We start from the raw sequence: 53,051 nt of genomic DNA on the forward strand, positions 1-53,051 counted from the left end.
GTCGAGGTCCTGGTCGGAGGACCAGCCCGAACGCAGGAAGCCGGTCTCGGCCTCCGCCCAGGCGGGCGTGTGCGCGGCGGTCGGCTCCCCGGCCACCTTCACGTCACCGGGCTCCGGCGGCCTGGCATGGAAAGCGGTGTCGGCTCCGGCGGGCACGTCGAACCTGGCCGTGCTTCCGGGCTCCGGCACGTCGAACCTGGCGGTGCCACCGGGTCCAGGCATGTCGAACCTGGCCGTGCCGCCCGGCTCCTGGGCGTCGAAGGGGCCGGTGTTCCCGCCCGGCCTGTCGAAGGGGCCGGTGTTGCCGCCCTGCCTGTCGAAGGGGCCGGTGTTCCCGCGCTGCCTGTCGAACGGGCCGCTGTCAGGGCCCTGGGCGTCGAACGGGCCGGTGTTCCGCCGGGGGGCGTCGAAGGGGCCCGGGGTGCGGCCGGAGGCGTCGAAGCTCGGCGGCGGCCCGAAGGCGGACGTGGCGTCGGGCTGGGAAGAGGGGCCGACGGCGTCCCAGTCGGCCGGGCGGGCGAACGCGCCCGTCACCTCGAACGGCCCGGCCCCGTTCGGCTCGGGGTAGGGGGAGCCGGAGAACTGGGGGCCGTTCGGCGGCGGAAAGGGGCCGGAGGGGGCGTCGGACGGCGGGAACCCTGGGGCGGCGTCGGCGGGCACGGCGAAGGCGCCCGTGGTCTCGAACGGCTCGGGCTGCCTGCCGCTGCGCTGCGGCGGGCCGTCCTCGCGGCGCGGCATCGGGGCCCACTGGCCCGTCACCTCGACCTGGTCCGGCAACGCCGGCCAGCCCGGCGCCTCGGCCGGGTCGTCGGGACCCCAGAAAGCGCTGCCGTTCCCCCGTTCATCCCCATCGTCGGATCCACCGGTGCCGTGGCGGCCCATGGCTGCCCTTTCTCGCGGTTACAGTGGCCGCCAATCTTCATAACACCTTTACTACGTCCTTGTCACAACAATCCCGCTAGTCCTACCCTAAATCCGGAAAATTTCACGTAAATCGGGACAAGTCATCACCGAAAGTGATCCCAGCCACCCTGTCCCACCTGGCGGCCGTGCACCAGGACGCCCTCCCCCTCGACCACCCGGCCCACGACCTGCCACGACGGCGGCAGCCGTACGTCAGGAGGGAAGACCGCGGCGAGCGCGTGATCCTCACCACCCGTGAGCACCCATTCGAGCGGATCCTGCCCCAGCTCCTCGGCCGCCGCCGCCACCGGCTCCCCCACGGCGAACGACCCGGGATCGAGCTCGACGCGTACGCCGCTGGCCGCGGCCACGTGCCCGAGGTCCTGCACCAGGCCGTCGCTGACGTCGAGCATGGCGCTCGCGCCCAGCGCGGCCGCCCGCGGCCCCTCCTCGTACGGCGGGCAGGGCCGCCGGTGGGCGGTCACCGCCTCCGCCAGCACGCCGGAACCCGCGGCGACCCCCGCGGCCAGCAGCGCCAGCCCCGCGGCGGCGTACCCCAGCCGCCCGGCCACGGCCACCACGTGCCCCGGCCGCGCCCCGGACCGCGTCACCGGCGCCCGCCCGCGCAGGTCGCCCAGCGCGGTCACCCCGATGACCACCAGGTCCGACCGGGTGATGTCGCCGCCGACCACGCTCGCGCCGACCACCGCGCACTCCTCGCGGAACCCGTCGGTCAGGGCATCGAGCCAGGCCACCGGCAGCTCGGCGGGGATGCCGAGCCCGACCACGATGGACGTCGGGACGGCCCCCATGGCGGCGATGTCGGCCAGGTTCTGGGCTGCGGCCTTGCGGCCCACGTCGCGCCCGCCGGACCAGTCGAGCCGGAAGTGCCTGCGCTCGACCAGCAGATCGGTCGAGACGACCACCCGCCCGTCGGGCGCGGCGACCATGGCGGCGTCGTCACCCGGGCCGAGCATGACCCCCTCTCCCTGGGGCAGGCGTCCGGCAATACGATTGACGACACCGAACTCGCCGAGATCTCCGACTGTGATGACGCACCTCCTGACGCACACAGGGTACGGTGGCCCTTCGGCGTGATCCAATCGCCCGGGAGGACGTGATGGTGCAGGCCTACATCCTTATTCAGACCGAGGTCGGCAAGGCCGCCGCCGTTGCCGAGGAGATCTCCGGAATTCCGGGGGTCACCCAGGCGGAAGACGTGACGGGGCCCTACGACGTGATCGTCCGCGCTGAGGCGCGCAACGTCGACGAGCTCGGCAAGCTGGTCGTGGCGCAGATTCAGGCGGTGGAGGGGATCACGCGTACTCTTACGTGTCCGATCGTTCATATCTGACGCATTCGAGGTCTGGGTTCCATGCGCGCCGCCGCCGTTCTGTTCCTTCTTCTGGCACTCGCCGGCTGCGGTGGCGTGGTACAGGTCGATCCGCCCAAGCCTTCGGGGGAGGCTGCGGCGGCCTGTGACAGGCTCGCGTCCCTGCTGCCCAGGACGCTCGACGGCGCCGAGCGCGGCACGTCGGAGCCGGCCTCGCCGTACGTGGCGGTCTGGGGGGAGGCGTCCATCGCGGTGCGCTGCGGCGTGCCGCGGCCTGCCCGGATGGCGCCGACCGACCAGCTCCGGGAGATCGACGGGGTGGGCTGGTTCGCCGATCCGGACAAGCCCACCCTGTTCACCGCGGTGGCCGCGCCCACGTACGTGGAGGTCACGGTCGGCGGCGACCACGCGGCGCCCGACGTGCTGGCCGAGCTGTCGGGGCCGATCGGGCGGGCCGTCTCAACGCAGGCCGGGTGAGCGCGACAGCGCGAGCTGGATCAGCCGGTCGACCAGCTGCGGGTACGACAGCCCCGAGGCCGCCCAGAGCTGCGGCGCGACCGACAACGAGGTGAACCCGGGCATCGTGTTGATCTCGTTGAAGATCAGCCGGCCGTCGGGCGTGTAGAAGAAGTCGACCCTGGACAGACCCTCGCAGTCGAGCGCCTCGAAGGCCCGTACGGCCATCGCGCGCAGCTCCTCCGCGGTCTCGGCCGGGATGTCGGCGGGCACGGTGAGCGACATCTGGTCGGGGTAGTACTTGGCCTCGAAGTCGAAGAACTCCTGGCCGCCCTCGACCCTGACCTCGCCCGGGACGGACGCGGCGGCGGGCTCGTCGCCGAGCGACTCCAGCACCGCGCACTCGATCTCGCGGCCCTCGATCGCGGCCTCGATCAGCACCTTGGGGTCGTGCACCCGGGCGGACTCGACGGCCGCCTCCAGCTCGGCGCGGTCGTGGGCCTTGGAGATGCCCTGCGAGGAGCCGGCCCTGGCGGGCTTGACGAATACCGGGAAGCCGAGCTCCTCGGCCTCCTTCAGCACGCACTCGCGGTTGAGCCGCCAGTCGCGGTCGCGGACGACGACGTAACGGCCGATCGGCAGCCCGGCGGCGGCCATCACGGTCTTCATGTGGGCCTTGTCCATGCCGACGGCGCTGGCCAGCACGCCGGAGCCGACGTAGCGGACGCCGGCCATCTCCAGCAGGCCCTGGATGGTGCCGTCCTCGGCGAACGGGCCGTGCATGACGGGGAAGACGACGTCGACCGTGCCGAGCTCGACCGGGATGCTCCCGGGGTCGTAGGCCACCAGCCCGGCGCCGCCGCTGGGCAGCGCGAGCGCGGCTCCGGAGGTGTCGACCGCGGGCAGCTCCCCGGCCTCGATGGCGAACCGCTGGTCGGACGCGGCGAGCACCCACCTGCCGTCCTGGGCGATCCCGACCGGGATCACCTCGTACTTACTCCTGTCGATCACATCCAGCACGCTGCCCGCGCCCATAAGGGACACGGCATGCTCAGAATTGCGACCTCCGAAAACGACGGCGACGCGTGGCTTGCTCATGACGTCCGAATCTACCGGGGTGTCCCCCTGACAGCGAGTCGAGCGCGCGGTGGCGTCCGGATTCACAGACCGTACCGTTCGGGTTTGGGCGAGCGGGACATGAGCAGCATGCCCGCCTCCGACGGCGACATGCCGTCGTGCACGACCCCGACGACCACCTCGGTGATCGGCATCTCGACGTCGTGCTTCCTGGCCAGCTCAAGGACGGACTCGCAGGACTTCACGCCCTCGGCGGTCTGCTTGGTGGCGGCGACGACCTCGGCGAGGGTCATGCCGCGGCCCAGGTTCTCGCCGAAGGTGCGGTTGCGCGACAGCGGCGAGGTGCAGGTGGCCACCAGGTCGCCCATGCCGGCCAGCCCGGCGAAGGTGTGGGGGTCGGCGCCGAGCGCGGCGCCCAGGCGGGAGATCTCGGCCAGGCCCCTGGTGATGAGCATGGCGCTGACGTTGTCGCCCATGCCCATGCCCGCCGAGACGCCCACGGCCAGCGCGATCACGTTCTTCACCGCGCCGCCCAGCTCGACCCCGACCACGTCGGTGTTGGTGTACGGCCGGAACCACGGCGGCAGGTGGCAGGCGGCCTGGAGGCGCTCGGCGACCGACTCGTCGGTGCAGGCGACGACCGTGGCGGCGGGCTGGCGGTGGGCGATCTCCTTGGCCAGGTTGGGCCCGGACACCACCGCGACCCGCTCCTCGGGCACCTCGGCGACCTCGCGGATCACCTCGCTCATGCGCTTGGTCGTGCCCAGCTCGACGCCCTTCATGAGGCTGACCAGGACCGCGTTCGGCGGGATGTGCTCGCGCCAGGCGGTCAGGTTGGGCCGCAACATCTGCGAGGGCACGGCCAACACCACGAAGTCGGCGCCGTCGAGCGCGCGCACGGGGTCGGTGGTGGCGCGCAGCGCCTCGGGCAGCGTCACGCCGGGCAGGTAGTCGGGGTTGGCGTGGTCCTTGTCGATCGCCTCGACCAGCTCCGGCCTGCGCCCCCACAGCGTGACCTCGTTGCCCGCCTCGGCGAGGACCATGGCGAACGTGGTGCCCCACGAGCCCGTGCCGAGAACGGCTGCCTTTGTCATGCCATCACCGCCTGGCGGGATCGTAGGGAGTTTCCGGGGCCTTCTCGCCGCGCAGCTCGGTCAGCTGCTCGGTGATGGCCGCCATGATGTCGGCGGTCGCCTCGCGCAGCACACTGGCGCGCAGGGGCTGCCCCTCGTACTTGGACAGGTCGACCGGCGGGCCGACGGTGACGCGGAAGGTCTTGCGCGGGAACAGCCTGGGCCTCTTGGCGCCGTACGGGAGCAGCTCGTGGGCGCCCCAGTGGGCGATGGGGATGACCTGCGCGCCGCTCTCCAGCGCCAGCCGGGCGGCGCCGGTCTTGCCCACCATGGGCCACAGCTCGGGATCGCGGGTGCAGGTGCCCTCGGGGTAGAACAGGATGGCCGCGCCGTCGCGCAGCCGCTGGGCCGACGAGCTGAGCGACCTGGCCGCCTCGCTGCTGCCCCGCTCGACCGGGATGGCCAGCAGGCCGTTGAGCGCCCGGCCCAGGAAGGGCACCCTGAACAGCGCGGCCTTGGCCAGGATGACCGGCCAGCGGCCGTTGTTGAACAGGAAGTGCGACAGCAGAACGGGATCGCTCCAGGACAGGTGGTTGGCCGCGATGATGATGCCGCCGGTGCGCGGGAGTCGCTCGCCGTTGCGCCAGTCCTTCTTGACCAGGAGCCACGACAGCGGCTTGACCACCGCTACGGCGAATGACTCCCAGAAACGCGAAGGTCGCGTGGGGCGGCTCATGGTCTCCTCCAACCCGTACGGTGTGCGCCCCAAGTCTCCCGGTTGGCCGCGTGGGATGTCGAGGCGAGATGCTTAAGCCTATGAGCAACCGCTGGTCTCTGGTCATTCCGGTGAAGACGCTGGTCGCGGCGAAGACGCGGCTGGCGGCCGCGACGGGTCCCCACCGTACGCGGCTGGCCGTGGCCGTGGCCTGCGACACCGTGGCCGCGGCGCTGGCCTGCCCGGCGGTGGCGCGGGTGATCGTGGTGACCGCCGATCCGGCCGCGGCGGGGCCGCTGGGAGCGCTGGGCGCGGAGGTGGTGCACGACCCCGACCGCGGGCTCAACACCGCGTTGCGCACGGGCGCGGCCCACGCCGTACGCGTCGCGCCCGATGAGGCGGTGGGTGCGCTCCAGGCCGATCTGCCGGCCCTGCGACCGGCCGAGCTGGCGACGGCGCTGGCCGCGGCGGCCGGGTTCGACCAGTCGTTCGTGCCGGACGCCCAGGAGGTCGGCACGACGTTCTACGGCGTGCTGGCCGGGCGGCCGTTCACGCCGCGGTTCGGCGGCGAGTCGCGGGCCAAGCACCTGGCCGGCGGCGCGAAGGAGCTGTGCGTGCCGGGGATCGACTCGCTCCGGCGGGACGTGGACACCCCCGACGACCTGCGCGCGGCCCTCGCCCTGGGCCTGGGCCGGCACACGGCGGCGGTGGTCGCCGACCTGTGGCCGGGGGCGTGACCCTCCGGGCCGCCTCTCGCCCGCCGGACGGCGGTCGGCTTAGGCTGGACGGCGTGCAGGCGACGGTACGCAGCTTCGACGAGGTCACCCGTTCCGGCTCGGTCTTCCTCGACGACGGGACGGTGCTGGAGTTCGGCACGCGCGCCTTCGACGCGGGGCCGCTGCTGCTGCTGCGCACGGGGCAGCGGGTCAACCTGGCGACCGACGGCGGGCAGATCACCTACATCACGCTGTCGACGTTCCCGATTCCCGCGCCCGAATGACGACGCGGCCCCGGAAAAACAGCGAACGCCCGGGCGTGGGCCGCCCGGGCGTGATGTCCGCTGAGACTATTTCTTCTTGCCGATCTGCTTGCCGCCCTCGTTCACCAGGTCCTTGAATTCGGAGCCGGGACGGAACTTGGGCGCCCAGCTCTCGGCGACCTTGATCTCGGCGCCGGTCGACGGGTTCCTGGCAGTGCGGGCGGGCTTGTTCACCATCTCGAACGCGCCGAAGCCCGTGATGGAGACCTTGTCCCCGCTCGCCACGGCCTTCTGGATGGCCTCGATGACCGCGTTGACGGCCTCGGTGGCCGTCCTTTTGTCGCCCACCCGATCGGTGATGGCGTCGACGAGCTCTCGCTTGTTCATGAAAGTCCTGCTCCCCCAGTGACGGCTCGGGGTTCCAGCTCTCGAGTTCGACGTAGAAACCCCTTACGCGCTCGAAAGTAGGCGGGATCGCGGGGGAACTCAATCACCCTGCGTGTTTTCCCCCTCGCGTGGCGTGTCGAGGGCGCCCAGAAAGGCGTCGAGCCGGGCGGCCGCCCTTTCCGGATCGCGCTTGGCGAGATCGCAGATGGACAGGTAACGGCGGGCCGCCCGTTCCTTGTCGGCGGCGGGGAGCATGCGGACGCGGCGGTGCGCCTCGCGCAACCGCCGCGCCAGTTCGTCGTCTTCTAGACGGTCGTCGGCAGCCATGGCTGCCGACCATTCTCGTACGCGGCCACGTCGTCGGCGTGACGCAGGGTCAGGCCGATGTCGTCCAGGCCCTCGGTGAGGCGCCAGCGGGTGTAGTCGTCGATCTCGAACGGCACGACCTCGCCGGCCCAGCGGACCTGGCGTTCCAGCAGGTCGACGGTCACCTGCAGCGTCGGGTCGGCCTCGACGGCGGCCTGCAGGGCCTCGACCTTCTCGGCGGGCAGGACGACCGGCAGCAGCCCCATCTTGGTGGAGTTGTTGCGGAAGATGTCGCCGAACCGGGCGGCGATCACGGCGCGGAAGCCGTACTGCTGCAGGGCCCACACGGCGTGCTCGCGGGAGGAGCCGGTGCCGAAGTCGGGGCCGGAGACCAGGATCGAGCCGCCCTCGTAGGAGGGGTCGTTCAGGACGAACGTCGGGTCCTCGCGCCAGGCGGCGAACAGGCCCTTCTCGAAGCCGGTGCGGCTGACCTGCTTGAGCCAGACGGCCGGGATGATCTGGTCGGTGTCGACGTTGCTGCGGCGCAGCGGCACCGCCGTACCGGTGTGGGTGGTGAAGGCGTCCATCGGTCTGGTTCTCCCTTACAGGTCGGCGGGGGCGGTCAGGCGGCCGGTGACCGCGGTCGCGGCGGCGACCTGCGGCGACACCAGGTGGGTGCGGCCGCCCTTGCCCTGGCGGCCCTCGAAGTTGCGGTTGGAGGTGGAGGCGCTGCGCTCGCCGGGCTTGAGCGTGTCGGGGTTCATGCCGAGGCACATCGAGCAGCCGGCCTCGCGCCACTCGGCGCCGGCGGCCTTGAACACCTCGTGCAGGCCCTCCTGCTCGGCCTGGAGCTTGACCAGCATCGACCCGGGCACGATCAGCGTGCGGGTGCGGACCTGGCGGCCGCGCAGGATCTCGGCGGCCGAGCGCAGGTCCTCGATGCGGCCGTTGGTGCACGAGCCGACGAACACGGTGTCGACCTCGATCTCGCGCAGCGGCGTGCCCGCGGTCAGGCCCATGTACTCCAGCGCGCGCTCGGCGGCCGAGCGCTCGACCGGGTCGGCGAAGCTGTCGGGGCTCGGCACGGACTCGCCCAGCGGCAGGCCCTGGCCGGGGTTGGTGCCCCACGTGACGTACGGGGTCAGCGTCGAGGCGTCGATCTCCACGACCTTGTCGAACACGGCGTCGTCGTCGGTGCGCAGCGACTTCCAGTACTCGACGGCCTGGTCCCACAGCTCGCCCTCGGGGGCGTGCGGGCGGCCCTTGAGGTAGGCGAACGTGGTCTCGTCCGGGGCGATCACGCCGGCGCGGGCGCCCGCCTCGATGGACATGTTGCAGACGGTCATGCGGCCCTCCATGGAGAGCTTGCGCACGGCCTCGCCGCGGTACTCGACGATGTAGCCCTGGCCGCCGCCGGTGCCGATCTTGGCGATGATCGCCAGGATCAGGTCCTTGGCGGTGACGCCGGCGGGCAGCTCGCCCGAGACCTCGATGGCCATCGTCTTCGGCCGGTAGGCGGGCAGCGTCTGGGTGGCCAGCACGTGCTCGACCTCGGAGGTGCCGATGCCGAACGCGATGCCGCCGAAGGCGCCGTGGGTGGAGGTGTGGGAGTCGCCGCAGACGATCGTCATGCCCGGCTGGGTCAGGCCGAACTGCGGGCCGATGATGTGCACCACGCCCTGGCCGGCGTCGCCCATCGGGTGCAGCCTGATGCCGAACTCGGCGGCGTTCTTGCGCAGCGTCTCGACCTGGGCCTTGGAGACGGGGTCGGAGATCGGGCCGAGCACGGTCGGGACGTTGTGGTCCTCGGTGGCGATGGTGAGATCGGGCCTGCGCACCTTCCGGCCGGCGAGACGGAGTCCGTCGAACGCCTGCGGACTGGTCACCTCGTGAATGAGGTGCAGGTCGATGTAGAGCAGGTCGGGTTCGCCCTCCGCACGGCGGACGACGTGCTGCTCCCAGACCTTCTCGGCCAGTGTGCGGCCCATGATCTCCTCCTTGAGATTGCCTCCGACTTGCTTTCTCATATGTCGAGACGGCAGTATCGGTGTATGGACAACTCTAGCGGAGTCGGAGTACTCGACAAGGCCGTTCTTGTACTCAATGCCCTTGAAGCGGGTCCCGCTTCCCTGGCTCAGCTCGTCCAGGCCACCGGCCTGGCCCGCCCCACGGCCCACCGGCTGGCCGTCGCACTTGAGCACCACCGCATCGTGAGCCGCGACACCCAGGGCAGATTCGTGCTCGGGCCGCGGCTCGCGGAGTTGTCCACGGCGGCCGGCGAGGACCGGCTGCTCGCGGTGGCCTCGCCCGTGCTGATGCAGCTGCGCGACCTGACCGGCGAGAGCGCGCAACTCTACCGGCGCCAGGGTGACGAGCGGGTCTGCGTGGCGGCGGCCGAGCGGGCCAGCGGCCTGCGCGACACCGTCCCGGTGGGCTCGGCGCTGCCGATGACGGCCGGCTCGGCGGCCCAGATCCTGCTGGCCTGGGAGGAGCCCGACCGGCTGCACAGGGGCCTGCGCGGCGCCAAGTTCACCGCCGCCACCCTCGCCTCCGTGCGCCGCCGCGGGTGGGCCCACAGCGTCGGCGAGCGCGAGCAGGGGGTGGCCAGCGTGTCCGCCCCCATAAGGGGCAGCGGAGGCAAGGTGATCGCGTCCGTCTCGGTCTCCGGGCCCATCGAGCGGCTCACCCGTGCGCCCGGCCGGTTGCACGCCGTGCCCGTCATGGCGGCCGCCGAACGCATCACCGAGGCCATGCGCCGCACGTCATGATCGGCGAAAGCTCGTATTTCGGGGGCCGACTGCCTCGCGGGCGCACTAGCCTGAGTGCGTGACAGATCGCATCGAGGTAGCCGCCACTGAGCTGCGACCCCTGCTCGAAGAGTTCATCCTGTGGGCGCGTTCCAACGCGCCCGGAAGCGACCCCGAGCTCGTGGGGCCTGCCGCACTCTGGCACCGTCTCGCCTTCTCGCAGGACCTCGGCACGTGGAAGCGTGCCGACCTGCGCAACCTGCTGCTCGACCGCATGCCGAAGGTCGTGGAGGATCCCGACGCCGCCGCCGACGGCATGCTGCCCGCCGTCGACGCGTACCTGACGTTCCTCTCCCAGACCGGCAGGCTCGCCAAGGGCTCCGACTCCCTCGCCGACCTGCAGGCCGAGCTCGACGACGTCGAGGACGAGTTCGTCGAGCTCATGGAAGACCTGCTCGACGACGACGGCGCGGGTGACGACGAGGAGGAGACCGGCGACCTGGGCGACTTCGAGGCGTTCGCCGACGAGCTGGCCGAGCTCGACACGATCAGGCTGCGCCCCGACTCCGAGCTGGCCGCGGCCGCCCGCCGGTCCCCGCTGGTCGCCAAAGCCCGCGACCTGGCGCTGTGGGTCGGCTCCGGCCGCCGCGTCGGCGAGGACACCCTGCTCACCGACACCGAGGTGGAGGAGGCGCTGGCCGCCGTCGGCCTGCCCAGGCCCGAGACCGACGGCCCGGTCGCCGAGGCGGTCCCGCAGCTCTGGAACATCTGGAACCTCGCCGTCGACCTGGAGTTCCTCGAACCGGGCGAGGGCAACACCGTGGCCGTCCAGGACGACACCTCCGAGTGGCCGTTCGACGACGACGAGGACGTCCTCGACGCCTGGATGCTCGGCCTGCACTCGGTCGACTACGGCGACCCCGAGCTCGACGACGACGACCTGACGATGGCGCTGGCCGGCCTGACCCGGGGCCTGCTGGTCAGGCTGCTGCTGGCCGGCGGCTCGCGCGAGCGCGACGACCTGGCCCGAGAGCTGGCCGAGGCCGCCGCCGACCTCGACGAGCTGGGCGGCGACGCCTGGGAGGCGGCCGGCGACCCGCTGGCCCCCGCCATCGACTGGCTGACCGGCTACGGCATGGTCGAGGTCGAGGGCACGACCGTGCGTCTCACCCCGCTGGGCACCGAGGGCGTCGTCCACCTGGTGGACGACGCCGACATCGAGGTCGACGCCCGGCCCGCGATCGAGTCGATGAGCGCCCACGAGCTGCTGGCGCTGAGCGCCGAGCTGCCCGAGGACGAGGCCGACGCCGAGTTCGCCGCCTGGATGCGGCTCAGGGAGCCGGCCAAGGCCGCCGAGGAGCTGCTCGACGCGGCGGCCGAGGACGAGAGCGACGCCCTGATCCGGGTGCAGGCGGCCAGCGTGGTGGGCACGCTGGGCGAGGCCGCCGTCCCGGCCTGGCAGGAGGCGCTCAAGCAGCCGTCCCTGCGGCCGTACGCGGCGACGCACCTGAGCCAGCTCGGGGTCGAGGGGGCGCCCGAGCCCACCCAGGACGACACCCACTGGCTGATCCTCGACATGTGGACGATCTCGGCCGGGCTGGGGCGTTCGGAGTTCGTCAGCAGCCTGCGGGACATCGGGCCCGACATGGTCAACGGTCTTCTCGAGGTGATCTGGAAGATCCCGCACGCGCACGTCGAGGAGCTGCTTGACCTGATGTCCCAGGTCCACCCCGACAAGCAGATCGCCAAGGCGGCCCGCCGCGCCCTGTTCAAGGCCCGCTCCTCGGCCTGATCCACGACGGAACAGGGCCCCGCGCGATCCGCGCGGGGCCCTGTTCCGTCTTCGAGCGTCCCTTGGGTTTTCGAGCGTCCCCGGGAAAACGAAAAACGCCCCGGTGCTTGACGCGCCGGAGCGTTTGGGTGAACGTAGTCCCGACCGGATTCGAACCGGCGCTACCGCCTTGAGAGGGCGGCGTCCTGGGCCACTAGACGACGGGACCTTCGCACAGCTTGTGATCGTGGTAGTCCCGACCGGATTCGAACCGGCGCTACCGCCTTGAGAGGGCGGCGTCCTGGGCCACTAGACGACGGGACCTTGTCCACAAGCTGGTGTGCCGGGTCTCCCCGGCGACGCAGGTAACTCTACCGCACCCCGCAGACCACAACCAAACCGCTTATCGGCGCATGAGATCGGGCCTGTGGCGGCGGACCCAGTCGCCCATCGGCCCCCGTTCCCACAGCGGGTCGATCTCGCCGAGCGGGATGGCGACCTCGGGCCGTCCGGTGACGGGGTCGGCGGGCGCCCGGGCCAGGCGCTCGCGCATCCACCGCGGCGTCCGCGGCGGGAGCGTGCGCTCGCCCCACCCGACCAGCCCCACCGAGCGCAGCGCCGGGACGCGCACGCGGACGCCGCCGGGCCGGCCCAGGGGCCTCGGGGCGGCCGTCCGGGTGTCGACCACGCCGATCGCGGTGATGTCGGGCCAGCGCAGGCGCACCCGGAAGCCGCGGGCGTCGGCCAGCTCCACGCCCTCCGGCGAGAAGCGCACCACCGTGCCCGCGACCAGACGGCGGTGCTTGACGACGAGCACGCCGGTCAGTGCCGCCGTGGCGAGCGCGCCGATCACGACGCCCAGCGCCGAGCTGCCGGTGAGGACGGCCCCGAGCAGCAGGCAGACGGCGAAGAAGAGCGCCAGCGGCGCGGCGAACGGGGCGACGAAACGGGCGAGGCCGCCCTCGCGCATGCGGAATTCGTCCATGAGGCGAGGGAGGCTACCCGCCGAGCAGCCCGCGGCGGAAGGTCTCCGCCGGTGCGGCGACGCGGTCTTCCCCTCGTACCTGGCCCGCACCGCACGTGCCGAGCGGCACACGCCTTCCACCCCGAAGCCCTCAACAGCCTCCTGCGGAACGAAACCGCGCTCCTCGTCACACGGATGTCCAGCATGACGACTTCGTCCGTGTACGACAGGGTCAGGGCCGTCCTGGCGGCATCGGCATGCTCGGCGACGTCGGTCATCGCTGCGGCGCCGCATGATCAGCGAGATTCTGGACGATCCGACGGGCCGCCGACACGAAAAAACGGATGTCTCTCAGGGAGACATCCGTTTCGGAAACTTGCTGGGGTACCAGGACTCGAACCTAGACTAACTGAACCAGAATCAGTCGTGCTGCCAATTACACCATACCCCACCGCTGCGGACTCCTTCTCGGAGCGCGCTTGGCGACGTCCGAAAGAATAGCCCAGCTCGGGGGGTAAGACCAAAACGATTGCCGAAGCGGCGTCCGGCCGCCTGCGGCACAGGCTCCGACGTGCCAAGCTGAAGAGGACAAAACACCACGTGGAGGAGCCAAAGCGTTGGCCGAGAACCCGTTCTTCGCCCCTAGTAGCCTGCCGTACCAGCTGCCGCCGTTCGCGGACGTCCGCGAGGAGCACTACCTGCCCGCGTTCGAGCGCGGCATGGCCGAGCACCTGGCCGAGGTCGACGCGATCGCGAACAACACCGAGCCGCCCACCTTCGACAACACGATCGCGGCCCTGGAGCGTTCGGGGCGGATCCTCGACCGCACGGCCACGGTCTTCTTCAGCATGGCCGCGTCCAACTCCAGCGACGGGATCATGGAGATCGAGAAGGAGATCTCCCCGAAGCTGACCGCGCACAACGACGCGATCCGCCTCAACCGGGCGCTGTGGGCGCGGATCAAGCAGGTCGGCACGTCCGACGCCGAGGAGGCGTGGCTGCTGGAGAAGTACCGGGAGGACTTCGTCCGGGCCGGGGCCGACCTGTCGGAGCCGGAGCAGGACCGGCTGCGCGAGCTCAACGGCGAGCTGTCGAAGCTGTCGACCGAGTTCGCGCAGACCCTGCTCAAGGCGTCCACCGAGGAGGCCCTGGTCCTCACCGACGCCAAGGAGCTCGACGGCTTCGACGAGGCCAGGATCGAGTCGCTGCGCAAGGACGACGGCACGTACGTCCTGCCGCTGCTGAACTTCACCAACCAGCCCGGCCTGGCCCAGCTCACCGACCGCGACGTGCGCCGCCGCCTGTACCAGCGGAGCGTCGGCCGCGCCCCGGCCAACTTCGACCGGGCCGCCAGGATGGCCACGCTGCGGGCCGAGCGGGCCGCGCTGCTCGGCTTCCCCGACCACGCCGCCTACTCGGTGGCCGACCAGACGGCCAAGACCGTCGAGGCGGTCGAGGAGATGCTCGGCCAGCTCGTCGGCCCGGCGGTGCGCAACGCCGGCAAGGAGGCCGAGGCGCTGACCGAGCAGGCCGGGTTCGAGATCGAGCCGTGGGACTGGTCGTACTACTCGGAGAAGGTGCGGCTGGCCCGCTACGACTTCGACGCCGACGCCATGCGCCCCTACTTCGAGCTGAACCGGGTCATCAGGGACGGCGTGTTCTTCGCCGCCACCAAGCTCTACGGCATCACCTTCACCGAACGGCCCGACCTGCGCGGCTACCACCCCGACGTGACCGTCTTCGAGGTGTTCGACGAGGACGGCGGCGCGCTCGGCCTGTTCCTGCTCGACCCCTACGCCAGGGCGAACAAGCGCGGCGGGGCGTGGATGAACAACCTGGTCGACCAGTCGCACCTGTTCGGCGAGCTGCCGGTGGTCATGAACAACCTCAACATCACCAAGCCGGCCTCGGGGCCGACGCTGCTGACGTACGACGAGGTGAACACCGCCTTCCACGAGTTCGGCCACGCGCTGCACGGGCTGTTCTCGCAGGTGCGCTTCCCGCGCGTGTCGGGCACCAGCGTGCCGCGCGACTTCGTCGAGTACCCCTCGCAGGTCAACGAGATGTGGGTGACCTGGCCGGAGGTCCTGGCCAACTACGCCAAGCACCACGAGACGGGCGAGCCGATGCCCGCCGAGCTGGTGGAGAAGCTCAACGCGGCCGAGAAGTTCAACCAGGGCTTCGCGACGGTGGAGTACCTGGCGGCCACGCTGCTCGACTGGGCCTGGCACCGGCTGGCGCCCGGCGAGCAGGTGGCCGACGCGCAGGCGTTCGAGCAGCGGGCCCTGGAGGCGGCCGGGATCGACGTGCGGCTGGTGCGCCCGCGTTACCGGACCAACTACTTCGCCCACATCTTCTCGGGCGGCTACAGCGCCGGCTACTACTCCTACATCTGGAGCGAGGTGCTCGACGCCGAGAGCGTGGAGTGGTTCAAGGAGAACGGCGGCCTGACCAGGGCGAACGGCGACCACTTCCGCCGCGAGCTGCTCTCCAGGGGCGGCAGCCTCGACCCGCTGACCGCCTTCCGCAACTTCCGCGGGCGCGAGGCGGGCATCGGGCCGCTGCTGGCCCGCCGCGGCCTCGACTGACCGCCGCTCCCCCGACTCCCCCGCCTCCCCCGCCTCCCCCGATGAGGCTTTCCCTACGGCTCCGGCAGCTCCTCGATGCGCTGCCGGAGCCATTCCTTCTCCGCCCGGCTCGACGCGCGGGCGATCTCCAGCATCCCCCGCCGGTACGGGTCGGGCTCGTCCTTGATCCGGACCGGCCGGCCGCCCTCGTAGAAGAAGCTCGCCGGGGCCTCCAGGAAGGCCAGCCGGCGGCGCAGCACCCGTGACCGGTCGGCGGGGTCGGGCAGCGCCGACAGGAACGTCAGCAGGGCGAAGAAGCGCGTCTGGTCGCTGACGTCGAGCTCGCTCGGCTCGCGCAGCCGCCGCAGCAGCTCCTCGCGGCCCTTGCCGGTGAGCGTGAGCACCTGCCTGCGGGCCGCCGCCGCGCCCGCCTCCTCGTGCCGCTCGACCAGGCCCTTGCTCTCCAGTCTCGATATGGCGGGGTAGAGGGCGCCGTCGCTGACCGGGCGGAGGTGGCCGGTGAGCGCGGTCAGGCGGGCCTTGAGCTCGTAGCCGTGCATCGGACGTTCGTTCAGGAATCCCAGGATGGTGAGGGACAGATCCCCGCCGCTTGCCATGTCGCGCATCGTAACGCTATACCTCTAAACGAGATACAACGAATCGAGGTACGGATGTTCCGGCTGGCTCTCCCCATCTACGTGGAGCTGCTCACCGCCGTGGTGGCGGTGGGAGTGATCGACCTGCTGTGGGTCTCGGGGCTCGGGGAGGGCGCCATCGCGGCCGTCACCGTGGGCACCACGGTCGAATACCTGGCCTACGGGCTGTTCCTGGCCGTCCCGACGGGGGTGACCGTGCTGATCGGGCGGCGTGACGGGCACGCGCCGATCGGGCCCGTGATCAGGACGGGCTGGGTCTTGTGGGCCGCGTTCTCGGTCGCCGTCGCCATGCCCGGCGTGTTGCTGCGCGAGCCGCTGGCGGCCCTGTTCACCGACGATCCCGGGCCGACGGCCGGCTTCTTCCTCGTCTCCCTGGCCGGGCTGCCGGTGTTCTTCGCCCAGACCGTCGTGGACGGCGTCCTCAAGGGGCTGGGCAACACGAAGACCCCCATGCGGAACGCGCTGATCTGCAACGCCCTGGTGATCGTCCTGGACCCGCTGTTCATCTACGGCCTCGACCTGGGCGTCCAGGGGGCCGCGCTGGCCACCGTGGCGGCGCGGCTGGTCACGCTCGGGGTGGCGCTGACCTCCCTCGTACGGCTCCGCGCCGCCGGCGGCGACGGCCTGCTCGCCGGCGAGGTGCTGCGGACCGGCCTGCCCATGTCGGGCGATTTCCTGGCCCGCTCCCTGGTGGGCATGGCGCTGGTGGAGATCGTGGCCGGGTTCGGCACGGCCGAGGTCGCCGGGTACGGCATCGGCCAGAAGATCATGCTGGCCGGGGTCATGGTCTTCTACGCGCTGCGCCAGGCGGCGATGATCCGTACCGCGCGGTCGGAGCCGGTCGGGTCACCGCTGCGGCTCGGGCTGGTGACGGGGGCGGTGGTCGCGGCGGTGCTCAACCTGGTGGCCGCGCCCGCGGCAGGGCTGTTCACCGACGACCCTGCGGTGGCCGTGGGCTTCCTGCGCTGGATGGCGCTCTACCTGGTGCCGTTCGGCGGGCTGATCGCCGTCGGCGGGGTGCTCCAGGCGAGCGGAAGGGGCAGCCGCCTGCTCGCCGCCACGCTGGCGGGCTTCGCGGTGCAGCTGCCCCTCGCCTATCTGCTGAGCTCGTGGCTCGGCGTCACGGGGGTGTGGCTGTCGATGGCCGTCGGGTCGTCGCTCAGCCTCGCAGGCGCGCTAGCGCCGCTCGGATCCGCTCCATGGAGCGCTCGCGCCCGAGCACCTCGATCGACTCGAACAGCGGCAGGCCCACCGTCCGGCCGGTGATCGCCACGCGCACGGGGGCCTGGGTCTTGCCCAGCTTGAGCCCGAGCGGCGCGCCGACCTCCTCCAGGGCCTCCTTGAGCGAGTCCGGGTCCCAGGCGACCGTCTGGAGGCGGTCGAGATAGCCGTCGAGGATCTCCACCGGGGAGTTCTTCATCGCCTTGTCCCAGGACGGCTGGTCGAAGACGGGCTCGTCGAGGAAGAGGAAGTCGACGTTCTGCCGGATCTCCGACAGCACGCCGATGCGGGTCTGGGCCAGCGCCGCGACCTTGCTGAACAGCTCGCGGTCCCAGGCGGGGTCGAGGTAGGGCGAGCAGCGCTCCTCGAAGGTCTCCAGCGGCAGGGCCCTGATGTACTCGCCGTTGAAGGCCCGCAGCTTCTTCTCGTCGAAGAAGGCGCTGGCGGAGTTGACGTCCTCCAGCCGGAACAGCGGGACCATCTCCGCCCACGGCATGATCTCGCGGTCCTCGCCGGGGCCCCAGCCGAGCAGCATGAGGTAGTTGACCATGGCCTCGGCCAGGTAGCCCTCGTCGCGGTAGTCCTCCAGGGCCACCTTGTCGCGGCGCTTGGACAGCTTCTTGCGCTGCTCGTTGACGATCACCGGCAGGTGGGCCCAGACCGGCGGGGTGGAGCCGAGCGCCGGCCACAGCAGCACCTGCTTGGCGGCGTTGCCCAGGTGCTCCTCGCCGCGCACGACGTGCGTGATGCCCTGGGTGATGTCGTCGACGGCGTTGGCCAGCACGTAGAGCGGCGAGCCGTCGGTGCGGGCGATCACGAAGTCTTCCTGGGCCTCGTTGGGGAACTCGACGTTGCCCCTGATCAGGTCTTCCACGAGGGTGATGCCCTCGTCGGGGGTGCGGAAGCGCACCGCGCCCTCGGTCAGGCCGCGCTCGCGGCAGAACCCGTCGTAGCCCTTGTGCTCGGAGCCGGTGCGGGCCACCAGGGTCTCGCGGGTGCAGTCGCAGTGGTACGCCTTGCCGTCGGCCAGCAGCTTGGCCACGGCCTCGCGGTGCTGCGGCTCGTAGGCCGACTGGAAGTAGGGGCCCTCGAACACCGGGTTGGTGCCGTTGATGCCAATCCAGTCGAGCGCCGAGATGATGCCCTCGGTCCACTCCGGACGGTTGCGCGTGGCGTCGGTGTCCTCGACGCGCAGGACGAAGCGGCCGCCGGACTGTTCGGCGAGGGCCCAGTTGAACAGCGCCGTGCGGGCGCCGCCGACGTGGAACATGCCGGTCGGGGACGGGGCGAAACGCACCCGTAGATCAGTCACGGGAGACCACCTTGTTCGTGAGAGTGCCGATGCCTTCGATGCCGACGCTGACCTCGTCGCCGATCTCCAGCGGGCCGATGCCCGCCGGGGTGCCGGTCAGGATGACGTCGCCGGGGATCAGCGTCATGACGGCGCTGACGTAGGCGACCAGCGCGGGGATGTCGTTGATGAGCTGGCTGGTGCGGCCGCTCTGCCGGATCTCGCCGTTGACCGTGGTGGTCAGCGCGAGGTCGCTCGCGTCGAGATCGGTCTGGATCCAGGGCCCGAGCGGGCAGAACGTGTCGAAGCTCTTGGCCCGGGTGAACTGCACGTCCTTCTTCTGCAGGTCGCGGGCGGTGACGTCGTTGGCGCAGGTGTAGCCGAAGATGACGTCCTTGACCCGGTCGACGGGCACGTCGCGGCAGAGCCTGCCGATCACCACGGCCAGCTCGCCCTCGTAGTCGACCCGGTCGGACAGCGAGGTCGGGTAGGCGATGGCCTCGCCGTGACCGATCACCGACGTGGACGGCTTCATGAAGATGAGCGGCTCGTCGGGCACCTCGTTGCCCATCTCGCGGGCGTGCTCGGCGTAGTTCCTGCCGATGGCGACGACCTTGCTCGGCAGCATCGGGGCCAGCAGCTTCACCTGGGACAGCGGGAAGCGCTCGCCGGTGAACTGCACCTGGCCGAACGGATGGCCGGAGACCGTGGAGACGAACTCCTCTCCAGGGCCGCCTTCGACCACGCCGAACGACACGCCTTCGCCTGTGGAGAACCTCGCTATACGCACCTGACAAGGCTATCGCCGCCGCCGGAGGGGTCCGCCCACCGGCAAAAAAGTCAGGAACTCTCCATAAATGCCCCCCGAGTCCGTTTTGTGGGGCATCGGTGGTGATTAAGCGGATATCTCTGCTTATCAGAGACTTCTAGGGGGTGACGGAACGTGCCGGACACGATGGTCAACCAGACTTCTGCCGTACCGCGGGCCAGAACGCAGGAGGGCGGGCCGGCGACTTCGCTGGTCACCGACAAGGGCACGACGAGCATCGACGACGTCGTCGTCGCCAAGATCGCCGGACTGGCCGCACGCGAGGTATCCGGCGTGCACGCCATGGGCGGCGGCGCCGCCAGGGCGCTCGGCAACGTGCGCGGGATGGTCGGCGGGGAGCGCAGCGTCGCGCAGGGCGTCTCGGTCGAGGTCGGCGAGCGCCAGGCGGCCGTGGACATGGACCTGGTCGCCGAGTACGGCACCGCCATCCCCGACCTGGCCGCGGCCGTGCGCAGGAACGTCATCGCGGCGGTCGAGCGCATGTGCGGCCTGGAGGTGACCGAGGTCAACATCAGGGTGGACGACGTGCACCTGCCCGGCCAGGACCGCGACAGGGACAGGGACAGGGACAGGGGCGACGGTCGCCGCGAGGTCATCGAGCAGCCGGAGCCCCGGGTCCAATGACCGGGCCCGGCGCCACCGCCTATACGCGGGCCGACGCCGACGCCGACGCCAAGGCGGAGGCCGAGACGCTGGCCGAGCTCGTACGGGCCTGCCCGGGAGTGGCGGGGCTCTCCGGCGGCCCGTTCGGGACGGTGGCGACGTACCTGCCCGGGGCGCGGGTCTTGGGCGTCTCGGCCGACGGGGACACGGTGGAGATCGCCATCGTGGCGACCCTGGTACGGCCGCTGCCCGAGACCGCCGAGGACGTCCGCCGGGCGGTGTGGGAGCCGGGCGGCGGACGTCCCGTGAACGTGCACATCGACGACGTGGTGATCGACGTGGTGGAGGAATCATGAGCAACGTCCCTTGGCTGCCGGTCATCGGCATGGCGGTCGGCATCATCCTCGGACTCGCGGGGGCCTTCGGCGGCCTCGGCGCGTTCCTGCTCGTCCTCGTGCTCGGCGCGGTCGGCTTCCTGGTCGGCAAGGTCGCCGAGACCGGCGAGCTGAACCTGTCCGGCCTGACCGCGAGGCGGCGATGACCACCACTGCCCAGGTCACGGTTCCCCGGCAGCGGCTCGCGCCGTCGGCCGAGCCCGAGCGGCGGGGCCGTACCGAGATCTCCGAGCGGGTGGTCACCAAGATCGCCTGCTGCGCGGCGCGGGAGGTGCCCGAGGTGCTCGACGTGCGGCTGGGCGGGGCGCCGTGGACGCACTCGTCCAGCGCCGAGGTGCGCGGCGAGCGGGCCACCCTGAAGCTGGACGTGACCGTCGCCTACCCGGCGCCGCTGCACGCCGTGGCCGCGCGGCTGCGCGAGCACGTGCGCAACCGGGTGGCCATGCAGACCGGCCTGGACGTCACCCGCCTCGACGTGATCATGACCGATCTGGCGGGAGGCCCGGCATGACCCGCCCGCTCCCGTCCGAGGAGCCCGGGGAGACGCCGGGGGCCGTCCCGGCGGGCGGGGCGGGGGCGCATCGGGGCGAGCCGGGAGCGGCGCCGCCGCGGGACAAGGGCGCCGACCGGGCCGCGGTGCGCGCGTTCCGGCCGCAGCGCCGGGTGCCCGCCATCGTGGTCGCCGTCCTGCTCACGCTGCTGGGGCTGCTGGTCGCCGCCGAGACGGTGTCCGCGCTGGCCGGCAGCCCGTTGCGATGGCTGCCCTACGACCGGATGCTGGCGTGGGCGGCCACGACGCCGTGGTCGGATCCGCTGTTCCTGACCGGGGCCGCGATCGTGGCGCTGGCAGGGCTGGCACTGCTGGTCACCGCCCTGGTGCCGGGACGGCCCCGGATGGTCCCCGTGCGGACCGGCGACCCGGACCTGATCATCGGCGTGCGTCCCAAGAGCTTCACCAGGGCCCTGGAGCACGCCGCCGAGGAGGTGCCCGGGGTGCGCTCGGCGCACGCCAGCCTGCGCGGCCATACGGTCGCCGTCACCCCCGCCACGTCCGGCTGGGACGACGAGGGCTTCGACCGGGCCGTGCGCGAAGCCGTCCTCACCAGGCTCGCCGGGCTGGACCCGGTGGAGCCGTACCGGGTGGCGGTCAACGTCAAGGAGCGCCGATGAACAGGAAGACCGGCCGCGGCAACCGGTGGGGGCTGGCCCTGGTCGGGCTGGTGCTGGCCGCGCTCGGCGGGCTGGCGCTGGCCCGCGGGCTGCTGGGGCCGTCCACGCCGATCGTGGACGCCGGCGTGCGCGGGTTCTTCGCCCGCAACAGCCCGCCCGTGTGGTGGGCCGTGGCCGCCGTGTCGGTCCTGGTCGCGCTGCTGGCCCTGCGCTGGCTGGTCGCGCAGGGCCGCAGGGACGCCCACACCCGGCTGCGCCTGGAGGCCGGCCCGGACGGCGTCACCGAGATCGCGGCGGGCGGGATGGCCCACGCGGTCGCCGCCGACGTCGCGGCCAGCCCCGCCGTCCTGAACGCCGACGCCGACCTGGTCGGCCCGCGCGGCCACCCGGAGGTACGGCTGCGCGTGGCCGCCGACGAGGCCGCCCCGATGAGCGAGTTGAGCGAGCACCTGTCCCGGGTCACCCTGCCGAACCTGCGGGACGCGCTGGACAGGGATCACGTACCGGCGGTGGCCCGCGTTAGCCTGGAGCCCTCACCTGCGACGCAGCGGGTCGTGCGCTAAGGCTTCGCCGAGAGGGGTCCTCCGTTGTCCATCGTGAAGATCAACGTCCTGACCGTGCCCGCCGAGATGCGGGAGGAGCTGGAGCGGCGGTTCTCCGGCCGGGCCGGGATGGTGGAGTCGGCCGACGGGTTCGAGTGGTTCGAGCTGCTGCGGCCGGTCGAGGGCACCGACCAGTACCTCGTCTACACGCGCTGGCGCAGCGAGGAGGACTTCCGGACCTGGCAGCAGGGCCAGGCCTTCCAGCGCGGCCACGCCCAGGCCGCCGCGGGGCAGGGCCAGGAGCAGGGCCACGGGCACGGCCAGGGTCACGGGCACGGGCAGGGCCCGGCGGCGACGGACTCCCAGGTGTGGAGCTTCGACGTCGTGCAGAGCGCCGGGCCCAAGGGTTAGGCGTCGAGGGGGTTGGCGGCGATGCGGTCGGCGATCCCGCCGCGCACGAACCGGCCGGCGTAGCTCGACGGCTTGCGCGCGCCCTGGTCGGCGATGCAGGCGGCGAACTCCTTGGCGATCTCCAGCCGCGGGTAGCGCTCCAGCACCTCGCGCCGCACGCCGTCGGGGATGTCCTCGGTGCGCCGGCCGGAGATGTCCATGCCGGTGGACAGCTCCAGCAGGTGGCCCTCCGGGTCCTCCTCCACCGGCACCTCCTCCCACATGTGCCGGATGATCACCTCGGAGGCGCGCAGCCGGCGCTCGGGCGACCAGCCGGCCCCCGCGCAGAAGGCCCAGGCCACGTGGCCGCCGGCCTCCTCGTACGGCACCGTGTGGCTGTCGAACTCGGCGACCAGGCCGATGTCGTGCAGCATGGACGACACGTAGAGCAGCTCGGCGTCGAAGTCGATCGCCCTGCTCCGGGCGTAGGCGGCGGCCCACAGGTACGCGCGTATGGAGTGGTTGAGCAGCGAGGGTGACTGGTAGCGGGTGGCCACCTCCAGCGCGCCGCGGCAGGCGGGCGTGTCGGGCAGCACGATGTCGTCGAATCTCACGGCTCCAGCATGACATCCGCGCTGCAGGAGGCACCGGCGGGCATCGGGCCGTTAACGATCCGGTACGCGACTTGACCGGTTGATCGTGATTCCGAAAGCATGTCCCGCCCTCACTTTCTTGTCCGGAAGGAACCCTGGCGTGCGCCGGCTCGCGATACCTCTTGCCCTCACGCTCGCGCTCGGCGGGCTGACGAGCCCGGCGCAGGCCGCCGACAAGGTCACCCGTACCGCGCAGTGCCAAGGCGACTGGCTGCCGGGCACGCCGACGGCCGAGGACGTCATGAAGGGCGAGATCTCGCTGGTGGGGCTGCCGGCGTACAAGCTGGGCAAGGACATCGACTGGGGGGCGAGCCCGTACCGGAACCGGTCGTGGGAGTTCGTCTTCCAGTCGTTGCGCTGGATGGGCACGCTGGTCGTGGCCTACGAGAACACCGGCGAGCGGCGTTACCTGGATCGTGCCACCGAGATCACCAAGGACTGGGTGGCGAACAACCGGCGCGGGGCCGCCGCCACCAAGCCGTACGTGTGGAAGGACCACCCGGTCTCGCTGCGCACGCAGCCGTTGTTGTGCCTGAGCATGCACGTCAAGGACAGCTGGCTGAAGGACAGCCTGGCCGACCACGCCAGGCTGCTGTCGGACGCGCGGCTGTACAAGAAGGGCCACAACCACGGCATCGACCAGGACATCGCCCTCATGGGCATCGGCTGCCGGTACGGCCGCTCCGACTGGTCGAACCTGGCCTCCAGGCGGCTCACCGGCACGGTCAAGCTCGACGTCGACTCCCAGGGCGCGCTCATGGAGCAGGCCCCCCGCTACGCCGTCTACGTGTACGGCCGCCTCCAGGTCGCCATCACCAACATGAAGGCGTGCGACCGCAAGGTGCCGGCCGAGATCAGCCGGCGGGCCGAGGCGCTGAAGGACTTCATCGCCCATTCCACGATGCCCAACGGCTACATGGTCCCGATCGGCGACGGCAGCGCCGAGACCGAGCCGAAGATGGAGACCGGCACCCCGAAGCAGAAGGTCAAGGTCTACAAGGCCGGTTACGTCTACGGCCGGACGGCCTGGGGCAAGCCGGACTCGTCGTACTACTCGATCAGGTTCGGGCCCGGCATGAAGTTCCACGGGCACGAGGACCACCTGGGCGTGACGTACTACGCGCAGGGCCGCGACATCCTCATGGACGGCGGCTTCCACTCCTACGAGAAGAGCGCCTACCGCTACTGGACGCTCTCCCCCGAGGCGCACAACGTGCCGACGGTCGAGGGGGCCCGGTTCCGGCCGCGCACCTCGTCCAAGCTGACCAAGACCTCCTACGGCAAGGACCGGCAGGCCTTCCGCCTCACGGACCGGGCCTACGGCGTGAGCCGGACGCGTTCGGTGCTGGTGAACCACGGCCAGGACCTGATGGCGGTGCTCGACACGGCCTCCGGGGGCAAGAAGGTCAGGAACCTGTGGCGGTTCGCGCCCTCGTACAAGGTCGTCTCGACCAGCGGCGGCAAGGTGGTGCTGGCCGACGGCGCCTTCAAGGTGACGCTGATGCAGTTCTCCGCGTGCGAGCGGGTCGGCGGCCAGAAGGTGGAGCGCGGCGGCGACCTGGGCTGGGTCTCGCCCACCTACCTGGCCAAGGACGCGACCAACGTGGTGGTGTCGCCGGCGGCGAAGTCGCTGCTGACGGTGATCGTGCCGGGCACCGACTCGCCCAAGGTGTCGTGCTCGGGGGGCAAGCTCAAGGTCGAGGGCGAGACCCTCTCCGCGGGCCTGCTCTAACCGGTCTAGAAGGCGATCCGGCGGTACCACTCGTTGGCGAGCATCTGGGCGCGGGCCCGCTCCGGCAGCCCGGTCAGCATGGTCATCGACGCGCCGCGCTCCACCTCGGACTCGTGGGCGAGCATGGCCGCCCACTTGCGCTCCGACCAGCGCGAGACGTCGATCGCGGCCGACACCTGGTGGTCGGGGACGCCGGGCAGGGCCTGGCCCGGCTCCGGATCGGCGCCGAAGACCGCCCGCCAGTGGGCCGTCACGACCGAGCGCGGGACGGTCGCCAGGTAGAGCGCGTGCGGCCGCCAGGGGTCGCCCGTGCCGGGGTAGAGCTGGTCGTAGCCGGCCGCCTCGACCGCTGCCAGGGTGACCCGGTGCACGTGCACGTGGTCGGGATGGCCGTAGCCGCCGAAGCCGTCGAAGGTGAGCACGACGTCGGGCCGGACGGCTCTGATGTGCTCGACCAGCAGGCCCACCGCCTCGTCGAACGGCACGTCGAGGAAGCGCGGACGGCCGGGGGCGGACTCGGGCTTGCCCGCGTCGGCGAGGCCGAGCAGCCGGGGCTTGCCCGCGCCGAGGATGTCGAGGGCCCGTTCCAGTTCCTGCGCCCGCTGGGTGCCCTCGGCCCAGGTGCAGGTGACGACGGCGGTCGTGGCGCCCTCGTCGGCGTATTTGGCGAGGGTGCCGCCGGTCCAGATCGCCTCGTCGTCCGGGTGGGCGTGCACGCCGAGCACACTGAAGCTCATGGGACCCCATCGTATGGAGGCCGGGCACCGGTCAGGACCCGCGTAGGCTCTACGCGTACCCCCTCCCCCTCGGAAGAGATGAGCCGATGAGCGAGCCCGTGCCCTCTGACCTGCTGGAGATCGCCGACGCGCTCGTGCCCGGCGCTCCCCTCGGCAGTGCGCGGCTCGCCCCCGGCGGGATGCACGACGTCGTGCTGCTCCCCGGGGTGGCGGCCGTGCGGGTAGGCCGGCGGCCGAGCGTGAGCGCGGCGCTGCCGCGGCGGACCGAGCTGCTGCGCGCGATCGCGGCCGCCGGGCTGCCGTTCGCGGTGCCCGAGCCGCTGACGCCGGTGACGACGTTCGGGGAGCGCGCCGCCGTGGCCGTGTCCTGGCTGGACGGCGCCGGTCTCGGCGCGGGCCAGGGCGACCCGGCCCTGATCGGCGAGCTGCTCGGCGCCCTCCGCGAGCTGCCCGTCACCCCGGAGCTGCGCGCCCTGCTGCCCGCCCCGCGCTCGTACGCCGGGCCCGCGAGCTGGAGCACGATCCTGGCCGAAGAGGTCATCCCGCGCTTCCCGGCCAGGTGGCGGGAGGAGGGCCTCCGGCGCCTCGACGACGCCCTGGCCCTGGAACAGGTCCCCGACTCGCTGGTCCACGGCGACCTCGTCGGCGACAACGTCCACTGGGACGCCGACGGCAAGCTGGTCGGCGTCCTCGACTGGGACCGGGCCCACCTGTTCGACCCCGCGATCGACGCGGCCTTCATGGGCTGGCACGGCTGGGAGCACCTGCGCGACGCCGTCGACGCCGGCACCTACCGGCGGGCGGTCACCTGGGAGCGCGCGTTCGGCGTCAACCAGCTCGTCGCCCTCCTCGTGCTGGCCGGCGAACCCCTGACCCTCGTGGACAGCTTCACCACCCACGTCGTGGCCTGGCTGGACGAGGACGGCGGCCCCGACCGCCTCTAGGCCGCCCGCTCCCGCCGCGCCGGCGCGCGGATGATCGACACGCCGACGGTGCCGAACGCGGCCAGCAGGATGACCGGGCCGCCGATCCCGAGGACCAGGTTCCACGCGCTCGCGCCGAACAGCCACACCACGATGCCCGCCAGCACGCCCGCCGGGAACCACCAGCCCGCCAGCCCCGCCCGCGCGTACGCGACGGCGACCAGGACCAGGCCCAGGAAGGACCCGATCATCCCGGGCAGCTGCCAGGCGGCGACGAGGGCGGGCTGCGCCGCGTCCCGCATGAGCTGCTCGGCCTGCGCGGCGGGCAGGGCGTCGAAGAGGACGACGTCGAAGAAGTCGGAGATCATCAGCGACGAGAAGTTGATCAGGCCGAGCACCGCGAGCGCGCCCGCCACGGTGGCCAGCGCCCTGCCCTTGCCCCGGACGAGCAGGACCATGCCGATCACCCCCGGCACGAACAGCACCCAGGCGTAGTGCAGGAGCGTCGCGCTGACGCCCACGGCGCCCGGGTTGTGCGCGTAGACCAGCGGGTCCTCGACCCCGGGCTCGGACGGGTCGGTGATCATGCCGAGGATCAGGCAGACCGGGGCCAGGACGAGGCTGCCGCCGGCCAGGAAGCGGCGGATGGAGAGCGCGTCGGTGAACATGCCGGGCACGGTAGGCGTCGCCCGCCGGGCCCGTCGTCAAGGCAGGCTTGGATCCGACGTCCCCCTTTCGGTGGATTCCGCTGCACATTGCGACAATCCGGGCGGGCTACTCTCGCCTCATGCTCCACCGCCGTTCCCCCTCCCCCGTCGACTGGCTCGTGGCGGCGGTCGTGGCCCTGTTCGCGGTCGCGGAGGAGGTCAGCGTGCGCTCGATGGCCTCTCCCCGCTCCCACGTGCTGCTGTGGATCGCCGCCGGGCTGGTCACCGCCGTCGCGGTGCTGTTCCGGACGCGCGCGCCGTTCGCGATCCTGGCCGTCTACTCGGCCGCGAACATCGCGACGTTCGCGCTGGCGCCCGGGTCCCCCGCGGCCTGGCAGTTCTACACTCAGCTCGTGCTGCTGTGCACGCTGCTGGCCGAGGTGCGCCCCGACAGCGCGCGGGCCGTGGCCGGGCTGACCGCGACGGGCGTGTTCGTGGCCGCCATGCTGTCCAGGACCTCCCCTCCGTCCGGATGGGGGGACGTCGCCGTGGCGCTGGTGATGTGCGCCATCGCCGCCGGAGCCGGTCTGGCCGTACGCCGCCACCGCGTGCTGGCCGTGCAGGCGGCCGAGCGCGGCGCGCTGCTGGCCCGCGAGTCGGTGCAGGAGGAACGTGCCCGCATCGCCCGCGAGCTGCACGACATCGTCGCGCACAGCGTCAGCGTGATGACCATGCACACCGGGACCGTACGGCTGCTCCTGCGCGCGGACCAGGAACCCGAGCGGCAGGCGCTCAGCACGGTGGAGGCGGCCGGCCGGGAGGCCATGGAGGAGCTGCGGCGCATGCTCGGGCTGCTGCGCGGCACGCAGGCCGGCGACCTGCTCCCGCAGGCCGGACTCGACCGGCTGGCGGATCTGCTGGAGCAGTTCAGGGCGGCCGGGCTCGACGTCACGCTGGCGGTGTCGGGCGAGCGGGGGCCGTTGTCCGCCGGGCTGGATCTGTCGGCGTACCGGATCGTCCAGGAGGCGCTGACCAACACCCTCAAGCACGCGGGGCCGACGCGGGCGGCGGTGAGCGTCGCGTACCTGCCGGCGGAGCTCCGGCTGGAGATCACGGACGAGGGGCCGCGCGGCCCCCGGCCGCCGTCGGCCGGGGGCGGCGGCCACGGGCTGATCGGCATGCGCGAGCGAGCCGCCCTCTTCGAGGGCACGCTGACGGCGGCGCCCCTTCCTGGGGGCGGCTTCACGGTACGTGCGGAGCTCCCCCTGTGACGCCCTCCTCCTCGCCGCCCCCGGACGCCCCCGACACCTTCGCTGATCCCGCCCTTGAAGAGCCCGGTCGCGGGATCGGCGTGGTGATCGCCGACGACCAGGGGATGATCAGGGCCGGGCTGCGCCTGATGATCGGCACCCAGCCTGACCTGTCCGTGCTGGGCGAGGCGGCCGACGGCGAGCGAGCCGTGGAGCTGGCCCGCGACCTGCGCCCCGACGTCGTGCTGCTCGACATCGCGATGCCTCGCCTGAACGGCCTGGAGGCCGCCCGCCGCATCCTCGCGACCCCGGCGCCCCCACGGGTGATCATGCTGACCACCTACGACACCGACGAGAACCTCGACCTCGCGCTGCACGCCGGGGTCAGCGGGTTCCTGCTCAAGGTGTCGCCGCCCGAGCACCTGTTCGCCGCCATCCGCAGCGCCGCGCGGGGCGACGTCCTGCTCGACCCGGCGGTCACCGGCCGCGTCGTGGCGGCCTACCGGCGTACGGCCCCCGCCCCGTCGCCGGCGGCCACGGGGGTGACCGCCCGGGAGGAGGAGGTGTTGCGGCTGGTGGCGCAGGGCCTGTCCAACACCGAGATCGCCGGCACGCTGTCCATCACGGAGGCGACCGTCAGCACCCACATCAACCGCCTGCTGACCAAACTCGCCCTCCGCGACCGCGCCCAGATGGTCCGCCACGCCTACGAATCCGGCCTCATCCGCCCCGGCGACCCTCCCGACGGCGTCCCCGCGACCAGGTGACCTGATTCCATGAGGTGATGACCGCCACCGAAGCGCCCAGAAACTCCGCCGCCGTGCCCGACTTCGAAACCGACGTCGCCGCAGCCCGCGAGGCGCTTGACGACGAGATGAGAGACACGCAACCGCGCCTGATCCCGGGCACAGGGCCGCTGGGCGCAACCGAGCACAGCAGGGGGCGACCGCGCGGATCGTGGTCGCCGCCGCCGCATTCGACGATCTCCCCGGCGTACGGGCCGAGGTCCTTCCTCACTGACGCCCGGCAGCGTCCAGCGGCCCGCGCCACCGGATCCGCCCGAGCCCCCACCCGGCAAGCAGACGAACGGGCGGGCCGGGGCGCGGGGTGCGCCGAAGGCGCCAGATCAAGAACGCCTGAGCTCCCCTGGGCGCGCAGTGCCCCCAAAGCGAAGACCGCTCGGGGCGCGCGCCGCCCCCCGGGGTCAGCTGCAGTCGCGGCCGGCGCGCAGCAGGCCGTACGTGACCGCCTGCTCCAGCGCCTGCCAGGAGGCGTCGATGATGTTCTCGGCCACCCCCACCGTCGCCCACTCGGCGGTGTCGTCGCTGGAGGTGATGAGGACGCGGGTGACGGCGTCCGTGCCGTGGGTGCCTTCGAGGATGCGGACCTTGTAGTCCACCAGCTCCAGCCGGGCCAGCTCGGGGTAGAGCTGTTCGAGCCCCTGCCGTACGGCCTTGTCCAGGGCGTTCACGGGGCCGTTGCCCTCGCCGGTGGCGACGATGCGCTCGCCCTTGGCGTGCAGCTTGACGGTGGCCTCGCTGACCAGCTCGCCGCCCTTCGTCCGCTCGACGATCACCCGCCACGACTCCACCTCGAAGTGCCGCCGGCGCGCCCCCTGGACGGTGTCGCGCAGCAGCAGCTCGAACGACGCGTCCGCGGCCTCGAAGGTGAAGCCCTGCGACTCCAGCTCCTTGACGCGCTCGACGAGCGTCTTGGTGTGCTCGGGGGTCAGCTCGTAGCCCAGCTCGCGGCCCTTGAGCTCGACGGAGGCGCGGCCGGCCATGTCGGAGACGAGCATGCGCATGTCGTTGCCCACGGCGGCCGGGTCGATGTGCTGGTACAGGTTGGGGTCGACCTTGATGGCGCTGGCGTGCAGGCCGGCCTTGTGGGCGAAGGCGGACATGCCGACGTAGGGGGCGTGCGAGTTGGGGGTGACGTTGGTGACCTCGGTGATCGCGTGGGCGATGCGGGTCATGTCCGCCAGCGCCTCCCGCGGCACGAGGTCGAAGCCGCGCTTGAGCTGGAGGTTGGCGACGACGGTGAAGAGGTTGGCGTTGCCCGAGCGCTCACCGTAGCCGTTGGCGCAGCCCTGGACGTGCGTGGCGCCCGCCTTGACCGCGGCGAGGGTGTTGGCGACGGCGCAGCCGGTGTCGTCGTGGCAGTGGATGCCGACGCGGGCCCCGGTCTGGACGGCCGCGTGCACGGTCTCGGCCAGCTCGTCGGGCAGCATGCCGCCGTTCGTGTCGCACAGGGCGATGACGTCGGCCCCGGCCTCGGCTGCGGTCCGCAGCACTTCCAGCGCGTAGGCTGGATTGGACGTGTAGCCGTCGAAGAAGTGCTCGGCGTCGAGGAAGACTCGCTGTCCCTCCGCACGAAGGTGAGAAACCGTGTCGCGGATCATCGCGAGGTTCTCCTGGAGAGTCGTGCGGAGGGCCAGCTCCACGTGCCGGTCGTGGCTCTTGGCGACAAGGGTCACGACCGGCGCGCCGGATTCGCGCAATGCGGCTACCAATGGGTCGTCGGCGGCCTTCACACCGGCCCGGCGGGTCGCGCCGAACGCGGCGAGCTGCGCGTGCTTCAGGTCGAGCTCTGTTCGAGCGCGCCTGAAGAACTCTGTGTCCTTGGGGTTGGCGCCCGGCCAGCCCCCCTCGATGAAACCGACGCCCAGGCTGTCCAGCTGCCGTGCGATGGCGAGCTTGTCGACGACGGTGAGGTTGAGTCCTTCCTGCTGCGCGCCGTCGCGCAGGGTCGTGTCGTAGACGTGGAAGCGGTCGTCGGCCATGAAGTCTCTTCTTTCGGATCCGTGTCCTGGAAAACAAAAAGACCCCTCACGGACGTGAGAGGTCTGCGCGCTGGCGGTGTCCCTGTGTCAGCCAGCGCGCCTGCCGATAATGAGCAGACCGTAGAACATGGTGCCTGCCAGTCTGCCACAGGGATTCACCATCTGGCACATCGGTCTCAGCTTGTGGACACGACCTTTACACTTGCACGCCGGCGCCCCCGGTGACGGCGCGTTCGAGCGCCGCCGGGTCGAACACCTCATTGCCGAGCTGCTGCCCGTCGAGCAGGACGGTCGGCGTGCCCTGGATGTGGATCTTCGAGGTCTCCGCCAGGTGGGTCTTGGCGTACGACTGGGAGGTCACGCACTCGTCCACCGAGGCGCCGGCCTTCCTGGCGGCGGCCACCAGCTCCTGCACGGTGAAGCCCGAGGCCGAGCCGTGCGGGGCGGGCTGCATGGCGTAGAGCTCGTCCCTGAAGGCCAGCCAGTTCTCCTCCGGCACGCATCGGGCGGCGGCCGCGGCCCTGATGGAGTTGGAGCGCATGGGCTCGTCCTGGAAGATCGTCACGGGGTGGAAGACGACCTTGAGCCTGCCCTCCCTGGCCAGCTTCTGGATCGTGCCGTCGACCTTGGAGTGCATCTCCTTGCAGATCGGGCAGTCGAAGTCTTCGTAAACGTCGAGCACGGGGGCGTCGCCGGACCTGTCGGCCAGCACCATCGAACCGTCGAGCTGCCTGGTCAGGCGTACCGACCCGGCCGTCTCACCCGGCTCCGAGAAGGCCAGCACACCGAGCATCACCAGCGCCGCACACGCGACCGCGACCGCAACCAACCGCTTCATCATCCGCCCACTTCCAGCTCACCGATCGCGCAGACCCTACCAACGCCGGAACCACTCTCCGGACAGCCGCCCGGGGCGGCTCCCTCATTGGTACCTGATGACGATGAGAGAACGCTGTGAGGGGAGAATGACCTTCATGAAGGCGAACCTCCTCGACCCCGCGGTGGGCCGGTACATCCTCGACCACTCCACCCCGCCCGACCCCCTGCTCGACGAGCTGGCGCGGGAGACCGCCGAGGCGACGGGCGACGCCGCCAGGATGCAGATCTCCGCCGACCAGGGCCGGTTCCTGACCATGCTGACCCAGCTCACGGCCCCGGCCGTGGCGGTCGAGGTGGGCACGTTCACCGGCTACTCGTCGGTGTGCATCGCGCGGGGGTTGTCCGGCGGGCGGCTGCACTGCTTCGACGTGAGCGAGGAGTGGACGTCCATCGCCCGGCGCTACTGGGAGCGGGCGGGCGTGACCGACCGCGTCTCGCTGACGCTCGGGCCCGCCCTGGAGACGCTGGCCGCCTTCGACGAGCCGATCGACCTGGCCTTCCTCGACGCCGACAAGGGCAACTACCCCGGTTACTACGAGTTGCTGGTCGAGCGGCTGCGCCCGGGCGGCCTGCTGCTGGCCGACAACACGCTGCGCAGCGGCCACGTGGCCGACCCGGCGCGCTCGGAGACGACGACGGTGCAGATCCGCGAGTTCAACGACCTGGTGATCGAGGACCCGCGGGTGAGCGTGGTGATGCTGCCGGTCGCCGACGGGATCACGATGATCAGGAAGAACCACTAGATCGCGGGACGCCGCCGCCGTTACTCTGAGTGATCCTTTGGAAACCCCCGGCAAAGCATGAGGACGGCGGCATGGTCAGGCCCCTGGAAGAGCGCTACCGCACCGTGCGCGAACTGTTCCCCGAGTTCCGCATCGAGACGGTCCAGGGCCGGATCGTGGTGAACGAGCCGGGCACCTGGCAGCACAACACGATCCTGTCCCGGACGTTGTTCCAGCTCGCCGCCGCGGCGGCGGTCCGGGGCTGGGAGATCTGGCCGAACATCACCGTCTACCTGGGCCCCGGCCACGATCTCTACGTGCCCGACCTGGCGGTGGTCCCGCGCCGGCCGCGTCTGCACGAGGAGCACGCCGTCCACGGCGCCTCGACGATCCTGCTCGTGGACGTCGTCTCGGTGGCCACGACGTACGACGTGCACTTCGTCAAGACGGGCGGTTACGCGCGCGGCGGGGTGCCGCTCTACCTGGTGATCGACCCGTTCCAGCGGCTGGTGACACTGTTCGGCGGGCCGGGCGGGCCGCGCTACCGCAGCGAGAACGTCGTCTCCCTGGGCGAGCCGGTGTTCCTGCCCGACCCGTGGAACCTCCACGTCGACACCGCGGCCCTGACGGAGGCCGGCGCCTGAGACGCCGGCCGTCCGCGCGGCTCTAGCCGATCTTGTGGATCCAGTTGCGGGTGTCGGGACGGGCGCCGTACTGGATGCCGACGAGCTCCTCGCGCACCCGCATCGTCACCGGGCCGGGGGTGCCGTCGGCGATGGTCCAGGCGCGGTCGTCGCCCCTGACCGAGCCCACCGGCGTCACCACGGCGGCGGTGCCGCAGGCGAACACCTCGGTCAGCTCGCCGGAGGCGCAGGCGGACTCCCACTCGTCCACCGAGACCAGCCGCTCCTCGGCCTCCAGGCCGAGGTCGCCGGCCATCTCCAGGATCGACTCCCGGGTGATGCCGGGCAGCAGGGTGCCGGTGAGCGCCGGGGTGACGAGCTTGTTGCCGAAGACGAAGAACAGGTTCATCCCGCCCATCTCCTCGACGTACTCGTGCTTGTGGGCGTCGAGCCAGACGACCTGGTCGCAGCCGTTGTCGACGGCCTGGCGCTGGGCGACGAAGGCGGCGGCGTAGTTGCCGCCGCACTTGGCGAAGCCGGTGCCGCCGGGCGCGGCGCGCGTGTACTCGGTGGACAGCCAGACCGAGACGGGCTTGATGCCGCCGCTGAAGTACGAGGCCGCCGGCGAGGCGATCACCATGTACTTGTAGGTCTTCGACGGGTAGTTGACGCCGAGCCCGGCCTGCGTGGCGAACATGAACGGGCGCAGGTAGAGGCTGTGGCCCTCGGTGGTCGGCACCCACTCCTTGTCGGCCGAGACCAGCAGCTCCAGCGACTCCACGAACGCCTCCTCCGGCAGTTCGGGCATGGCCATGCGCTCGGCCGAGCGGTTGAAGCGGGCGGCGTTCGCGTACGGCCGGAAGGTCGCGATCGAGCCGGAGATCTGCCGGTACGCCTTCAGGCCCTCGAACAGCTCCTGCGCATAGTGGAAGACCGAGGTCGCGGGGTCGAGCGAGAGCGGCCCGTACGGCATGAGCCGGGCGTCGTGCCAGCCCTCGCCGTCGGTGTAGTCGATCGAGATCATGTGGTCGGTGAAGACCTGCCCGAACCCGGGGTTCGCCAGTACCTGCTCCCGCTCGGCCGCGGTGCGAGCGTGGTCGGAATGCTGCACGTCGAAGCTGAGCTTCTGAGCGATGGTCATGACGGAGGTCCTTCTCTCTACGAATCTGCGACTTCGAAAGCTGATTCTGTTAGCTACTGCCCGCGAGCAGTATTCGTACTTCCTAGTGTCTCGCGATTTGGGATAGCAAGAGGCAGTTGGGGTGGTTAGATCCGGCGAACGCGAAAAAGCGCCTGGCAGTCCGTGTCCGGACCGCCAGGCGCGTGCGGGGCTAGGCGGTCCTAGCCGGCTACTCGCGCGGCGATGTCGTCGCCGATCTCGCTGGTCGTGCGGCCGGCGCGGCCGGTCACCCGCTCGGCGATGTCGGCGGCCACGGCCTGCTCGACCTTGGCGGCCTCGGCGTGCAGGCCGAGGTGGTCGAGGAGCATGCCCACGGACAGGATGGTGGCGGTCGGGTCGGCCTTGCCCTGACCGGCGATGTCGGGCGCGCTGCCGTGCACCGGCTCGAACATGCTCGGCGAGGTGCGCTCGGGGTTGATGTTGCCGCTGGCCGCCAGGCCGATGCCGCCGGCGATCGCGGCGCCGAGGTCGGTGATGATGTCGCCGAACAGGTTGTCGGTGACGATCACGTCGAAGCGCTCGGGCTGGGTGACGAAGAACATCGAGGCCGCGTCGATGTGGCTGTAGTCGGTGGTGACGTCGGGGAACTCCGCGGCCACGCGGTTGACCGTGCGCTGCCAGAGGTCGCCGGCGAAGGTGAGCACGTTCGTCTTGTGGACGAGCGTGAGCTTCTTGCGGGGCCGCGACTGAGCCTTCTGGAAGGCGTACCGCACGACGCGCTCGACGCCGTGGGCGGTGTTCAGCGACTCCTGGGTGGCGATCTCGTGCGGCGTGCCGCGGCGCATGACGCCGCCGGTGCCCGCGTAGAGGCCCTCGGTGCCCTCGCGGACGACGACCATGTCGATGTGCTCGGCGGTGGCGCCGGCCAGCGCGGTCTCGACGCCGGGGAACAGCTTGACCGGCCGCAGGTTGACGTAGTGGTCGAACTCGAACCGGAGCTTGAGCAGCAGGTCGCGCTCCAGGATGCCGGGCGGCACGCTGGGGTCGCCCACGGCGCCGAGCAGGATCGCGTCGTAGCCGCGCAGCTCTTCGAGCACCGCGTCGGGCAAGGTCTCGCCCGTGCGGTGGTAGCGGGCTGCGCCCAGGTCGTAGTGGGTGGGCTCGATCTTCGTGCCCACGGCCTCCAGGACCTTGAGCCCTTCGGCTACGACCTCGGCGCCGATGCCATCCCCGGGGATGACGGCCAGGCGGATGTTACGCGACTCCATGGGCGGTACCTTACCGGCTCGTCTCGGCTGACGAACACATCATCTCAACAACCGGACAATCCGTTTTGGGGGGATTGCGACCTTTTGACCGTTTCGTTAGAGTCCGACGAGCCTAATCCGCGCAGCCGCTGCGTGGAGCCGGGGACCCACCTTTCCCCCCGGGGCGAATCGGCTGCGCCTCCCCCCGAGGAGCCGCCGTAGGGCTACTTCCAGGCCCGAGCCCGTCAGCTAACCCGGTCGGCCACGTGGAAGGACAGTCCCCTGTCTAGCATCGCCATCCTTGTGGCGGTGGCAGCGGGCGCAGCAGGTCTCGTGCCTGCCGCCCCCGCGGCTCCCGCCGCTCCGGCCGCTCCGGCCGCCCCCACCCCCTCCATCACCCTCACCGGCCCCCAGGTGAAACAGGTCCAGGAACGGCACGCGCCGAAACCGGCCTGGAAGGTCGCCCTCGAATACGCCATGGACAAGCGCGGCACCCCGTACGTGTGGGGCGGCGCCAGCGAACGGGGCTACGACTGCTCGGGCCTCATGCTCCGGGCCTACGAGGACGCCGGCATCGAGCTCCCCAGAACCGCCGCGGAGCAGTACGGCGCCTTCTCCAGGAAGATCGCCTGGAAGGATCTCAAGCCAGGCGACCTGGTGTTCTTCAGCGGCCTCGGCCACGTCGGCATGATCTCCAAGCCCGGCTACATGGTCCACTCCCCCCACACCGGCGACGTGGTGAAGGAGGAACGCCTGTCGCAGTGGCGCAGGCAGGCCTTCGTCGGCGCGGTACGCCCCGACCCCAAGGGCGTCAAGCGCTGGGCCGACTACAAGCAGCTCCAGAAGGCCCCCGCCCCGGCCATGCTCACCGCGACCCTGTGACGACGACCTTCCCCGGGGCGTGCCCCTCCTCCTGGTAGCGGACGGCCGCCGGGAGCTCGCCGAAGGGGAAGGTCCGGTCGATGACCGGGGTGACCGCGCCCTGCTCGATCAGCCCGGTCAGCGTCAGCAGGTTCGCCCTGTTGCTCCCGCAGCGGACGACGTCCGCCCTGACGATCCGCTGCGGGACGAAGGGCCCCGACGCGAGCGCGGCGAACATGTGGCCGGCCGGCTGCACCCAGCGGCCGGCCGGCCCGCCGACCAGCACGTACGTGCCCTTCCTGGTCAGCACGCGGCGACAGTCCGCCAGCCGGCGGCCGCCCGCCACGTCGAGCAGCAGGTCGAAGCGCCGGCCCGAGGCCGCGAAGTCCTCCTTGGTGTGGTCGATGACGTCGTCCGCGCCGAGCGAGCGGACCAGGTCCGCGTTCCGCCCGCTGCACACGCCCGTGACGTGCGCCCCCAGCGCCTTGGCGAGCTGCACGGCGAACGTGCCCACGCCGCCGGACGCGCCGTTGACCAGCACCTTCTGGCCCGGCTGGAGGCGTCCCTCGTCGCGCAGCGCGATCAGCGCGGTGTTGGCCGCCATCGGCACCGCCGCCGCCTGCTCGAACGACAGGCCCGCCGGTCTGGGCGCCACCTCGCCCTGCCGCAGGCAGACGTACTCGCCGAAGCCGCCCCCGAGTGACATCGCGTACACCTCGTCGCCGGGACGGAACAGCGTGACGTCCTTGCCGGCCGCCTCGACCTCCCCCGCCACGTCGGCCCCGAGGACGGCGATGCGCGGCCGGCGCAGCCCGACCCCGCCGCCCATGACCCTGGCCAGGTACGGCTCCCCCCGCATGAAGTGCCAGTCGTAGGGCTGCACGGACGTGGCCCGCACCCGGACCAGCACCTCGTCGTCGCGCGGCACGGGCCGCTCGACGTCGGTCAGGACGAGCTGGTCGGGCGAGCCGAACGAGCGCAGGACGTACGCCTTCATCGTTTTCTCCCTCGTGCCGCTGATGTGCCGCCAGTGTGGGCCTGACCTGCGCGGACGCTCAACGGTCGAAAGGCGACGGCTCGATGGCCGAAAGTACGACGGCCCGCCCGCCGATGGTGCGAACCAGGACCGGCCGTCCGCGCGATGACCGGGCACGGGCGTGGGCGGCACGCTCTCAGGCATGAGATGGATCGCACCCGCCGGGCTGCTCGCGCTCAGCGTCGTCCCGCTGGTCGCCGGCGCAATCCGGGTGACCGAACTGGCCGCCGGCGCCCCCGTGACCGCGGACAACGCGCGCTTCTTCGCCATGCCCGTGCCGGTGTTGCTGCACATCCCGGCTTCCCTGGTGTTCTGCGTCCTCGGCACGTTCCAGTTCCAGGCCCGGTTCCGGGCCGGGCGGCCGGGGTGGCACCGCGCGGCGGGGCGGGTGCTGGTGGCGTGCGGGCTGGTCGCGGCGCTGTCGGGGGTGTGGCTGACGCTCTTCTCCGACCTTCCCGCCGGCGACGGGATGTTGCTGGCCGCCTTCCGGCTGCTGTTCGGGACGGCCATGGCCGCCTGCCTCCTGCTCGGCCTGGCCGCGATCCGGCGGCGCGACGTGGCCCGGCATCGCGCCTGGATGACCCGCGGGTACGCGATCGGGCTCGGCGCGGGCACGCAGGCGTTCACCCTGGCGTTCGGGCTGGCCGCCTTCGGGCCGCCCGGCGAGCTCGGCCGGGCGCTGCTCGTCGGCGCGGGCTGGGTGATCAACCTGGCGGTGGCCGAGTGGGCCGTCCGCAGAGCCCGCAGAGTCCGTGGAGGTCGCGGAGGTCGCGGAGGTCGCGGAGGTCAGGTGCGTACGCGGTCGGTCTCGTAGGCCCACATGGCGATCTCGACGCGGTTGCGCACGCCGAGCTTGGTCATCAGGCTCGCGACGTGGCTCTTGACCGTGCTGAGCGAGATGTGCAGCTCGCGGGCGATCTCGCTGTTGGTCCGGCCGCGGGCCACGGCGCGCAGGATCTCCTCCTCGCGGCCGGTGAGCGCCTCGATCGGCTGCGCGGGCGCCTCCGTACGCCCGGCTCCGGCGAACGCGGCCAGCAGGCGCGCGGTCACGCTCGGGGCGATGAGCGCCTCGCCGCCGGCCGCCGCGGTCACCGCCTGGGCGAGCAGCGCCGGGCCGGCGTCCTTGAGCAGGAAACCCCTGGCTCCGGCGCGCAGGGCGGCGTAGACGTACTCGTCGAGGTCGAACGTGGTGATCACGACCACCGCCATGGGGTCGGCGACGTCGGGCCCGGCCAGCTCGCGGGTGGCCGCGATGCCGTCGAGGCCGGGCATGCGGATGTCGAACAGGCACACGTCGGGGCGCAGGCGGCGGGCCAGCTCGACGGCCCGCCTGCCGTCGCCGGCCTCGCCGACGACCTCGATGCCGGGCTGGGCGTCGAGAATCATCCTGAGCCCGGTACGGGCGATCTCCTGGTCGTCGGCCACCAGCACCCGGATGGCCGCCGTGCCCTCCGGGTCGCTTCCCGCGGCCTCCCGCCGGGCGTTCATGCCGCTTTCTTCCGCGCTCACGCGGCCTCCCGCCGGGCGTTCATGCGGTCTCCTTCGGCAGGACGGCGGTGACCGTCCAGCCCCGGTTGGGGTTGGGGCCCGCCTCGCAGGTGCCGCCGAGCAGGGCGGCGCGTTCGATCATGCCGATCAGGCCGTACCCGGGAGCGGCGACCCCGCCGGCGCGGTCACCGTCGTCGCTCACCGTCAGGCGTACGGCGGCGTCGTCGGCGGTGACCCGGACGGTGATGTGGGTGGCGTGACGGGCGTGCCGCCGGGCGTTGGTGATCGACTCCTGGGCGATACGGTAGAGCGCCGCGCCGGCCGAGGGCGGCAGGTCGCCGAGCCCGTCCGCGATCTCCACCTCGACGGCCGGGCCGACGCGCGGGCGTCCGGCGAGCCGCCGCAGGTCGTCGAGGTGGCGGCCCGGGGTCAGCTCCGCCGGCTCGTTCCTGCGCAGCACCCGGACCATGGCCCGCATCTCGGCGAGCGTGCGCGACGCCTCGGCCTCGATCACCCGCAGCGCGTCGGTGGCCGCGCCCGGCTCGGAGGCGGCGGTGGCCAGGCCCGCCTGGGCGCGGATGGCCATGGCCGAGACGTGGTGGGCGACGGTGTCGTGCAGGTCACGGGCGAGCTGTTCGCGTTCGAGCAGTTTGACCTGGTCGAGCTCGCGCAGCCGCGCGCCGGCGCGGTAGCGGAAGGCGCTGCCCAGCCCGACGGTCGCGACCAGCACCCCGAGCGCCGGGACGACGTCGCCGGGCGCCATGCGGCCGGACACCAGCGACAGGCCGACCGCGACCAGCCCGGCCGCCATCCCGATCACGGCCTCGCGCCCCGAGCCCCACCGGAACAGCGCGTAGAGCACGATGGTGACGAACACCAGCGTGTACGTCTCCACCGGCTCGCCGCCGGTCAGCAGCGGGGCCAAGGTCGTGGCGCCGAACACGAGCGCGACCATGAGCAGCGGCCTGGTCCTGCGCCACAGCAGCGTGGGGATCAGTGCGACGGTGACGGCCGTCGAGACCACCGGCCAGCGGAGGTCGGGCCGCAGCACGCCCTCGATCACCGCGGCCGGCACGAGCACCGCGACGAGCGCCCAGTCGCGCCACACCCGCACGGGCGGGCCGGGAGGACGAGGCTCGCGCCACACGGAACGAAGGAGGCCGGCCACCCCCATATCGTAAGCGCGCCCCCATTCCCCCGCATCGCCCCGAACCCCCGTCCCACAGGCGGGGGGCTGGGTGTCGGGACCTCGGGCGCGGAGCCACCGGCCTGCAGAGAAGGCGGGGCTGGGTGTCGGGACCTCGGGCGCGGAGCTACCGGCCTGCAGAGAAGGCGGGGCTGGGGGTCAGTGTTTGCGGGCGTCGAAGATGAGGTCCCAGGCGCGGGACTTGGCGTGGGCGACCGCGCCCAGCAGCACGCCGCTGTCGCCCAGCGCGCTGGCCACCACCCGCGGGCGCAGCGGCCCGAGCTCGGCGATGCGGCGCTCCACGGACGCGCCCAGCAGGTCGAGGTTGCGCCCCACTCCCCCGCTCAGCACGATCACCTCCGGATCGAGCACGGCGGCCACGGCCACCAGCAGCCCGCCGATGCGGCGGCCCTCGGCCTCCACGACCGACCTGGCCGCCGCGTTCCCCTCGGCGGCGGCGGCGAAGACCTCCCTCGCCGTCTCCAGCTCCAGCCCCGCCGCCCGGGCGGCGCGCACCACACCGGGCGCGGAGGTGGCCGCCTCGGTGGCCCCGTGCGTGAAGGGGTCGCCGTCGTGCGCGAAGGAGTCGGCCCCGCTCTTGAGGGAGTCGCCGTCCCCTGCGAAAGGGCCGGTCGGTGGGGCGGAGGCGGGGGGTTCCTCGGCGGCGGGGATGTAGGAGACCTCGCCCGCCGCCCCTCGCGCCCCGACGTACAGCTCGCCGTTGATCACGATGCCCATGCCGACGCCGGTGCCGATGGACACCAGGGCGAAGTTGGCCTTGCCCCGCCCGGCCCCGTGGACGTGCTCGCCGACGGCAGCCAGGTTGATGTCGTTCTGGATGACGAGGTCGACGCCCAGGGCGGCGTGCAACCGGTCGGCCAGGTCAGGTGGGCCGGGCAGGTTGGGGGCGAAGTCGAGGCCGCCGCGCACGGGGTCGTACACACCGGGTGAGCCCACCACCGCGCAGGTGATCGAGCGCCACTCGACCTCGGCCTCGCGGGCCGCCGCCCCGGCCAGCTCGCCGACCAGCTCGGCCAGCTCGGCCGAGGTGCGGGCCGTGTTGCGGCCGTCGGTACGCCCCGCGAACGCGCCGCGCAGGTCGGCCACGGCCACCCTGATCCAGTCGCGGCCGATGTCGATGCCGGCGACGTGGGTCGAGGCGGCGTTCACGTCGTAGAGCGAGGAGACCGGGCCGGGCCGTCCGGACACCTCGCCCACCAGGTGGACCAGGCCGTCCTCGGCCAGCCCCGCCAGGGCGGCCGAGACCGTGGGCTTGGACAGGCCGGTGCTCTTGGCCAGGTCGGCGCGCGAGGCGGGGCCGTGCTCGTGCAGCTGGTCGAGCAGACGGCGCTCGTTGAGCACCCGCAGCAGCCGTGGATTCGCCAGGTCGCGTCGCATGTCCGGCCTCCCTCCGAGGTGCACTCTAGCCAACACGCCTGATAGTAAACTACCTTTCTTACCAAGCGGGGGCGGGCATCTTCTGAGAGGACGAAGTGCGATGCACCGAGCTTGGCGACTCATCCCCGCGGCGGCGGTCCTGCTGGCCGCCGCCTGCGGGAACAGCACCACCACCGGCACGACGGCCACTCAGGCCGACGGGCCGCGGCAGGGCGGGACGATCGCCCTGTTCCTCCCCGAATCCAAGACCACCCGATACGAAGCCTTCGACCGCCCGCTGTTCGAGGCCAAGGTCAAGGCGTTGTGCCCCGCCTGCAAGGTGATCTACGGCAATGCCGAGCAGGACGCGGCCAAACAACAACAACAGGTCGAGGCCGCGCTCACCCAGGACGCCGACGTGCTCGTCCTGGACGCCGTGGACGCCAACGCGGTCGCGCCCCTGGTCAACCAGGCCAGGCAGAAGAAGGTCCCGGTGGTCGCCTACGACCGGCTGATCTCGGGGATCGACTACGCCTACTACGTCTCGTTCAACAACGTACGGGTGGGCGAGATGCAGGGTCAGGCGCTGCTCGACGCCATGAACGCCAAGGGCACCACGGCCAAGGGCCAGATCGTGATGATCCACGGCTCGCCCACCGACCCCAGCTCGGCCGACTACAAGAAGGGCGCCAAGAGCGTCCTGGACGGCAGGGTCAAGGTCGGCAGGGAGTTCGACACCCCCGACTGGAGCCCCGACAAGGCGCAGCAGCAGATGGAGCAGGCGATCACCGCCATCGGCCGGGACCAGATCGTCGGCGTGCTGTCGGCCAACGACGGCATGGCGGGCGGGGCCATCGCGGCCATGAAGCGCGCGGGCTACAAGGAGCTGCCGCCCATCACCGGTCAGGACGCCGAGCTGGCCGCCGTGCAGCGCATCCTCACCGGCGAGCAGTACATGACCATCTACCTGGACATCAGGAGAGAGGCGGAGAAGGCCGCCGAGCTGGCCGTCGCCCTGACCAAGGGCGAGCAGCCCGCCGCCACCTCCAAGGTGAACAACGGCACGGCCGACATCCCGGCCTTCCTCCTCGACCCCATCGCGGTCACCGCCGACAAGATCAAGGACACCATCGTGAAGGACGGGTTCTACAAGGCCGACCAGATCTGCACGGCCGAGGTCAAGGCCGCCTGCGCGAAGGCGGGCATCGAGTAGATGATCGCGGCGACCGGGATCTCCAAACGGTACGGAGCGGTGCGGGCGCTCGACGGGGCAGGGCTGGAGCTGCGTCCCGGCGAGGTCGTGGCGCTCATGGGCGACAACGGCGCGGGCAAGTCGACGCTGGTCAAGACCATCTCCGGCGCGGTCATGCCGGACGAGGGCCAGATCACGGTGGACGGCGCGCCGGTGCGCGTCGCCACCCCGCACGACGCGCAGGCGCTCGGCATCTCGACCGTCTACCAGGACCTCGCGCTCTGCGAGAACCTCGACGTCGTGGCCAACCTGTTCCTCGGCGCCGAACGCCGCCGCTGGTCGGTGCTGCGCCACCTGAGCATGGAACGCGCGACCCGCGACCTGCTCGCCCAGCTCGACGTGCGCATCGGCGACATCAGGGTGCCGGTGTCGACGCTGTCGGGCGGCCAGCGGCAGTCGGTGGCCATCGCCAGGGCGCTGCTCGGCGAACCCCGGCTGGTCATCCTGGACGAGCCGACCGCCGCGCTCGGCGTCGAGCAGACGGCCCAGGTGCTGGCGCTGATCCGGCGGTTGCGCGAGCGCGGGCTCGCGGTGCTGGTCATCTCGCACAACCTCGCCGACGTGCGCGAGGTGAGCGACCGGGTGGTGGTGCTGCGTCTCGGACGCAACGCCGGTGAGTTCCGTACGGCCGAGGCCTCCCGCGAGGAGATCGTGGCCGCGATCACAGGAGCGGGCGAATGACGGCGATGCCGATCACGGTGACCGGACGGCTGCGCCAGGGAGAGGCCGGCGCCTGGCCGGTGGTCGGCGGCCTGGTGGCGATCACGATCGTGTTCAGCACGCTCAACGAGCGTTTCCTGTCACCCGAGAACCTCACCAACCTGGCACTCCAGATGGCCGCCACGGGCACGATCGCGCTCGGCGTCATCATGGTGCTGCTGCTCGGCGAGATCGACCTGTCGGCCGGCTCGGTCAGCGGCCTGTGCGCCACGATCATGACGATCGCGCACGTCAAGCAGGGGTGGAACGCCCTGCTGGCCATCCTGCTGGCGCTGGCGGCCGGTGCGGCGATCGGGCTGCTGCACGGGCTCATGCTGACCAAGCTGCGGATGCCGTCGTTCGTGGTCACGCTGGCCGGGCTGATGGGCTGGCTCGGGCTGCTGCTCTACCTGCTGCGCCAGGGCGGGACGATCAACCTGCCGTTCAACGGGTTCATCTCGGGGCTGAGCGACACCTGGCTGCCGGGGTGGTTGTCCTGGGCGCTGGTGATCGGGCTGGCCGGCGGCCACGCCGGGATCGCCACGCTGGCCAGGCGGGCACGGCTGGCCGCCGGGCTGCCCGTGGCGCCGGCCTGGCAGGTCCCCGTGACGGCGGGCGGGCTGGCGGTCGTGCTCGGCGCGGCGGTGGCGGTCATGTCGGCCGACCGCGGCGTGCCGCTGCTGCTGGTGCTCTTCGGCGCGCTGGTGGTGCTGCTCGACCTGGTCCTGCGGCACACCGCGTTCGGCCGCCACCTGTACGCCGTCGGCGGCAACGCCGAGGCCGCCAGGCGCGCGGGCATCAACGTGACCAGGATCAGGATCCTGGCGTTCGTGCTGGCCTCGACGCTGGCGGCGGCGGGCGGCGTGCTGGCCGCCAGCCGGCTGTCGGCGGTCAACCAGGGGTCGGGCGGCAGCGACATCCTGCTCATGGCCATCGCCACGGCGGTCATCGGCGGCACGTCCCTGTTCGGCGGACGGGGACGGGCCTACGCCGCGCTGCTCGGGGTGCTGGTCATCCAGTCGATCACCAACGGCATGTACCTGCTGAGCGTGGACTCCTCCGTCCGGTTCATGGTGACGGCCGGCGTGCTGGCCCTGGCGGTGGCGATCGACTCGCTGGCCCGCAGGGGCGCCGCGCGGTGAGCCGGGTCCTGGGCATCGACGTCGGCGGGACCAAGGTCGCGATCGGGGTCTCGGGCTCCGACGGGCCCGTGGTCGCCGGCCGCACCCGGCTGGAGACCGGCCCGGACACGCTCGTCCGGGCCCTGGCCGCGGCCCGCGCCCTGGACGGGCGGCCGGCCGCGGTCGGCTTCTCCACCTGCGGGGTGATCAGGGACGGCGTGGTGCGCCTGGCGCCGAACGTGCCCGGCTGGGAGGGGCTGGAGCTGCCCAGGCTGCTGCGCGAGGAGTTCGGCGCGACGCCGGTGGCCATCGACAACGACGTGAACGCGGCGGCGGCGGCCGAGCTGCGGTGGGGCGCGCTGCGCGGCGTCTCCACGGGCGTCTATCTCAACCTCGGCACCGGCCTGGCGGCGGCCCTGGTGGTCGGCGGCCGGGTGGTGCCCGGCGCGCACGGCGCGGCGGGCGAGATCGGCTACCTCCAGGTCACGCCGGGGCAGGCGGCCTTCGCCGACGGGCGGGTGCCGCTGGAGGAACTGGTCTCCGGCGCCGGGCTGGCGGCCAGGGGCGGCGCGCTGCTCGGCCGCGCGACCACGGCGGAGGAGGTGCTCGCCGCGCGTTCCGGGCCGCTGGCGGAGCTGGTGGCGCAGGCGTTGTCGGTGCTGACCATGACCGTGGCGAACCTGTGCGTCACCCTCGACCCCGAGGTGCTGGTCGTGGGCGGCGGCATGATGGGCGCGGCCGGGCTGATCGTGCCCAGGCTGGCCGGGGAGGTGCGGCGCGCCGTGCCGTTCCCGCCGGAGATCCGGCCCGGCCGGTTCACGGACGACGCGCCGCTGCTCGGCGCGCTCGCCCTGGCCCACGCCGCGGCGCGGGCCTGAGGGCGGCGCTACCGGGCGGAGTTCTGGGGGGCGCCGCCGTTGTCCCTGCGGTCGAGGGCGGTCTGCAGGGCCTCGGCGGCCTCGTTCTCGTTCTCTTCGGTACGGTTCCAGGCGTACATCTCGTACATGTCGCTCATCTCGTTTCGCTGGCGCGTTCCAGAAAAGGGGGCGTCGGACCCCGGTCGCGAATCCGACCGGGCCTGCTCTCGCGGGTCCGGGTCACGGACCGGGCGAAGGGAAGGGACTGACCGGCCGACGGCATCACCACTCACCGCGGCGGGTCGTCGGCCTGCCCTAACAGGCCCCGCCGCGGCAGGTAATGAGTACGAGAACCTGGCGCATTTCCATCCACGGTACCCGGCGGCTGTTTCGCTGTCTCGTTGGATGTCCTACTATCTCGCATTCTGAGACAAGAAAAGGCCGCCACCCGGAACGGTCCAGGTGACGGCCTTCCCCGCGATCGGGGGCTCAGTCCTCAGGTCGCGAGGTCAGTCCTCCAGGTCGACCGAACGGCCGCTCTCGGCGCCGATCTCGGCCGCGATCTGGTCGATCACGGCGGCCGGGATGGCCGAGTCGACGGTCAGCGCGATGAGCGCCTTGCCGCCCTTGACGTCGCGGGCCACCTGCATCGAGGCGATGTTCACGCCGGCCTCGCCGAGCAGCCGGCCGACCACGCCGACGACGCCGGGACGGTCGGTGTAGGCGAAGAACGACAGGTGGGCCGTCGGCTCGATCTCCATCTCGTAGCCGTTGACCTCGACGATCTTCGTGATCTGCCGGGGGCCGGACAGCGTGCCGGAGACCGAGATCTGGCGGCCGTCGGCGAGCACGCCCCGCACGGTCACCACGTTGCGCCAGTCGGGGCTCTCGGAGCTGGTCACCAGCTCCACGCTGATGCCCCGCTCCTTGGCCAGCAGCGGCGCGTTGACGTACGTGACCTGCTCCTCGATCACGTCGGCGAACACGCCCTTGAGCGCGGCCAGCTCGATGACCCGCACGTCCTGGGAGGCGATCTCGCCGCGGACCTCGACGTCGAGCTTGGTGGCGACCTCGCCGGCCAGGGCGGTGAACACCCGGCCCAGCTTCTCGGCCAGCGGCAGGCCCGGCTTGACGTCCTCGGCCACCGCGCCGCCCTGGACGTTGACCGCGTCGGGCACGAACTCGCCCGCCAGCGCCAGCTTCACGCTCCGCGCGACCTGCGTGCCGGCCTTCTCCTGGGCCTCGTGCGTGGAGGCGCCGAGGTGCGGCGTGGCGACGACCTGGTCCAGCTCGAACAGGGGGCTGTCGGTGCACGGCTCCTTGGCGAACACGTCGAGGCCGGCGCCCGCGACGCGGCCCTCCTTGATCGCCGAGTAGAGCGCGGCCTCGTCCACGATGCCGCCGCGGGCCACGTTGATGATCCGCACGGACGGCTTGACCTCGTGCAGCTCCTTGTCGCCGATGAGCCCGAGGGTCTCCTTGGACTTCGGCAGGTGCACGGTGATGAAGTCGGCCTGCTTGAGCACCTCTTCGAGGCTGAGCAGCTTGACGCCCATCTGCGCGGCGCGGGCCGGCGGCAGGTAGGGGTCGTAGGCGATCAGCTCGACGCCGAACGGCTGGAGCCGCTGGGCCACGAGCTGGCCGATCTTGCCGAGGCCGAGGATGCCGACGACCTTCTCGTCCAGCTCGACGCCGGTGTACTTGGAGCGCTTCCACTCGCCGTTCTTCAGCGCGGCGTGGGCCTGGGCGGTGTTGCGGGCGCTGGCCAGGATGAGCGCGATGGTCTGCTCGGCGGCGCTGGTGATGTTGGAGGTCGGCGCGTTGACGACCATGACACCGGCCTTGGTGGCGGCCTCGACGTCGACGTTGTCGAGGCCGACGCCGGCGCGGGCGACCACGCGCAGCTTCGGCGCGGCGGCGATGGCCTCGGCGTCGACCTGCGTGGCGGAGCGCACGATCAGGGCGTCCACGTCGGCGAGGGCGGGCAGAAGCTGGGAACGGTCCGCTCCGTCGGTGTGGCGGACCTCGAAATCGGCGCCGAGCACGGCGAGGCCGGCCTCGGACAGCTCCTCTGCGACCAGAACGACGGGCTTGTTCACAGGCGTGGATCCTTAGGGGCATGCGGCGGGCTGGAGGGACACGTCGCTGGGCCCCTCGGATCCCTCAGAGTCTATCCGCGCTTGTGAACGCGTTCACGAGGGACCCACGATTTGAGACGGCCGCGCTCGGCGTCGCGACGCCCTGGACGCGGCTCCGGTACCCAGGCGGCAGCAAAGTCATCCACTCTGCACACATCTTTGTCTTGATCGGGGGATTTATTGGCCATTAGCCTGATAAGCCGTGGCCGACTACCTATGGTTCGTCATATGAGCATCGGGAATCCTGCGCTTGCCGACGTGCTCGCACAGCATGGCACGCCCCATCGCCTGCTGGCGGCCCTCGCCGACGGTGGAGTCCTGGTGGCAGTGCGACCAGATCGATCGGTCGTCCTTGGGACGACCCAGGCGGGTGACCGGGTTCTGCTCGGGTACACCAGCCCTGCTACCTACGCCAGGCACCGCGGCAGCCATTCCCTGTCGGTGTGCGACGCCGACACCATCCTGGACATCCAGCGCGTCACCGGCGTGCCGGAGATCGTGATCGACGCCGCGGGCCCCGCAGCCGCGGCCGTGCCCATCGACGATCTCCAGCGCTTCCTCACCGGCACGCGCTCGGGGCCCACACCCGTGCTGTCGGGGGCGGCGCCCGCCGCCTACGCGACCGGCGCCATGGCCACCGTCTCGCGCGTGCCCTCGCTGGCGCAGGTGGCCCCGCCCACCCCGCAGGCGCCCGCGCTGCCGTGGGTCCCCGCGCCCCGGCCCCACCTGTCGGGGCCGATGCAGCAGGTGGACCCCGGCTACCGCCGGTGCACGCACCCGATCCTGCCGGCGCTGCGGCAGGCCATCGCGCAACTGCTGGGCGACTTCCCGCTCGTGCACCACGTGTGGATCTCCGAGGCCGGCACCGCGTCCGGGGCGACCGGGATCATGCTGCACGTCAAGGTGCACATGTCGGCCGCCGAGGACGTCGTCCGCGACCTGCACCGCCTGGTACGCGCCCGCCTGCCGCAGTTCGCGGCCAGCGGCGCGCCGATCCTCATGGCCCGGGTCGCCGACGCGCGCAGCGAGCGCCGGATGATAGAGATCGGCGCGCACGTGGTCTGCGCCAACGTGCGCGAGTAGCCGACGCGGGCGAGTAGCCCGGCATGGGCGACGAGCCCGGCGTGCGGGAGTGATCCGGTGGGGGCCCGGGAAACTGGGCCCTACCGAACAAGCCCTCGCTCGGCTTGAATGGGCCTCATGATCACATCGCCGGTGAGCGCGCCCACGGTCTCCAGGGGCGTGCGCCTCGGCTACGGCGTGGGCTCGTTCTGCACGGCCACGGTCAGCGCCGTGCCCGGCCTGCTCCTGCTGTACTACATGACCAACTTCCTGGCCGTGCCCGCGTGGCTGGCCGGCGTGGTGGTCACCGCGCCCAAGGTCTGGGACCTGATCATCAACCCGCTGGTCGGCCGCTGGTCGGACCGGACCGTCTCGCGGATGGGGCCGCGCCGCCCCTGGCTGCTGGCCGGGTCGCTGACGCTGCCCGTCGCGTTCTTCCTCGTCTTCGCCGGGCCGCCGCTGACCGGGGTCCCGGCCGCCCTGTACGTCGGGCTCTGCTTCATGGCGACGGCGACCGCGTACGCGCTGTACGAGGTGCCGTACAAGGCCATGCCCGGCGAGATGACCGACGACTACCACGAGCGCACCTCGCTGCTGCAGTGGCGGATGGTCTTCATCGGCGCGGCCACCGCGATCAGCGGCGTGCTGGCCCCGATGATCGCCACCGGTCAGGGCGAGGAGGGCACGCTCGGCAGCTACCGGCTGATGGGCCTGACGATCGCCCTCATCCTGCTGGCCTCGATGCTCGGCTCGTTCTTCGGCACCGCCCGCGCCCCCATGACCGGCGCGCCGGAGGCCGACCACGGCGGGTGGCGCGAGCAGCTCGCGGCGATCAGGGGCAACCGGGCGTTCCTGTGGCTGACCGTCATGGCCTGCCTGCAGATGCTCGCCGTCAGCATGATGCTGGCCGCGGCGCCGTACTTCGCGTCGTACACGCTGGGGTCGCCGAAGAGCACGCAGACGCTCTTCGCCGCCCTGGTCGGGCCGATGCTGCTGACCATGCCGCTGTGGGTGTGGCTGGCCCGGCGCTTCGACAAGCGCGGCGCGATGATCCTGGCCGCGCTGCTGTTCGGCGGCGGCACGGCGGCGGCCATGGCGACCCCGCTGTTCGGCCCCCTGTACGCCCACCTGACCATCCTGCTCGTCGGCATCGGCATCGCCGGGGTCGAGCTCATGCTGTTCTCGATGCTGGCCGACGTGGTCGCCGCCGACGCCGCCGAGTCGGGCAAACGGCGGGCCGGCGTGCTGACCGGGCTGTGGACGGCCATCGAGAGCGGCGTCAGCTCGTTCGGGGCGCTGATCTTCGGGGTCATCCTGTCGATCGGCGGGTTCGTCGAGTCCGACGCGAGCACGCCCGTGCAGCAGCCGGACAGCGCCGTGACCGCGGTCCTCATCGGGCAGACCGCGGTCCCGGCGCTGATCATCTTCCTGTCCGTGCTGGTGACGCTGCGGTACCGGCTCAGGCCACCCGACGGGCCAGCACCAGGCGTGTCCGGGTGAACAGCCCGGCCACCAGGGCCGCGACCAGCGGCAGGCCCAGCACGACCGCGGCCAGGAACGACCAGGGGACGTCGATCGTGCCCGGCCCCTCCAGCAGCGCGTGCATGCCGCCTGAGCCCATCCTGGTCATCGGCCAGGTCAGCGCGACACCGGCCACCGCGCCGGCGACGAGGCCGACCGCCGCGCCCAGGCCCGCGATGTAGGCGGCCTGGGCGGCCACCACCAGCCTGCGCACCCGAGGCGCCGCGCCGACCGCCGACAGATTGTTCAGGTCAGGACGCATGTCCGCCGCCGCCAGCCCGGTGGCCGCGAACGTGCCCCCGAGCACCAGGACCAGCGCCGCGCCGAGCAGCACCAGCAGGGCGACGGCGCGGTCCTCCGCCTTCCCCCGCTCGACGTTCAGGTACAGGTTGCCGTTCACCTCACCCCGCAGGTCGGCCTCCATGCGCCGTTCGTCCTGCGGCGGGGACGCGGTGTAGAGCAGCCGCTCGACCGTGCCGAGCCCGGCCTTGGCCAGCGCCTGCGGCGGGATCACGGCGCCCGCCTGCCGGGGGTCGGCGCCGCTCGACACCACGGCCGGGATCCGGATCCGCTTCCGCTCCTTGATGGTGTCGGAGCTCCAGTCGCTCACGGTCAGCTCGATCGTGCCGTCGCTCACCACGTCCGTGCTGAACGCCACGGCCTTGCCCGCCGCCAGCGCGGCGGCCGCCTGCGGGTCCCGGCGCTTCTGGAGGAAGGCGAGCAGGTCCGCCCCGCCGATCGGCGGCTGGTCGTAGAACCGCTGCGCGCATGCCGGCTCGCACGTCCGCGGCACGGTCAACCAGAGGTCCCTGCCCTTGGCATCCGTCGCCTCGTGCCCGGTGACGACGTCGGTGCCGGGGAAGCGGACGCGGACGGCGTCCTTCAGCCGGGCCCACGTCGGGCCGTCCATCTCCGTGGCGCCGCCGATCACCGTGGTGCCCAGCGGGAACACCGTGACGCTCTGCTCCTCCTGCTGGGCGTACGCGCTGCTGCTGCCGATGCCGATCGCGACCGCCCCCATGGTCGCCGCCATGACCGCGGCGGTGGCCGAGGCCGTACGGACGCGGTGGCGCGCGGCGTCGCGCACGGACAGGCGCAGCGGGAGCGGCAGCCGGGCGGCGATCCGCGAGGTGGCCTGGACCAGCCACGGCATCAACGCCACCATGCCGAACACGAACGGCACGAAGGCCGCGATCATCGTCACCTGACCCCTGGTCATGGCGTATCCGATCGCGCCCAGCCCGGCCGTCACCAGCACGACCCCGAGCAGAGGGCGCCGGGCGCGCCCGCGGACCTCGGCGGCCCGGCCGGCCAGGACCTGCGCGGTGTTCTGCCGGCTCGCCTGCACCGCGGGCACGATCGCCGCGATCAGCCCGCTGACCAGGCCGAGCGCCGCCACGCCGAGCACCGGCAGCCACGGCACGTCGGCCGGCCCGTGCGACCAGTCCAGCTCCCTGGCCGCGATCGACTCGCCGAGGAGGCCGGGGCCGATGCCCAGGACGACCCCGAGCACGGCCGCCGCACCGCCCAGCACCAGGCCGTCGGCCAGCACGATCATGCGCAGGTGCCGGGGCGACCCGCCCTGTGCGGAGATCACCGCCAGCTCCCTGCGCCGCCGCCGCAGCCCCACCGCGAACGCCGGCCCGGCCAGCAGCACGGTCTCCATGACGACGAACACGATCACCACGCCGAGCTGGACCAGGTCGCGGGTGTCATTCGGGTTCCCGCGGGAGCCGTCGTCCTTGTGGGCGTCGAGCACCGCGCGGGAGGTGACGCCGAGGCCCGCGTCATTGAGCTGCGACACCTTCGACCGCATGACCGGACCGGCGGTGTCGACCAGCCAGCCGCTGCTGTTGCCGTCGTTCTGGTGGACGAGCACCCCTTCGGGCAGGGCCAGCAGTTCCAGGATGCCGGGCCGGTTGGGGTTCTCGGCGACGCCGACCACCTTCACGGTGCGGTCCGGCCGCCGCACGGTGAGCGTGTCGCCCACCCGGACGCCCAGGTCGGCCATCTTCGGCGAGATCGCCACCTCGCCGGGCGCGGCGGCGTAGCGGCCCTGCTTCAGGGTGCGCATCCCGGCCGTCATGGGGTCGCGCAGATCGATCTCCACGACGTCCGCCATGTTGAAGCCATCGGGCAGCCGGACGTTGGTCGGGCTCGTCTGGAAGCGCAGCAGGCGGCCGGGGAGCAGCGTGTTGATCTCCGCGGGCGTCCACGGCCGCTGTGAGGTGCCGCTCTTCGGCTGGTACGCGGAGTCGCCGCTGTAGTCCTGCCGGACCGGGGTGCGATACGGGAAGGTGAGCAGGCGGGCGTCGGCCGCCCCTAAGCTCGTGACCGCCCGCTCCTTCGGGGTGACGCTGGTCGTGGCGGCGCCGGTGAGCACCGCCGTGATCACCAGGACGGGCAGGCCGATCATCACCATGATCAGGGCGCTGCGGCCCTTGAAGCGCGACGCGTCCCTGCGGGAAATCCGCAGGGCGGCGAGGAAGGCGCTCATCGCGAGCTCTCCATCCGCACCGCCGACGCCTCGGCGATCAGGCCGTCCCGCAGGTAGACCACCCGGTCCGCCCAGGCCGCGTAGCGCGGCTCGTGGGTGACCAGCAGCACCGCCGCGCCCTCGTCGCAGCGGTTGCGCAGCAGGTGCAGGATCTCGTCGCCGGTGGCCGTGTCGAGCGCGCCGGTCGGCTCGTCGGCCAGCAGCAGCCGCCGTTCGCCGACCAGCGCCCTGGCGATGGCCACGCGCTGACGCTGGCCGCCGGACAG

57 protein-coding genes, 3 tRNA genes and 1 riboswitch (2 of these 61 running past the window's edge) are annotated in these 53,051 nt (G+C 71.9%); of the genes, 29 read left to right on the forward strand and 31 right to left on the reverse strand.

What is annotated here, in order from left to right; all coding sequences use genetic code 11:
* Together ACWEJ6_RS01335 and ACWEJ6_RS01340 are read right to left on the reverse strand one after the other, a co-directional pair.
* Positions 1-882, reverse strand: the 5' portion of a protein-coding gene (locus ACWEJ6_RS01335; protein ID WP_452420484.1) for a hypothetical protein. The gene continues 918 nt to the left of window position 1, outside the view; only the first 882 of its 1,800 coding nucleotides appear in the window; its start codon is at positions 880-882; its stop codon lies beyond the left edge, outside the window.
* 125 nt (positions 883-1,007) lie between these two features.
* Positions 1,008-1,976: a thiamine-phosphate kinase gene (locus ACWEJ6_RS01340; protein ID WP_358288518.1), complete on the reverse strand. Its 969-nt coding sequence runs from the start codon at positions 1,974-1,976 to the stop codon at positions 1,008-1,010.
* A gap of 47 nt (positions 1,977-2,023) precedes the next feature.
* Between ACWEJ6_RS01340 and ACWEJ6_RS01345 the strand changes: the two genes are divergently transcribed.
* Complete coding sequence (locus ACWEJ6_RS01345; RefSeq protein WP_125637145.1) at positions 2,024-2,257, forward strand: Lrp/AsnC family transcriptional regulator; 234 nt, start codon at positions 2,024-2,026, stop codon at positions 2,255-2,257.
* Between the two features lie 21 nt (positions 2,258-2,278).
* Complete coding sequence (locus ACWEJ6_RS01350; RefSeq protein WP_452420486.1) at positions 2,279-2,713, forward strand: DUF3515 domain-containing protein; 435 nt, start codon at positions 2,279-2,281, stop codon at positions 2,711-2,713.
* On the opposite strand, the gene ACWEJ6_RS01355 is transcribed toward ACWEJ6_RS01350, so the two are convergent.
* The 3 genes from ACWEJ6_RS01355 to ACWEJ6_RS01365 form a co-directional block, all read right to left on the reverse strand.
* A complete protein-coding gene (locus ACWEJ6_RS01355; RefSeq protein WP_452420488.1) occupies positions 2,696-3,790 on the reverse strand; it encodes a D-alanine--D-alanine ligase family protein in 1,095 nt (364 codons plus the stop codon). The genes ACWEJ6_RS01350 and ACWEJ6_RS01355 overlap by 18 nt on opposite strands.
* Before the next feature lie 62 nt (positions 3,791-3,852).
* Entirely contained in the window at positions 3,853-4,863 is a 1,011-nt protein-coding gene (locus tag ACWEJ6_RS01360; protein WP_352352158.1) for an NAD(P)H-dependent glycerol-3-phosphate dehydrogenase, read from the reverse strand.
* A 4-nt stretch (positions 4,864-4,867) separates the two neighbouring features.
* On the reverse strand, positions 4,868-5,578 hold the full coding sequence (locus ACWEJ6_RS01365; RefSeq protein ID WP_387671007.1) for a lysophospholipid acyltransferase family protein: 711 nt from the start codon (positions 5,576-5,578) through the stop codon (positions 4,868-4,870).
* Between the two features lie 80 nt (positions 5,579-5,658).
* Here ACWEJ6_RS01365 and cofC point away from each other — a divergent pair, with 80 nt between their 5' ends.
* Together cofC and ACWEJ6_RS01375 are read left to right on the forward strand one after the other, a co-directional pair.
* On the forward strand, positions 5,659-6,294 hold the full coding sequence (gene cofC / locus ACWEJ6_RS01370; protein WP_452420491.1) for a 2-phospho-L-lactate guanylyltransferase: 636 nt from the start codon (positions 5,659-5,661) through the stop codon (positions 6,292-6,294).
* A gap of 53 nt (positions 6,295-6,347) precedes the next feature.
* Entirely contained in the window at positions 6,348-6,557 is a 210-nt protein-coding gene (locus tag ACWEJ6_RS01375) for a hypothetical protein (RefSeq protein WP_352324833.1), read from the forward strand.
* Between the two features lie 66 nt (positions 6,558-6,623).
* On the opposite strand, the gene ACWEJ6_RS01380 is transcribed toward ACWEJ6_RS01375, so the two are convergent.
* The 4 genes from ACWEJ6_RS01380 to leuC all read right to left on the reverse strand — a co-directional run bounded on the left by ACWEJ6_RS01380 (position 6,624) and on the right by leuC (position 9,217).
* Positions 6,624-6,923 carry an HU family DNA-binding protein gene (locus tag ACWEJ6_RS01380; protein ID WP_352352161.1) on the reverse strand — a complete coding sequence of 100 codons (300 nt, stop codon included), beginning with the start codon at positions 6,921-6,923 and terminating at the stop codon, positions 6,624-6,626.
* Between the two features lie 99 nt (positions 6,924-7,022).
* Positions 7,023-7,250 carry an SCO5555 family protein gene (locus ACWEJ6_RS01385; RefSeq protein WP_352352162.1) on the reverse strand — a complete coding sequence of 76 codons (228 nt, stop codon included), beginning with the start codon at positions 7,248-7,250 and terminating at the stop codon, positions 7,023-7,025.
* A complete protein-coding gene (gene leuD / locus ACWEJ6_RS01390) occupies positions 7,229-7,816 on the reverse strand; it encodes a 3-isopropylmalate dehydratase small subunit (protein ID WP_358288536.1) in 588 nt (195 codons plus the stop codon). The genes ACWEJ6_RS01385 and leuD overlap by 22 nt, the downstream gene beginning before the upstream one ends.
* A gap of 15 nt (positions 7,817-7,831) precedes the next feature.
* A complete protein-coding gene (gene leuC, locus ACWEJ6_RS01395) occupies positions 7,832-9,217 on the reverse strand; it encodes a 3-isopropylmalate dehydratase large subunit (protein ID WP_352319072.1) in 1,386 nt (461 codons plus the stop codon).
* 63 nt (positions 9,218-9,280) lie between these two features.
* On the opposite strand from leuC, the gene ACWEJ6_RS01400 reads away from it, so the two are divergent.
* Positions 9,281-9,997, forward strand: coding sequence for an IclR family transcriptional regulator (locus ACWEJ6_RS01400; protein WP_352319070.1), 717 nt, complete (start codon positions 9,281-9,283; stop codon positions 9,995-9,997).
* Positions 9,998-10,055: 58 nt separating this feature from the next.
* Positions 10,056-11,768: a hypothetical protein gene (locus tag ACWEJ6_RS01405; RefSeq protein WP_452420495.1), complete on the forward strand. Its 1,713-nt coding sequence runs from the start codon at positions 10,056-10,058 to the stop codon at positions 11,766-11,768.
* Between the two features lie 135 nt (positions 11,769-11,903).
* Here the strand turns inward: ACWEJ6_RS01405 and ACWEJ6_RS01410 are convergent.
* The 4 genes from ACWEJ6_RS01410 to ACWEJ6_RS01425 all read right to left on the reverse strand — a co-directional run bounded on the left by ACWEJ6_RS01410 (position 11,904) and on the right by ACWEJ6_RS01425 (position 13,162).
* Positions 11,904-11,976: transfer RNA gene (locus ACWEJ6_RS01410), tRNA-Glu, on the reverse strand.
* Between the two features lie 19 nt (positions 11,977-11,995).
* A tRNA-Glu gene (locus ACWEJ6_RS01415) sits at positions 11,996-12,071 on the reverse strand.
* 79 nt (positions 12,072-12,150) lie between these two features.
* A complete protein-coding gene (locus ACWEJ6_RS01420) occupies positions 12,151-12,732 on the reverse strand; it encodes a hypothetical protein (RefSeq protein WP_452420497.1) in 582 nt (193 codons plus the stop codon).
* 358 nt (positions 12,733-13,090) lie between these two features.
* Positions 13,091-13,162 (reverse strand) — tRNA-Gln (locus ACWEJ6_RS01425).
* Positions 13,163-13,328: 166 nt separating this feature from the next.
* Here ACWEJ6_RS01425 and ACWEJ6_RS01430 point away from each other — a divergent pair.
* Positions 13,329-15,299 (forward strand): M3 family metallopeptidase, encoded by a 1,971-nt coding sequence (locus ACWEJ6_RS01430; protein ID WP_397164612.1) that lies wholly within the window; start codon positions 13,329-13,331, stop codon positions 15,297-15,299.
* 53 nt (positions 15,300-15,352) lie between these two features.
* Here ACWEJ6_RS01430 and ACWEJ6_RS01435 read toward each other — a convergent pair whose 3' ends face one another.
* Positions 15,353-15,895 carry a PadR family transcriptional regulator gene (locus ACWEJ6_RS01435; RefSeq protein ID WP_387671018.1) on the reverse strand — a complete coding sequence of 181 codons (543 nt, stop codon included), beginning with the start codon at positions 15,893-15,895 and terminating at the stop codon, positions 15,353-15,355.
* A gap of 54 nt (positions 15,896-15,949) precedes the next feature.
* Here ACWEJ6_RS01435 and ACWEJ6_RS01440 point away from each other — a divergent pair, with 54 nt between their 5' ends.
* Positions 15,950-17,200: an MATE family efflux transporter gene (locus ACWEJ6_RS01440; protein ID WP_452420499.1), complete on the forward strand. Its 1,251-nt coding sequence runs from the start codon at positions 15,950-15,952 to the stop codon at positions 17,198-17,200.
* Here the strand turns inward: ACWEJ6_RS01440 and gltX are convergent.
* Together gltX and ACWEJ6_RS01450 are read right to left on the reverse strand one after the other, a co-directional pair.
* On the reverse strand, positions 17,094-18,425 hold the full coding sequence (gene gltX, locus ACWEJ6_RS01445; protein ID WP_452420730.1) for a glutamate--tRNA ligase: 1,332 nt from the start codon (positions 18,423-18,425) through the stop codon (positions 17,094-17,096). The two genes, ACWEJ6_RS01440 and gltX, sit on opposite strands and share 107 nt — an antisense overlap.
* A 34-nt stretch (positions 18,426-18,459) precedes the next feature.
* Positions 18,460-19,236: a fumarylacetoacetate hydrolase family protein gene (locus ACWEJ6_RS01450; protein ID WP_352319059.1), complete on the reverse strand. Its 777-nt coding sequence runs from the start codon at positions 19,234-19,236 to the stop codon at positions 18,460-18,462.
* Between the two features lie 165 nt (positions 19,237-19,401).
* Between ACWEJ6_RS01450 and ACWEJ6_RS01455 the strand changes: the two genes are divergently transcribed.
* Genes ACWEJ6_RS01455 through ACWEJ6_RS01485 form a run of 7 tightly spaced genes read left to right on the forward strand, consistent with a single transcriptional unit; the run spans position 19,402 to position 22,396 of the window.
* Positions 19,402-19,899 (forward strand): Asp23/Gls24 family envelope stress response protein, encoded by a 498-nt coding sequence (locus ACWEJ6_RS01455; RefSeq protein ID WP_452420732.1) that lies wholly within the window; start codon positions 19,402-19,404, stop codon positions 19,897-19,899.
* Positions 19,896-20,234, forward strand: a complete 339-nt coding sequence (locus tag ACWEJ6_RS01460) for a hypothetical protein (protein ID WP_452420501.1) — start codon at positions 19,896-19,898, stop codon at positions 20,232-20,234. Before ACWEJ6_RS01455 ends, ACWEJ6_RS01460 begins: the two co-directional genes overlap by 4 nt.
* On the forward strand, positions 20,231-20,419 hold the full coding sequence (locus ACWEJ6_RS01465) for a hypothetical protein (RefSeq protein WP_352352177.1): 189 nt from the start codon (positions 20,231-20,233) through the stop codon (positions 20,417-20,419). Before ACWEJ6_RS01460 ends, ACWEJ6_RS01465 begins: the two co-directional genes overlap by 4 nt.
* Entirely contained in the window at positions 20,416-20,784 is a 369-nt protein-coding gene (locus tag ACWEJ6_RS01470; protein ID WP_387671024.1) for an Asp23/Gls24 family envelope stress response protein, read from the forward strand. The genes ACWEJ6_RS01465 and ACWEJ6_RS01470 overlap by 4 nt, the downstream gene beginning before the upstream one ends.
* Positions 20,781-21,443 (forward strand): DUF6286 domain-containing protein, encoded by a 663-nt coding sequence (locus ACWEJ6_RS01475; protein WP_452420503.1) that lies wholly within the window; start codon positions 20,781-20,783, stop codon positions 21,441-21,443. The genes ACWEJ6_RS01470 and ACWEJ6_RS01475 overlap by 4 nt, the downstream gene beginning before the upstream one ends.
* Positions 21,440-22,006 (forward strand): alkaline shock response membrane anchor protein AmaP, encoded by a 567-nt coding sequence (locus ACWEJ6_RS01480; RefSeq protein WP_452420505.1) that lies wholly within the window; start codon positions 21,440-21,442, stop codon positions 22,004-22,006. Before ACWEJ6_RS01475 ends, ACWEJ6_RS01480 begins: the two co-directional genes overlap by 4 nt.
* A 24-nt stretch (positions 22,007-22,030) precedes the next feature.
* Positions 22,031-22,396, forward strand: a complete 366-nt coding sequence (locus ACWEJ6_RS01485) for an antibiotic biosynthesis monooxygenase family protein (protein WP_387671030.1) — start codon at positions 22,031-22,033, stop codon at positions 22,394-22,396.
* Here the strand turns inward: ACWEJ6_RS01485 and ACWEJ6_RS01490 are convergent.
* The gene (locus tag ACWEJ6_RS01490) at positions 22,393-22,989 is read right to left on the reverse strand and encodes an HD domain-containing protein (protein ID WP_452420507.1); all 597 of its coding nucleotides are present in this window, start codon (positions 22,987-22,989) and stop codon (positions 22,393-22,395) included. The two genes, ACWEJ6_RS01485 and ACWEJ6_RS01490, sit on opposite strands and share 4 nt — an antisense overlap.
* A gap of 139 nt (positions 22,990-23,128) precedes the next feature.
* Between ACWEJ6_RS01490 and ACWEJ6_RS01495 the strand changes: the two genes are divergently transcribed.
* A complete protein-coding gene (locus ACWEJ6_RS01495) occupies positions 23,129-24,760 on the forward strand; it encodes a heparinase II/III family protein (protein ID WP_452420509.1) in 1,632 nt (543 codons plus the stop codon).
* Positions 24,761-24,765: 5 nt separating this feature from the next.
* Here the strand turns inward: ACWEJ6_RS01495 and ACWEJ6_RS01500 are convergent, their stop codons facing one another.
* A complete protein-coding gene (locus ACWEJ6_RS01500; protein ID WP_397172481.1) occupies positions 24,766-25,497 on the reverse strand; it encodes a PIG-L family deacetylase in 732 nt (243 codons plus the stop codon).
* An 86-nt stretch (positions 25,498-25,583) separates the two neighbouring features.
* Here ACWEJ6_RS01500 and ACWEJ6_RS01505 point away from each other — a divergent pair, with 86 nt between their 5' ends.
* Positions 25,584-26,441, forward strand: a complete 858-nt coding sequence (locus tag ACWEJ6_RS01505) for a phosphotransferase (protein ID WP_452420511.1) — start codon at positions 25,584-25,586, stop codon at positions 26,439-26,441.
* Here the strand turns inward: ACWEJ6_RS01505 and ACWEJ6_RS01510 are convergent.
* Positions 26,438-27,088: a hypothetical protein gene (locus ACWEJ6_RS01510; RefSeq protein WP_452420513.1), complete on the reverse strand. Its 651-nt coding sequence runs from the start codon at positions 27,086-27,088 to the stop codon at positions 26,438-26,440. The two genes, ACWEJ6_RS01505 and ACWEJ6_RS01510, sit on opposite strands and share 4 nt — an antisense overlap.
* Positions 27,089-27,207: 119 nt before the next feature.
* On the opposite strand from ACWEJ6_RS01510, the gene ACWEJ6_RS01515 reads away from it, so the two are divergent.
* Together ACWEJ6_RS01515 and ACWEJ6_RS01520 are read left to right on the forward strand one after the other, a co-directional pair.
* Positions 27,208-28,338, forward strand: a complete 1,131-nt coding sequence (locus ACWEJ6_RS01515; RefSeq protein WP_452420515.1) for a sensor histidine kinase — start codon at positions 27,208-27,210, stop codon at positions 28,336-28,338.
* Positions 28,335-29,084 (forward strand): response regulator, encoded by a 750-nt coding sequence (locus ACWEJ6_RS01520; RefSeq protein WP_452420517.1) that lies wholly within the window; start codon positions 28,335-28,337, stop codon positions 29,082-29,084. Before ACWEJ6_RS01515 ends, ACWEJ6_RS01520 begins: the two co-directional genes overlap by 4 nt.
* 437 nt (positions 29,085-29,521) lie before the next feature.
* On the opposite strand, the gene cimA is transcribed toward ACWEJ6_RS01520, so the two are convergent.
* On the reverse strand, positions 29,522-31,099 hold the full coding sequence (gene cimA, locus ACWEJ6_RS01525; protein WP_358288591.1) for a citramalate synthase: 1,578 nt from the start codon (positions 31,097-31,099) through the stop codon (positions 29,522-29,524).
* Between the two features lie 196 nt (positions 31,100-31,295).
* A complete protein-coding gene (locus ACWEJ6_RS01530) occupies positions 31,296-31,940 on the reverse strand; it encodes a DsbA family protein (RefSeq protein ID WP_387671045.1) in 645 nt (214 codons plus the stop codon).
* Positions 31,941-32,073: 133 nt separating this feature from the next.
* Here ACWEJ6_RS01530 and ACWEJ6_RS01535 point away from each other — a divergent pair, with 133 nt between their 5' ends.
* Together ACWEJ6_RS01535 and ACWEJ6_RS01540 are read left to right on the forward strand one after the other, a co-directional pair.
* Complete coding sequence (locus ACWEJ6_RS01535; RefSeq protein ID WP_387671047.1) at positions 32,074-32,721, forward strand: O-methyltransferase; 648 nt, start codon at positions 32,074-32,076, stop codon at positions 32,719-32,721.
* Between the two features lie 71 nt (positions 32,722-32,792).
* A complete protein-coding gene (locus ACWEJ6_RS01540) occupies positions 32,793-33,344 on the forward strand; it encodes a Uma2 family endonuclease (RefSeq protein ID WP_352352191.1) in 552 nt (183 codons plus the stop codon).
* A 22-nt stretch (positions 33,345-33,366) separates the two neighbouring features.
* Here the strand turns inward: ACWEJ6_RS01540 and ACWEJ6_RS01545 are convergent, their stop codons facing one another.
* Together ACWEJ6_RS01545 and ACWEJ6_RS01550 are read right to left on the reverse strand one after the other, a co-directional pair.
* Positions 33,367-34,464, reverse strand: a complete 1,098-nt coding sequence (locus tag ACWEJ6_RS01545; RefSeq protein WP_352319020.1) for a branched-chain amino acid aminotransferase — start codon at positions 34,462-34,464, stop codon at positions 33,367-33,369.
* Positions 34,465-34,664: 200 nt separating this feature from the next.
* Positions 34,665-35,711, reverse strand: a complete 1,047-nt coding sequence (locus tag ACWEJ6_RS01550) for a 3-isopropylmalate dehydrogenase (protein WP_352319018.1) — start codon at positions 35,709-35,711, stop codon at positions 34,665-34,667.
* A gap of 99 nt (positions 35,712-35,810) precedes the next feature.
* Positions 35,811-35,969, forward strand: a riboswitch (cyclic di-AMP (ydaO/yuaA leader).
* Between the two features lie 54 nt (positions 35,970-36,023).
* Between ACWEJ6_RS01550 and ACWEJ6_RS01555 the strand changes: the two genes are divergently transcribed.
* Positions 36,024-36,572 carry a C40 family peptidase gene (locus tag ACWEJ6_RS01555; RefSeq protein WP_452420520.1) on the forward strand — a complete coding sequence of 183 codons (549 nt, stop codon included), beginning with the start codon at positions 36,024-36,026 and terminating at the stop codon, positions 36,570-36,572.
* Here ACWEJ6_RS01555 and ACWEJ6_RS01560 read toward each other — a convergent pair.
* A complete protein-coding gene (locus ACWEJ6_RS01560; protein WP_387671053.1) occupies positions 36,556-37,548 on the reverse strand; it encodes an NAD(P)-dependent alcohol dehydrogenase in 993 nt (330 codons plus the stop codon). The two genes, ACWEJ6_RS01555 and ACWEJ6_RS01560, sit on opposite strands and share 17 nt — an antisense overlap.
* A 181-nt stretch (positions 37,549-37,729) precedes the next feature.
* On the opposite strand from ACWEJ6_RS01560, the gene ACWEJ6_RS01565 reads away from it, so the two are divergent.
* Positions 37,730-38,401, forward strand: coding sequence for a DUF2306 domain-containing protein (locus tag ACWEJ6_RS01565; protein ID WP_452420522.1), 672 nt, complete (start codon positions 37,730-37,732; stop codon positions 38,399-38,401).
* Here ACWEJ6_RS01565 and ACWEJ6_RS01570 read toward each other — a convergent pair.
* The 3 genes from ACWEJ6_RS01570 to ACWEJ6_RS01580 form a co-directional block, all read right to left on the reverse strand.
* Positions 38,374-39,075: a response regulator gene (locus tag ACWEJ6_RS01570; protein WP_452420735.1), complete on the reverse strand. Its 702-nt coding sequence runs from the start codon at positions 39,073-39,075 to the stop codon at positions 38,374-38,376. The two genes, ACWEJ6_RS01565 and ACWEJ6_RS01570, sit on opposite strands and share 28 nt — an antisense overlap.
* Positions 39,076-39,115: 40 nt before the next feature.
* On the reverse strand, positions 39,116-40,249 hold the full coding sequence (locus tag ACWEJ6_RS01575) for a sensor histidine kinase (RefSeq protein WP_387671058.1): 1,134 nt from the start codon (positions 40,247-40,249) through the stop codon (positions 39,116-39,118).
* Between the two features lie 171 nt (positions 40,250-40,420).
* A complete protein-coding gene (locus tag ACWEJ6_RS01580; protein ID WP_452420525.1) occupies positions 40,421-41,659 on the reverse strand; it encodes an ROK family transcriptional regulator in 1,239 nt (412 codons plus the stop codon).
* Positions 41,660-41,759: 100 nt separating this feature from the next.
* Here ACWEJ6_RS01580 and ACWEJ6_RS01585 point away from each other — a divergent pair, with 100 nt between their 5' ends.
* Genes ACWEJ6_RS01585 through ACWEJ6_RS01600 form a run of 4 tightly spaced genes read left to right on the forward strand, consistent with a single transcriptional unit; the run spans position 41,760 to position 45,588 of the window.
* On the forward strand, positions 41,760-42,851 hold the full coding sequence (locus tag ACWEJ6_RS01585; protein WP_358288620.1) for a sugar ABC transporter substrate-binding protein: 1,092 nt from the start codon (positions 41,760-41,762) through the stop codon (positions 42,849-42,851).
* Entirely contained in the window at positions 42,852-43,571 is a 720-nt protein-coding gene (locus ACWEJ6_RS01590) for an ATP-binding cassette domain-containing protein (protein WP_452420527.1), read from the forward strand.
* The gene (locus ACWEJ6_RS01595) at positions 43,568-44,731 is read left to right on the forward strand and encodes a sugar ABC transporter permease (protein ID WP_452420529.1); all 1,164 of its coding nucleotides are present in this window, start codon (positions 43,568-43,570) and stop codon (positions 44,729-44,731) included. Before ACWEJ6_RS01590 ends, ACWEJ6_RS01595 begins: the two co-directional genes overlap by 4 nt.
* On the forward strand, positions 44,728-45,588 hold the full coding sequence (locus ACWEJ6_RS01600) for an ROK family protein (RefSeq protein ID WP_358288625.1): 861 nt from the start codon (positions 44,728-44,730) through the stop codon (positions 45,586-45,588). Before ACWEJ6_RS01595 ends, ACWEJ6_RS01600 begins: the two co-directional genes overlap by 4 nt.
* Positions 45,589-45,596: 8 nt before the next feature.
* On the opposite strand, the gene ACWEJ6_RS01605 is transcribed toward ACWEJ6_RS01600, so the two are convergent.
* Positions 45,597-45,725: a hypothetical protein gene (locus ACWEJ6_RS01605; protein WP_352318996.1), complete on the reverse strand. Its 129-nt coding sequence runs from the start codon at positions 45,723-45,725 to the stop codon at positions 45,597-45,599.
* A 351-nt stretch (positions 45,726-46,076) separates the two neighbouring features.
* The gene (serA, locus tag ACWEJ6_RS01610; RefSeq protein ID WP_352318994.1) at positions 46,077-47,666 is read right to left on the reverse strand and encodes a phosphoglycerate dehydrogenase; all 1,590 of its coding nucleotides are present in this window, start codon (positions 47,664-47,666) and stop codon (positions 46,077-46,079) included.
* Between the two features lie 297 nt (positions 47,667-47,963).
* Here serA and ACWEJ6_RS01615 point away from each other — a divergent pair, with 297 nt between their 5' ends.
* Together ACWEJ6_RS01615 and ACWEJ6_RS01620 are read left to right on the forward strand one after the other, a co-directional pair.
* Positions 47,964-48,788, forward strand: a complete 825-nt coding sequence (locus ACWEJ6_RS01615) for a hypothetical protein (RefSeq protein WP_452420531.1) — start codon at positions 47,964-47,966, stop codon at positions 48,786-48,788.
* A 117-nt stretch (positions 48,789-48,905) separates the two neighbouring features.
* Complete coding sequence (locus tag ACWEJ6_RS01620; RefSeq protein WP_452420533.1) at positions 48,906-50,267, forward strand: MFS transporter; 1,362 nt, start codon at positions 48,906-48,908, stop codon at positions 50,265-50,267.
* Here ACWEJ6_RS01620 and ACWEJ6_RS01625 read toward each other — a convergent pair.
* Entirely contained in the window at positions 50,227-52,785 is a 2,559-nt protein-coding gene (locus ACWEJ6_RS01625; RefSeq protein WP_452420535.1) for an FtsX-like permease family protein, read from the reverse strand. The two genes, ACWEJ6_RS01620 and ACWEJ6_RS01625, sit on opposite strands and share 41 nt — an antisense overlap.
* Positions 52,782-53,051: the end of an ABC transporter ATP-binding protein gene (locus ACWEJ6_RS01630; RefSeq protein WP_452420537.1), read on the reverse strand. Its footprint extends 411 nt past the window's final position; the window shows 270 of its 681 coding nt (coding positions 412-681); its start codon lies off the right edge, out of view — the gene reads right to left on this strand; it ends in the stop codon at positions 52,782-52,784. Before ACWEJ6_RS01630 ends, ACWEJ6_RS01625 begins: the two co-directional genes overlap by 4 nt.

The sequence above is a fragment of the Nonomuraea sp. NPDC004702 genome (genome assembly GCF_053601695.1).

Coding starts and splice junctions, on each gene's coding strand:
- ACWEJ6_RS01345 (WP_125637145.1), top strand. CDS start 2,024: ATGGTGCAGGCCTACATCCTTATTCAGACCGAGGTCGGCAAGGCCGCC.
- ACWEJ6_RS01350 (WP_452420486.1), top strand. CDS start 2,279: ATGCGCGCCGCCGCCGTTCTGTTCCTTCTTCTGGCACTCGCCGGCTGC.
- ACWEJ6_RS01355 (WP_452420488.1), bottom strand. CDS start 3,790: ATGAGCAAGCCACGCGTCGCCGTCGTTTTCGGAGGTCGCAATTCTGAG.
- ACWEJ6_RS01360 (WP_352352158.1), bottom strand. CDS start 4,863: ATGACAAAGGCAGCCGTTCTCGGCACGGGCTCGTGGGGCACCACGTTC.
- ACWEJ6_RS01365 (WP_387671007.1), bottom strand. CDS start 5,578: ATGAGCCGCCCCACGCGACCTTCGCGTTTCTGGGAGTCATTCGCCGTA.
- cofC (WP_452420491.1), top strand. CDS start 5,659: ATGAGCAACCGCTGGTCTCTGGTCATTCCGGTGAAGACGCTGGTCGCG.
- ACWEJ6_RS01380 (WP_352352161.1), bottom strand. CDS start 6,923: ATGAACAAGCGAGAGCTCGTCGACGCCATCACCGATCGGGTGGGCGAC.
- ACWEJ6_RS01385 (WP_352352162.1), bottom strand. CDS start 7,250: ATGGCTGCCGACGACCGTCTAGAAGACGACGAACTGGCGCGGCGGTTG.
- leuD (WP_358288536.1), bottom strand. CDS start 7,816: ATGGACGCCTTCACCACCCACACCGGTACGGCGGTGCCGCTGCGCCGC.
- leuC (WP_352319072.1), bottom strand. CDS start 9,217: ATGGGCCGCACACTGGCCGAGAAGGTCTGGGAGCAGCACGTCGTCCGC.
- ACWEJ6_RS01400 (WP_352319070.1), top strand. CDS start 9,281: ATGGACAACTCTAGCGGAGTCGGAGTACTCGACAAGGCCGTTCTTGTA.
- ACWEJ6_RS01420 (WP_452420497.1), bottom strand. CDS start 12,732: ATGGACGAATTCCGCATGCGCGAGGGCGGCCTCGCCCGTTTCGTCGCC.
- ACWEJ6_RS01435 (WP_387671018.1), bottom strand. CDS start 15,895: ATGGCAAGCGGCGGGGATCTGTCCCTCACCATCCTGGGATTCCTGAAC.
- ACWEJ6_RS01440 (WP_452420499.1), top strand. CDS start 15,950: ATGTTCCGGCTGGCTCTCCCCATCTACGTGGAGCTGCTCACCGCCGTG.
- gltX (WP_452420730.1), bottom strand. CDS start 18,425: ATGTTCCACGTCGGCGGCGCCCGCACGGCGCTGTTCAACTGGGCCCTC.
- ACWEJ6_RS01455 (WP_452420732.1), top strand. CDS start 19,402: ATGGTCAACCAGACTTCTGCCGTACCGCGGGCCAGAACGCAGGAGGGC.
- ACWEJ6_RS01460 (WP_452420501.1), top strand. CDS start 19,896: ATGACCGGGCCCGGCGCCACCGCCTATACGCGGGCCGACGCCGACGCC.
- ACWEJ6_RS01465 (WP_352352177.1), top strand. CDS start 20,231: ATGAGCAACGTCCCTTGGCTGCCGGTCATCGGCATGGCGGTCGGCATC.
- ACWEJ6_RS01470 (WP_387671024.1), top strand. CDS start 20,416: ATGACCACCACTGCCCAGGTCACGGTTCCCCGGCAGCGGCTCGCGCCG.
- ACWEJ6_RS01475 (WP_452420503.1), top strand. CDS start 20,781: ATGACCCGCCCGCTCCCGTCCGAGGAGCCCGGGGAGACGCCGGGGGCC.
- ACWEJ6_RS01480 (WP_452420505.1), top strand. CDS start 21,440: ATGAACAGGAAGACCGGCCGCGGCAACCGGTGGGGGCTGGCCCTGGTC.
- ACWEJ6_RS01500 (WP_397172481.1), bottom strand. CDS start 25,497: ATGAGCTTCAGTGTGCTCGGCGTGCACGCCCACCCGGACGACGAGGCG.
- ACWEJ6_RS01505 (WP_452420511.1), top strand. CDS start 25,584: ATGAGCGAGCCCGTGCCCTCTGACCTGCTGGAGATCGCCGACGCGCTC.
- ACWEJ6_RS01510 (WP_452420513.1), bottom strand. CDS start 27,088: ATGTTCACCGACGCGCTCTCCATCCGCCGCTTCCTGGCCGGCGGCAGC.
- ACWEJ6_RS01515 (WP_452420515.1), top strand. CDS start 27,208: ATGCTCCACCGCCGTTCCCCCTCCCCCGTCGACTGGCTCGTGGCGGCG.
- cimA (WP_358288591.1), bottom strand. CDS start 31,099: ATGGCCGACGACCGCTTCCACGTCTACGACACGACCCTGCGCGACGGC.
- ACWEJ6_RS01530 (WP_387671045.1), bottom strand. CDS start 31,940: ATGATGAAGCGGTTGGTTGCGGTCGCGGTCGCGTGTGCGGCGCTGGTG.
- ACWEJ6_RS01535 (WP_387671047.1), top strand. CDS start 32,074: ATGAAGGCGAACCTCCTCGACCCCGCGGTGGGCCGGTACATCCTCGAC.
- ACWEJ6_RS01540 (WP_352352191.1), top strand. CDS start 32,793: ATGGTCAGGCCCCTGGAAGAGCGCTACCGCACCGTGCGCGAACTGTTC.
- ACWEJ6_RS01545 (WP_352319020.1), bottom strand. CDS start 34,464: ATGACCATCGCTCAGAAGCTCAGCTTCGACGTGCAGCATTCCGACCAC.
- ACWEJ6_RS01550 (WP_352319018.1), bottom strand. CDS start 35,711: ATGGAGTCGCGTAACATCCGCCTGGCCGTCATCCCCGGGGATGGCATC.
- ACWEJ6_RS01560 (WP_387671053.1), bottom strand. CDS start 37,548: ATGAAGGCGTACGTCCTGCGCTCGTTCGGCTCGCCCGACCAGCTCGTC.
- ACWEJ6_RS01565 (WP_452420522.1), top strand. CDS start 37,730: ATGAGATGGATCGCACCCGCCGGGCTGCTCGCGCTCAGCGTCGTCCCG.
- ACWEJ6_RS01570 (WP_452420735.1), bottom strand. CDS start 39,075: ATGAACGCCCGGCGGGAGGCCGCGGGAAGCGACCCGGAGGGCACGGCG.
- ACWEJ6_RS01575 (WP_387671058.1), bottom strand. CDS start 40,249: ATGGGGGTGGCCGGCCTCCTTCGTTCCGTGTGGCGCGAGCCTCGTCCT.
- ACWEJ6_RS01580 (WP_452420525.1), bottom strand. CDS start 41,659: ATGCGACGCGACCTGGCGAATCCACGGCTGCTGCGGGTGCTCAACGAG.
- ACWEJ6_RS01585 (WP_358288620.1), top strand. CDS start 41,760: ATGCACCGAGCTTGGCGACTCATCCCCGCGGCGGCGGTCCTGCTGGCC.
- ACWEJ6_RS01590 (WP_452420527.1), top strand. CDS start 42,852: ATGATCGCGGCGACCGGGATCTCCAAACGGTACGGAGCGGTGCGGGCG.
- ACWEJ6_RS01595 (WP_452420529.1), top strand. CDS start 43,568: ATGACGGCGATGCCGATCACGGTGACCGGACGGCTGCGCCAGGGAGAG.
- ACWEJ6_RS01605 (WP_352318996.1), bottom strand. CDS start 45,725: ATGAGCGACATGTACGAGATGTACGCCTGGAACCGTACCGAAGAGAAC.
- ACWEJ6_RS01620 (WP_452420533.1), top strand. CDS start 48,906: ATGATCACATCGCCGGTGAGCGCGCCCACGGTCTCCAGGGGCGTGCGC.
- ACWEJ6_RS01625 (WP_452420535.1), bottom strand. CDS start 52,785: ATGAGCGCCTTCCTCGCCGCCCTGCGGATTTCCCGCAGGGACGCGTCG.